Source organism: Nocardiopsis sp. LOL_012, from assembly GCF_048060475.1.
GTDB lineage: Bacteria > Actinomycetota > Actinomycetes > Streptosporangiales > Streptosporangiaceae > Nocardiopsis.
On record NZ_JBHMIV010000001.1, the window covers coordinates 229,121 to 284,345 of the forward strand.

The window sequence follows — 55,225 nt, forward strand, 5'->3', positions numbered from 1 at the left end:
GCTATCTGGGCTTGGTCTGCTAACCGCCCCGAGGGCGAGGCTCGTGCGGAGAATGCTGGTTCGTCGGATAATGGATTGCAAGCGACCCTTATCGGAGCCAGCAACGAGATCTCTCTGTCAGTAGCTTTTAGGGAGGATCAGGAAGAAATTGCACAGAGTCTAGTTAATGATTTTTCACCAGGTGAACCGATCTTGTCGCCTCAGGCTGTGGAAGCAGGTGGCTATCCAACCGACCTTTTGGCTGGGGTTGACCTGAAAAGAACTGGCGATAGTGAAGTAATTATCCACGATATCCGACCTGTCAAAATCGAATCAGATGCCCCCGTTAGAGGAACATTGTTGAGAACCGGCGGAGGGAATCCACAACAGGTTGAGACCATGCATTTCCTCATGGACGAGCCGGAACCCGTGGCGAGACTAGGGCTATCTGAAGTCTTGTCTGATCCTGGAATTGAAAACCGATACTTCGACTATCAGACTATACGTGTTGGCGATGGGCAGAGAGTTTCGCTCGCTTTCCAAGCCTACTGGTCTTCCTTTGAATTTCAAGTTGAAGTCGAGTACGAAGTTGATGGTCAGTACGAGACAGAGCTTGTGAGGGATCGTGATGGTGACGTGTACGAATTCCGCCTTTCCGCTCATGTTTGCCCGCCAGAGGAAGAGAATCCCTGGGGATTTGAGCCTTTGAATTCTGATGATCCCCCTCACTATGAAAATGTCTGGACCCAGGGGATTCAGTCTCGCACTATAAGGGAAATTGACCCAGCCACTTTCTGCGAAGATGGGATGTAGAAATGATTTCCAAGAAACGCATAGTGAACTTTGGCTCGGTGCTTGGTGTTACAGTCCTACTTCTTCCTTCTCTAACGCAAAGTGGATATACTTCCCCGCTGCCCTATGCGTATGCAACTGAAACAGCACTTGTTGTCATGCGAGGAGGAGATGAGGTGGCACGTGAAGAGGTTCTGTTTAACACCGACTACAGTGAAATTGTCTGGTCGTCTGACAAGATTTATGTATCTGCGGTGGTAGACAGTCCAGAAGATCCAGACGAGATCACTGAGCGCATGGTGATTTCGATTAACTCGGAAACTGGTGAAAGCCATAAAGTTCCGTGTCCAGGATGCCAAAGCATGGCTCCAGTTTCAGGAAGTGAAGTAGTCATCGCCCGGGTGGATCCGACGCAATGGACCCCTGCCCCTATTGCGGGGATACTAGAATTTGATCTTTCTGAAGCCGATCCACCTTCCTTGATGCCTATGTCTTCAGCGCCGAATTTGGGAATGAGGGAGCATTTTGAATCAAAGGGTTTGAAATTTTCCTACGCTGACCTTTCATGGTTCTACGGCGCATTGCGTTTTTCTGGAGGTATTAATGGGGTTGCGCTGCTAACCGAGGAGGATCGAGATGAGTTTTTTCTGATTAATCCAATTGGAGAAATTCCCCTTCAGGAGGTAGGGCATCCTTATTTCGTCGGCAGTACTGGCCCCCCTGCACTCCACGAAATGGTAACTCCACAAAGATCTCCTAGGTTAATGGAGGGGCTTCCTGCTGAAACTATTGATGAGGAGATGGTCATAGCTGCAGTAACTCGTTTTGATTCAGTCTATGAAGGATGTGCTGTGAGTGATGATATATTTTTGGTCGATGTAGAAAGCGGCAGTGTTTCAAGAACAAATATCTCTCCAGCTTACCCCGAATACCTGATTCCTGGGTTTGGTTCTGCTGTTTCTGTAAAGGACCTGTGGTGGGATTCTGGGGGGCGCCTTCGAGCTGTTATTAAGACCTCTCTTTGTGTAGACACTCCTGTCACGCTTTCTGGACCCAGTGAATGGATGCTAGCTAACGGCCAGTGGGTTCAAGTTTCCGATGATCCCGTCTTGTCGGTGCGTGGCCTGGGAGGAAATTCACGAGTCTTTATTGAGCCAAGCGAAGATTCCTCTATGGATGGGGAGCTTTACTTTGAGGCAGGCTCAAATACTTCTCATGTGGGATCTGGGGTTGTCGCTATAGAGGTTGCTGCTGATAATAAATGTTTCGGCGTGCAAGAGGCGGTGTCTGATGATTGGTGTGGTGGGGCGATTGATCAAGGTATTGGAGCAATAGATGGCGTGATCGAGCTACCTATGGAAGCTGATGATTTTTCAATCCCTGAAGTTTCCGATCGTGATGAGTGTGAAGACCCTTTCTTTGTCCAGTACCTTGATGAAAATTACCCTCAACGAATTTCGGAGCAGTCTCTATGCCGTGACGGACTTGCGTATGTTCACGTTGAAGGAAGAGGCCCATGGGTATACGAAGGTAGTCAGGATTTGCTCTTTCATCAAGCTCGCGATGGCTGGTATCTTCTTGGCGGGGGGACGAATAGTCACGGAAGGTTTAATGCGGCAGACGTTCAGGTTTTGGGTGTCTATCCAGATAGAATTAATGAGCTTTTCCCAGAAATGGATCTGATTATCTGACTCCTTGTTTAAAAAATCAGGCGAGAACCCACCCAAACCAACCGCAGTCAGTTCAGGCAGGCTCCCGCCTTCACGCACAACCTCGAAGCACATCGCTCCTCAGCCAGCGTTCACACGCGCAAGTTACTTCTTGCTGCGCGTCGATCGGGAAGTACCCTCCGGCGTGCTGGTGTCGTCACCAAGCATCGCGGCCAGTGCCTCCTTCCGCTCCCGCAGCGCTCGCTCCTCGGCCTCCAGGTTGGCCATCGCCTTCTCACGGACGGAGGCATCGGACAGGATTTTCGCTACCCAGTCCTCCAGAGCCTCGACGCCCGCGTTGTTCAGCGTCATGCCCGTCAAGGCGACCACAGAGTCAAGCTGCTGCTTGAACGAGGGCGAGACACGGATCGCGACCGTGGCCTTCTTCTCCTCGCCCGATCCAGTGGGCTGTTCGCTCATCGAGCCAACCTCCTCAGTAAAATGCGGCCGACGAACCCGGTCAGGTTCATCTCTTGAAGCCGCAGCAAACCGATGAGGTGCCGAGGTGCGGCGGCCAGCAAGATTTCTGCTTTTCTACGGCCTGCTCACCCTCGGCACCCCCTGTTATGACGCATTCGCGCAGGTGGGGCAATCGTGGGGTCGTGCGAAAGCTCGACCGAACCGAGCACGCGAATACATGCCCTCTCGCCCCTGATGCGTCGTCTCGCCACCGCTCCTGCCGTGTGCTGGAATTCCTCGTTGTGGAATGTGCAGCACCCACCCGGGCAACGAAACGCTCCTCACAGCCGCGCCAACCCCACCAGAACCCGCTCCATGTCCTCCGCATCCAGCGGCGGGGCGCTGTGAGGGGTGCTGGAAGGCGCCGAGCGGTAGCTGTGCGGCATCGTCCGGCGAGGTAGCGGCAAGAGTGGAGCCGGTGGGGGAGAAGCCTCGGCTGTCAGCGGCTCGGCCGGCCCCGCGACGGCCAGGGCGAGCACACACCACACTGTCTTTCCACTGTGAGGCGACGGCACCACGCCCCATCGTTGGCTGAGCGTCTCCACCAGGAACAGCCCGCGGCCGTGCTCGGCGTCAGGGTTCACAGGCTGCCTCGTAGGCGTGCCGTTTCCTGCATCCCACACCTCGAGCAGCAGTTGGCCGCCCTGGACGCTGATCACCACATGGATGAAGTGCCGCCGCGAGACCGCCGATACCGGCGTCGTCATAGAGAGACCTCCGGCTTCGACGGCATTTGTCACCAGCTCCGACACGATGAGCTCGGCGCTATCCACAACGTCGGCGGATGCCCCGTGGTGGAGGCTGCTACGGGTGAACTCCCGGGCGAAGGCCACCGCGTTCGGCAACCCCACCAACGTCAACGAGGCGAGCATTCTTCGCCCACCTCCCACACCGTCACGCCCAGCTCGTGCAACTGGTCGATGACGCCGACCTGCAAGCTGGTGAACTTGGTGAAGTGCTCCAGCGTCGGCACCACCAGCTCTGTGGCCTCGCCCTCCTGGAACAGCTCCACCAGGTGGACGAACGCCGAACGCTGCGCCAGGGGCGTATCCACCAGCACGCGCACCAGGCGGTAGCCGCGCTCGCGGGCGTAGGCCGCCACTTGCTGGTGCAATTGCGCAAGGTGCGCGTGGTCGGTCGGATCAGGCACCCGCATGTAGCCGAAGGCGACCGGCCTGGCATCGGGCTCGTTCATCGCTGTCACCCCTTCACCAGACGCAGGCAGGGGCAAGCGGTCGCGTGTTCGTGGGGCTGGTCGCGGTAGGCGCGCACCAGATCGGCCACCTCGAACATCTGCTCGTAGCTGCATTGGATCGTGCGCAGGCAGTTGCCCTCGTCGTCGAAGTGCTCCAGCGTGTAGTGCTCACCCGTGGCTGAGATGCTCACACACTCGATGTGCAGGAACGCCAGTTCACTGCCATCGAGGTCAGGCAGAGGATGGATGTTGTCCTCATAGAGGAGCGCGTACAGGCGCTCGAGGGCGGTGGGGGTGGGGGGCTTGGTCATCGCTGCTGCCCTTGCACTACCCAAATGCGGGCTCCAGTCTCGTGCTCGATGTGTTCGCGCATGGCGTCTTGCAGCCCCGGCAGCCGGGCGAAGTGCCACAGCGAGGGCACCAGCACGTCCTTGATGTGGTGGCGCTTGATCGCCTCGAGCATGGTGGAGAACGCTGACTCCGAGCAGGCAGTGCCCTCGGCGAACACCTCGCCCAGCTTGAAGCCTTCACGGGCGGCGTATTTGGTCAGCTCATCCTTGATGCGTGAGATTTCCTCTTTCGTCGCGTTTCCGCTCACCACGCGCATATAGCCGTAAATCGTGGGGCGCATTGGGTCACCTCCAGGTTGTGGGAGGGCCGGTTCAGCGGCGGCCCCCGGCCGTGCGCCGCTGAACCGGCCTGGTAGCCAGACAAGCGGCCTGACCTGGAAAAACCCACAGCACAAGTGAGGCAAGGCTGACGCATAAATGGCGCACAGGTGGCCTTGGACTGGGCAAATGCCCCGGGGTCTGGCTAGGGTGGAGTCGCCCCTTATACCCCCGGAGGAATAGCTATGGCGGCCAAACGGGTACGGCTGGCCCAGCAGCGAAAAGTGGCGGGGTTGAGCCAGGAGAAGTTGGCGGGGCTCCTCGGTGTCGAACGGTCCACGGTGGTGCGCTGGGAGACCGCCGAGACCGAGCCGCAGCCGTGGGTACGCCCCAAGCTGGCCCGCGTGCTGAAGGTGACTTCCGAGGAACTCCACGCCCTTCTCGATGACGTCACCATCATCCAGCCCCAGACGAGCGAACGGATGGACTACATCCTCGAACACCCCTCACAGGTGGACTTGGTGGCCGTCGCCTCTCTGCACGAGCGCATCCGCCAGTTGGACGAGCAGTACGACAAGGCACCCTCGACGGCGCTGCTTGGCTCCGCCGGCCAGATGCACGGCCAGGTGAGCTTCCTCCGACAGAACGCCACCAACCCGCGGGCACGCAAGGCCCTGCTCGAGGTCGAAGCCGAGTCGGCCACCTTCATGAGCCAACTGGTCTGGGACGTCAGTCAACGGCGTGATCATGTCGCCCCGCGGACCTACCTGGACGAAGCCATCGAGGCCGCCCGCCAGGCCCGCGAGCCCGGCGCCGAAGCCTACGCCACCCTCCGCAAGAGCTTCCTCGCCCTCTATGGCACGAAGGATCCGCAAGAAGGAGCCGCGCTCGCTGCCGCAGCTGCCGAGATCGCGAAGGCGGTCAGCCCGGCGCTGACCGGCCTCTCGCTGCTCCACGTCGCCGAAGGGCACGCCATGATGGGTGATCTCAAAGGCTGCGAGGAGGCCCTCGCCAAGGCCGAAGCCCAGTTCGACCGCATGACCCCCGACGACGTCGCCGCCGAGTACTACACCGTCAACGAATACAACCGCCTGGCGGGATCCTGCTACCTCTTCCTCGGCCTACCGGAACGGGCTGAACCCATCCTGCGCATGACCGCCCGCTCCCTGGCCGAGAAGAAGAAAAGCCAGGCCATCGCCTACGCCAACCTCGCCCTGGCCCTCATCCGGCAACAGAAGCTCGATGAAGCCGGGGCGATCATGCACCGCACAATTGACGCAGTTGAGCTGACACGCGGCGGTGGCGGGCTTAACCTGGCATTCACCGCAGGGCAGGAGCTCCGGCAGTGGCGACACGAGCCGTGGGCACAGGACATCCAGGACCGGCTCCTCGCCCTGATGGCAGCCATCTAGCGGGGAACGGTAGGGCGCGCGTGAGTGACATCGACCAGGCCAAGGAAGTTGTCCGAGACCGGGTGTGGCGGCTGCTCGAACGTGAGGGCGCTGTCCCAGAAGGTTCTTACGGCAAGATCCCCGGCTTCTACGGCAACGAGGCGACGGCTGAGCGCCTGGCTGAGCTGGAGGTGTGGAAGAACGCAGGGACGATCAAGGCGAATCCCGACTGGGCACAGCTCCCCATCCGTATCCGCGCCCTCCAGGACGAGAAGCTCCTCTACATGGCCGTCCCGCGCATGGCCAGCCTCAAGCCCTTCTACCTGCTCGACCCTGAGTCGCTGAGCCTGCTGCCCGAGGAAGCCGCGGAGAAGCAGGGCGCCGAGCAGACTGCCCGTCGCATCGGCGTAGACGAAATGCGCCCGATAGATGTCGTCATCTGCGGCAGCGTGGCCGTCAACCGCTCCGGAGCACGCATCGGCAAGGGGGCCGGCTACTCCGACCTAGAAGTCGCGTTGCTCATCGAGGCTGGGCTCGTCACCGAGGAGACGACCATCGTGGCGCCGGTGCACCAGCTCCAGGTCGTAGACGAAGAGATTCCTGAGACTGCACACGACTTCAGCGTCGACCTCATCGTCACGCCAGGCGAGGTCATCCGGTGTGAGGAGCGTCGTCGGCCGAGCGGGATCGTGTGGGAGGACTTGACGGCGGAGAAGGTGGGGGCGATTCCGGTGTTGGAAGCTCTGCGTCTGCAAAAGTACCCAAGGAGAGAATAATTTCCTCTTGCTAGGAAGTGAAAAATAATGGATAATATGTTCAAGAAAAATAATCTAACGGAGATGCTTAATGGTGTACCGAAACAAGACTTATGTTGCTTTTGCTGGTGAAGACCTTCACTGCTACCGGATGATGGAAGCGTGGCGAGACAACAAGCATATTGATTTCAATTTTTTTGATGCACACGACATCTGTACTGCGCGAGACACTAGCCAGGCCGAGGTAATCCGCCGTCGACTCCGTCAGCGAATCGTCAACGCCAAGCAAGTTGTCATGCTCATTAGTGACACAACCAAGCCCAAGGCGGGGCGGTCGAGCTCTTTCCTTTACTATGAGGTGGAGCAAATCATCAAACTAGATCTACCAGTAGTCTTTGCGAATCTGGATGGGAGTCGAAAATCTCAGACGGAGAAGCTCCCCACCGCGCTTAAGGAGCGCTACACCATGAGCGTCTCTTTCCAGCCAGCAATCATTAAGTACGCACTTGATGATTATGTGGAAAAATTCAAGGGAAACGCTCGAGCGGGCGGGAAGACTGGCCCTTACTTCTACAAAGAGTCGGTCTACAAGGGGCTAGGTATATAGTGATACACAGCCTTTCGACGCTGTTCAGAACGAAGCGCGGGCTCGTTTCACTCACGATCAACTCCTTGGCTGCATTTGCTGTTCTCGGTGGTGCGGTTCAGCTCTATACAGCCGTACTTTCTCCTCCACCAGTATCGGGGGTTTTGGTTGTCGTCTCAGTTGTCGCGATCTCTGTGGGCTGGGGCGTTTATCGCGCCTATCCTCGCTCTTCACTAACGCGCGAGTTTCAGGTGCCAGACATCACCATTCGTGTCGTGATTGGTGACCTCTTTGGCCAGGAAACACATCTTGTCGTGGGGTTTACGGACACTTTTGACACTGACACCTCTGATGGCATTATCTATCCGCGAAGCGTGCAGGGCCAGTTATTGAAGCGTGTTTTTGATGACGACCTGGCAGCTCTGGATGGGCTGCTTAATTATGCGCTCAAGGGTGCAAAGCATATCAAGAAGGAGTCCCGCCGCAATAAACCTAAAGGGAAGAGGGTCCGTTATCCCGTTGGAACCGTAGCTTCTATCCGGCGCGATGACTGCCTTTACTTCTGCGTCGCCTACACGAAGATGGGGAATGATCTAGTTGCTCAGTCTAGTATTGACGAGCTATGGCGCAGCTTGAGTGAATTGTGGAGGGAAGTTCACAGGCGTGCACATCGAGAGCCGGTCAGCATTGGCTTGGTGGGTTCTGAGTTGGCACGGATAAACTGCGTAAATAGAGAGAGTCTGCTGAAGATGATTCTGCTGTCTTTTGTGGCGCAGTCCCGCGAGGAGATAGTCAGTAGGGAGCTAACCGTGGTGATACATCCAAGCGACGCGCACCACTTGAACATGCTTGAGATTGATGCGTTCATCAAATCCCTTTAACTGCATGCTCGTCTCTGTCTAGACTGCGTAGGCTTGGCCGCAGACTAGGCAATGATAAGGAGCTTTGCTCCCCTCGGGAACTTTTACGGGTTCCCAAGGGTGACATGGTGACTGGAGTATGTTCATATCGTCTGGCTCTACGAGCGGGTCAGGTGGCTCTGGTCTATCTGAAGAAAGCTCAAATTTGATGTTCTTGTTGGCGCGGAACTCATCCTTGAGCTCTTGCGAAATTAGATCGAGTGCTGGACCCACGGCAGCACTTTGGGAATATTCGATCTGTTCTTGCGTCCACCATGATTCATGATCAGCAGATTTTCCGCATAGGGGGCACCAATAAACTGGCGGGTCAACATAATCAATTGGAGCTTCGTCGCTTCTTCCGTTAAACCATTTGAATTCTTGTTCGCAAGTTGGGCACTCGCGTCGAAGGAACCCGTCCGAGTCAAGTGGAAGTTCAATTGGTACATCCATCTCACCCTCCAAGTGTGTCGAAAAATACTTCTTGGCGGAAATCTGATCCGTCTTCAAGTTTGGCTATGACTGGTAGCTCAAACTGGTTAGGTGCTCCTCCTTGCAGGGTCCGATTGGTTGTCCATGCATAAACGGTGAAGGTCTCTCCAGGGGGCAGTTTGGAAATAAGGTGCTCTTGGTGAACCTCGATGTGATTGGTTAGATCTTCAGGGACTTCGATCTCTATGTCGAATAGAGGCGCTCCGCCGTTGTTGGTGATCTGGATTCTGTCAAGTTTATTGCCCGTACCAGGTCGCCAACGACCTTTAAGATTTGGACTGTGGCGTTCAGTGCTTGGTACCTTCCTGCCGAGCGGCAGTCCGCCGCCGGGTCTAGGGGGTGGAGTGAAATCGCCTGCACTGAGCCAGTCCGACCCAGTCATGTCCACAGGGCACCCTGCGCTTTGGAGCCTTTGAGCAAGCGACTTCCGCTTGCCAGCGCTGTCATCCATGCGGATTGTGTGGCGCCCGTGGACGTCGCTGAAGGGGCGCAGATCTCCTAGCTGGACAAGGATGGTGCGCTTTTCGTTGCGTCCCATCGCCATTCCTGCTTCAAACAACACATTGGGGCGTGCCTGCCCAAGAGGTTGTTGCTCGGGGTCATCGTCGCCGTCAGCGTATGCGCTTTGCAAGTAGGCAATATCATCAGGAGTCATGAGAACGACCACAGCTTGCCCTTCGTCAAAGGCAACATCGAGAATTTGACCCATATAGGGAGACCCTTCACCGGTCATCTCGACGGCCTGATCCCATTCGATTGGCCTCAGTCCAAGTGACCTCAAGAAGGTGAACATCGAGTCTCGAGCCTTCTGGTTCCGTCCATGGACGACGAAAACTCGATCTGGATTTCCGGTGCTGCTGGCCATGTAGTACAACCTCGACAGAGACCGCGTAGGGAAGGGGCTTTGACGTTGAAAATGTAGCCAACGTAACGTTGACCTCATGCTACTACCTCTGGTATCGGTCGCGCATCTGGACGCCTCGCTCGATGAGGCGGAGTCGGACTGTGTCCGGGCTCACAGCCAAGCGCTCACCGATGCGCGCCAGGGATAGTCCACCTTCGTAGAGATAGGCCGCTGTTGCGATCTGCTCGGGAGTGAGACCAGTGCGGCGCATCTTTGCGCTGTGGCGCTTGAGGATCTTGCTCACGGTCTGGCGGGCGATGCCGAAGCGTCGGGAGAGCTGGTACACCGTTGCTCCGGCCTCGTAGGCGGCGACCACCTCTTGAGCCTCCTGCTCCTTGAGCTGCTTCGCTCGTCCAGTCGTGGCCTTGCTCCGCTGTCGGATTGGCGCGGAGCTGTCGGGAAGCTTGCCAAGCAGCGCTTCCATCGCCCTGAGCTGGTGCTCCAACTTGTACTCAGTTGTTCCCTGGGGAGCCGCAGAGCAGGGCCTCATCCTTCGGAGGGGCCCTTTCGCCGTTGGCGGCGCGGGCCGCTCGGGGCGTGCTCCACACGCCCCTTCTCCCGCTGCCGGGCTCCGGGCTCCAACGCGGGGGACGAGGGTGCGGCGTTTCAGATTCGGGCGAGGCCGCCGAGGATCAGTCGGCGGTTGCGTCGGGGCATCTGGTAGCAGCCCGGCACCGGGGGCGCCACGGGGAGCGTGCGCCAGCGCTGGACTTCGAGGACCCCGGGGCTGAGGATCTCCCAGCCGTCGAAGCAGGCCTCGATCTCCCGGCGTGAGCGCCACCAGCCGGAGCCGAGGTGCTCGACGAGGATGTCCTGGAGGCGTGTGGCGCGCAGGGCGTCCCTGGGGAACTGCTCGGGGTCGGGGCGGCAGTAGTGGCTGAGTGCCAGGTGGCTTCCCGGGGCGAGGCCTTCGCGCAGCGCGGATATGTGCCCTGCGGGGTCCTCGTCGTCGGACACGTGCTCCACGGCCCCGCTGAGCAGGAGTCCTACCGGTCGGTCCAGGTCCAGGAACCGTCGTGTCTCCGGATCGCGCAGGACGCGTCCGGGCTCGGTGAGTCCGCCCTCGACGGCGAGGGTGTTGCCGCCGCCGCGGAGCAGCGCGCGGTGGTGGGCGAGGACCATGGGGTCGTCCGTGGCGTAGACGACCCTGCCCTCGGGGACGAGTTCGTGCGGATCGCCCGGTGCGGGCAGGCCGGCACCGAACTGGAGGAACTGGCGGATGCCCACTTCTTCGGTCAGGTAGCGTACGGCGCGCTGGAGGAAGGCGTGCTCGCCCAGCACGATCTCCTGGAAACCGGGGGCGGCCTGGTCGGCCCGGGTGGCGAGTTCGCGGTCTCCCTCGAAGTGGTCCTTGCCCTTGAGGTGGAACGAGCGCAGCCGCGCGATGCTGGGCTGGGCCAGGTCAACGACGGGCGGCGGTTCGGCCCGGACGTGTTTTCCCCCCGCCTGCCTCAGGAAATCGGGGGAGGTGAATCGAGACATCGCCGTCCTCTTGCCGGAAGTGGGGGTCGACTCCTGGGATTGTATTCCTCATCGGCGGTGTTTGTTAACCGAGTCGGACAGACAGGTCACCAAAATGAGAGGAGAGGATGCTTGTCGTGGCAGGGCTGATCGTGGGGTCAGTGTTCAGTAACTGAGATTTATACACCCGATGTCCTTTATGTGAGGAATCTGGGTCGTTTCACAAGGCCACAATCGGTGTGGGCGTCATGCGCACACGTGGTCCCGCAAGGGATGGACGGGCGCCTCCGTACCGGAGATCGGAACGGGCGGCCGATGCGAGTCCTCGAACACGATTCGGAAACATTCACGGATCAAAAGTCCTGCTCACCACCACCGTTCACCTGTGGAACGCAGCCAAATGCGTTCGTCCGGAAAGCGGTGGTCGAATTTCCTTCGCGCACTCACGGCCTGCGGAAATATCCGCCCCGCCAACCGAAGCGGTGACATCGACCCCCGGAGCCCGCTCCCGGGCGCCCGCCCGGAGCCTCCCACGGCTAGCCTGGAACCATGCACCGTCCCCACACCATCCTGAGCTGCGCCGTTTCGATCGACGGGCGTATCGACGACACGGGTCCCGAACGGCTCCGGCTGTCCAACGACGCCGACTTCGTGGAGATCGACGAACTGCGGGCCACCTGCGACGCGATCCTGGTGGGTGCGGGCACTCTTCGGGCCGACGACCCCAGGCTCCTCGTGCGCTCCCCGGCCCTGCGCGAGCGCCGCCGAGCCCAGGGGCGCACGGAACACCTGCTCAAGGCGGTGGTCACACGTACGGGCGACATCGACCCCGCCTCCCGCCTCTTCTCCACCGGGGACGCCGGAGCCGTCGTCTACTCCAGCCGCGCCGGGGCCGAGACCGCCCGTCGACGCCTCGCCGGCCTGCCCTCGTCCCATCCCCCAGCCGAGGCCGTCGACGCGGGCGACCCGCCCACGGCCCGGGCGATCCTCGCCGACCTCGCCGAACGGGGGGCGCGGCGGCTCCTGGTGGAGGGCGGCGGCCACATCCACACCCTCTTCCTCACCTCGGGGCTGGTCGACGAACTGAGAGTGGCCGTCGCGCCGTTCTTCGTGGGACAGCAGGACGCCCCGCGGTTCGTCCTCCCCGGCGCCTACCCGCACGGCCCCTCGGCTCCCATGCGCCTGATGGAGGCCAGAGCCCTCGGAGACGTGGCCGTCCTGCGCTACCGCCTGGGCGGGGAGGACCCGGAGTGAGCGCGGGACCGCCCCCGGCACAGGGTGGGGCCGACGCCCACTGGCTGCGCCGCGCCACCGAGCTCTCCCGCCGCTGCCCGCCCTCGGCCACCGCCTTCTCCGTCGGCGCGCTCGTCGTGGCCCGCGACGGCACCGTGCTCGCCGAGGGCTACTCCCGCCGCGACCACCCCCGCGACCACGCCGAGGAGGCGGCACTGCGGCAGGTCGACCCGGACGACCCCAGGCTCGGCGGAGCCACGGTGTACTCCTCACTGGAGCCATGCGGCGCCCGCGCTTCCCGCCCCGTTCCCTGTGCGGAGCTCATCCTGTCCACACCCGTCCCGCGCGTGGTGTTCGCCTGGCGCGAGCCCGCCCTGTTCGTGGACTGCGACGGCGCCGAGCGGCTGCGCCGTGCCGGACGGGAGGTGCTGGAGCGTCCCGACCTCGCGGAGGGTGTCCGCGAGGCCAACGCCCACCTGCTCGGGCCCGCCTAGAGCCGGTCCACGCCGGTGACGGCGAGGACCGCGCGCCCCTCTTCGTCGGAGGCCGCCAGGTCGACCTCCGCGCTGATCCCCCAGTCATGGTCGCCCGCCGGATCGGCGATGATCTGGCGGACCCGCCACAGCCCGGTCTCCTGCTCGATGAGCAGCATCCGAGGGCCGCGCGCGTCCGGGCCGATACCGATCTCCTCGTGTTCGTCGAAGTAGGCCTCCAGGGCCTCCTCCCACTCCTCGGCGTCCCACGCGCCGTCGGAGTCGGCCAGCCTGCCCAGCTCGGCGTAGCGCCTGCGGGCGGCCAGCTCCACCCGGCGGAACATCTCGTTGCGTACCAGGACCCGGAAGGCCCGCGTGTTGGCGGTGACCGGGCGGACCCGCTCCTCCGCCTCGGCCTCCCCGTCGGGGGTCTCCTGCTCCGGGTTGGTGAGCCGCTCCCACTCGTCCAGGAGGCTGGAGTCGACCTGGCGGACCAGCTCGCCGAGCCATTCCACGAGGTCGTGCAGCTCCTCGGTCTTGGCGTCGTCGGGAACGGTCTGGTTGAGCGCCTTGTACGCGCTGGCCAGGTAGCGCAGCACCAGGCCCTCCGACCGCGCCAGTTCGTAGAAGCCCACGTACTCGGTGAAGGTCATCGCCCGCTCGAACATGTCCCGCGCCACCGACTTGGGCCGCAGCGGGTGGTCGCCCACCCACGGGTGCCCGCGCCGGTACACCTCGTAGGCGTGGTCGAGCAGTTCCTCCAGCGGCTTGGGATAGTCGACCTCCTCCAGCCGCTCCATGCGCTCCTCGTACTCGATCCCGTCCATCTTCATCTGCTGGACGGCCTCCCCGCGAGCCTTGTTCAGTTGGGCGCCCAGGATCTGCCGGGGGTCGTCCAGGATGGACTCCACCACGGTCAGCACGTCCAGGGCATAGCTCGGGGACTCGGCATCGAGCAGTTCCAGGGCGGCCAGGGCGAACGTGGACAGCGGTTGGTTGAGCGCGAAGTCGGCCTGGAGGTCCACCGTGAGCCGCGCGGTGCGGCCCTGCTCGTCGGGCTCGGGGAGGGCCTCCACGATGCCGCCGTCCAGCAGCGACCGGTAGATGGCGATGGCCTCGCTGATATGGCGGCGCTGCGACCTGCGGTCGTCGTGGTTCTCCGTGAGCAGGTGCTTCATCGCGGCGAAGCAGTTGCCGGGACGCCCGATCACGCTGAGCAGCATGGCGTTGCTCACCCGAAACCTGGACGTCAGCGGCTCGGGGTCGGCCGCGATGAGCTTCTCGAAGGCCGCCCGGTCCCAGGAGACGAACCCCTCGGGGGCCTTCTTGCGTACCACCTTGCGCCGTTTCTTGGCGTCACCGCCCGCCTTGGCCAGCGCCTTCTCGTTCTCGATGACGTGCTCGGGCGCCTGCGCGACCACGTTGCCGACGGTGTCGAACCCGGCGCGCCCGGCCCGACCGGAGATCTGGTGGAACTCGCGGGCGCGCAGCCGACGCACACGGACGCCGTCGTACTTGCTCAGCGCGGTGAACAGCACGGTGCGGATGGGCACGTTCACCCCCACGCCCAGGGTGTCGGTACCGCAGATGACCTTGAGCAGCCCGCGCTGGGCCAACCGCTCGACCAGGCGGCGGTACTTGGGAAGCATGCCGGCGTGGTGGACGCCGATGCCGTGCCGCACGTACCGGGACAGGTTGCGGCCGAACTTCGTGGTGAAGCGGAAGGCGCCGATCTCGTCGGCGATCGACGCCTTCTCGGCCTTGGAGCACATGTTGATACTGGTCAGCGACTGTGCCCGCTCCACCGCCTGGGCCTGGGTGAAGTGCACGATGTACACCGGCGCCTGGCCCTCGGAGAGCAGCTCTTCCAAGGTCTCGTGCAGCGGCGTCACCCGGTAGTCGTAGTAGAGCGGGACGGGGCGCTCGGCGGAGGCGACCACCGCTGTGGCGCGGCCGGTGCGCCGGTGCAGGTCCTCCTCGAAACGGGAGACGTCGCCCAGCGTGGCCGACATCAGCAGGAACTGGCACTGGGGGAGTTCGAGCAGGGGCACCTGCCACGCCCACCCCCGGTCGGCCTCGCCGTAGAAGTGGAACTCGTCCATCACCACGGTGCCGATGTCGGCGCGCGCGCCCTCCGCGAGCGCGATCTGCGCCAGAACCTCGGCCGTGCAGCAGACGATGGGAGCGTCGGCGTTCACGCTCGCGTCACCGGTCATCATGCCGACGTTGTCGGTGCCGAAGATCGCGCACAGGTCGAAGAACTTCTCCGACACCAGCGCCTTGATCGGTGCCGTGTAGAACGCGCACTCGTTGCGGGCCAGCGCGGCGAACAGCGCACCGGTGGCGACCATGCTCTTTCCGGAGCCGGTCGGGGTGTTGAGGATGACGTTCGACCCGGAGACGACCTCGATGAGGGATTCCTCCTGGTGCGGATACAGCGTGAGGCCACGCTCCTCGGCCCAGGAGGCGAACGCCTCGAAGAGGGAGTCGGGATCGGGTTCGGCCGGAAGCGCATCAATGAGACTCACGCTTCCTATACTGCCTGCTTTCCCCGACCTTTCGGGACGGCCTGTGGACGGAAGAGAACGAGCCGGGCTCTCCTGGGTGAACGGGAGAGCCCGGCTGCGTCCATGGCCCCTCGCAGGCCCGCCCGTCGCCCGCCACCACCCTCAACGGACGGCCTGCGGCCGCAGCTTTTCTCCTGGTGCTCGGGCGCCCCGAGGTCGGTGTTACTTGACCAGGCCGAGCTGGCGGACGGTGTCGCGCTCCTCGGTCAGCTCCTGGACGGACGCGTCGATGCGGCCGCGGGAGAACTCGTCGATCTCCAGGCCCTGGACGATCTCCCACTTGCCGTTCCTGGACACGACCGGGAAGGAGGAGATGAGGCCCTCGGGCACACCGTAGGAACCGTCGGAGGGGATGGCGGCGGAGGTCCAGTCGCCCTCGGGGGTGCCGTTGACCCAGTCGTAGACGTGGTCGATGGCGGCGTTGGCGGCCGAGGCGGCCGAGGAGGCGCCCCGGGCCTCGATGATCGCGGCGCCGCGCTTGGCGACGGTCGGGATGAAGTCGTTCTCCAGCCAGGCCTGGTCGTTCACCGCGGTGGCGGCGTTGGACCCGTTCACCTCGGCGTGGAACACGTCCGGGTACTGGGTGGCGGAGTGGTTGCCCCAGATCGTGAGCTTCTTGATGTCGTTGATCGACACGCCGAGCTTCTTGGCGAGCTGGGTGAGCGCACGGTTGTGGTCGAGGCGGGTCATCGCGGTGAACCGCTCGGCCGGGACGTCCGGGGCGTGGTTCTGCGCGATGAGGGCGTTGGTGTTGGCCGGGTTGCCGACCACCAGGACGCGGACGTCGTCGGCGGCGCCGGCGTTGATCGCCTCGCCCTGGGGCTTGAAGATGCCGCCGTTGGCCTCAAGCAGGTCGCCGCGCTCCATCCCCTTGCCGCGCGGGCGGGCGCCGACCAGCAGGGCGACGTTGGTGCCCTCGAAGCCCTGGCGGGCGTCGTCGAAGATGTCGATGCCCTCAAGGAGCGGGAAAGCGCAGTCGTCCAGCTCCATGGCCGTGCCCTCGGCGGCCTTGACCGCCTGCGGGATCTCCAGCAGTCGCAGCTTCACCGGGGTGTCGGCGCCCAGCAACTGGCCGGAGGCGATCCGGAACAGCAGCGCGTAGCCGATCTGGCCGGCGGCGCCGGTGACGGTGACGTTGACGGGTGCTTTGGACATGGCGTTGAACTCTCCTGACGACGGTGTGCGACCCGCTTGCCGACGGGTAGGCGGCGGTGCCCGTGCCGGTCCGGCAGGGATCCGGCCAGGACGCGCGCCGCGGTTCCCCACCCTAGACCGACCGCCTCCTGCAGGCGTGACCCAGGTGCGGGGATGGCGGGCGCGTCCTGGAGGGAGAACACGCCGATCCCGGTGGGATAACGGATTTACGGCGAGGAAACGACGGGCGCATCCCTGTTAGGATGACCCTTGCCGAAGACGGCGGGCCGGTAGCTCAGTTGGTGAGAGCAGGGGACTCATAATCCCTGGGTCGCGGGTTCGAGTCCTGCCCGGCCTACCCCTCTCCACCACGAAAAAAGCGCCGCCGACCTGCGAAGACAGGTCAGCGGCGCTCTTGTGTCACCTACGGTTGTGTGCGGCCTTCTACGGCTGCGTCCGGGTGCTCACGGGGAATACACGTTGAAGTTTTCAGAAGCCCTCGAAACCGCCCGCCGCACGTCGGCGGGCTTCGTCCTCTCGGCCGGTGAGGCACCGGGCATAGACGCGAAGTAGGACATCAACGCTGTGCCCTGCCCATTTCGCCACCTGAGCGGGGTCGATGCCCTCGTTCAGCCAGATGGAGACGCAGGCACTGCGCAGATCGTAGGGACGCCGGGCCAGAGGGCTGTCGGATTGTTCTTCGGTGAGCGCCGCCCGCCGTGCTTTGTGCCAGGCCTTCGCGTAAGTGCATGTGGCCAGTTGTCGGCCGCGTTCACCGAAGAACACCAGGTTGTCCGGCCCCCTCCTCTCCTGGTTCCGGTGTTCCCAGAGGATCCGGCTCAACTGGGGGAGACAGGGAACCGGTCGCGTCTCACCCTCGGCACGGCCCTTGGGGGGCCTCTTGTCCCGCTGCTTCCCGCTGTCCGTCCAGCGACGTCCCACGTCAGGGGCGACTTCGCGCACGTTGATCTCGCCCCAGGCGTCGCTCGGAGCGATCCACTCCTGCTTCCCCTCATCCCAGACGAAGGTGGGCAGGGTTACATCCGACCAGAGCAGGTTCACGGCTTCCTCGGGTCGCAGTGCGGCGAAGTACATCACTGCGAAGAACGGTCGCAGAAGCGGACCGCTCTGGTTCTCGGAGGCCACCGCGTCAAGCAGTTTCCGTGCCAGCGCCGGATCGGGCACCGACCGTTCGTCCACCACGTTGTTCACCTTCGGCGGTGCCCATTTGATGGCACCTGTCGGGTTTCGGTGGAAACTGACCGGATTTCCGGTCAAGTGTCGACGCTCCACGGCGAAATCCAGACAATGTGACAAGATTCGCTTCCCCTTGACAGCGGACTTGGCCCCCAGGCTCCCGCCCCCGTTCGCTGGAAGCTTGCTCGTGACCAGCGTCAGTGTCCGACGGGCCACAGCGGGGTCCCTCAGGTGCTCTACAGGCAGAGTGTGGCTCTCAAGCCATGTCAGGGTCTGCTCGATCTCCGGCGGGCGCTCTCCGTCCCGGTGCTTCTTGTTGAGGGCCCAGTTCCGCATGGCCGTCCGCACCCGGTCGTCGGTGGGGCGGTCGGGAGCGCTCTCGTCCAGCAGGGCGACTGTGGCCTTCGCCAGATACTTGGCGCGGTCCAGACGGTGGCCGGCGGAGGCGTTGTTCCAGTGCGTGTCGATGTAGTCGCACACGAACTCGAACCACGAGGTTCTCGGCTCCTGCCCTTCCTTCGGCTTGTTCCAGGAGACAGGCTGCCCCGTGGTGAGGCTGAACGCCTCACCACGGTTGGTGGCGGCCACCAGATCGGAGCGGAAGGAGTCGGCCATAGCGGCGGTGCTGTGCGGTTCCCGGAACTCCTGGGCGCCGACACGCCAGCGCACGGTGTGTGTGGTCTTGCGCCTGCCCTTGTAGACCTGGATCTTCTTCCAGATCCGAACGTCGTAGGTCGTGTCGTCCATCAGGAGGCTTCCTCCAGGGTGGTCATGTACTGCTCGAACACCGCGCGGCGGATCCTGAGCTGGCCATTGGGGAGTTTCGCGCACTTGGGGGCACGGCCTTTCGCCCTCCAGTCGTTGAAGGTCGAACGCGCGATACCGAGCTCCTCGCAGAACTCGTCGACGGTCAACCAGCCCCGGCCGCGCTGTGCCGGGATCCTGGCGGTCTGGATGCTCATTCGGGTGCGACCTCCAGGTAGACGCGGACGTGGCCGGAGTTGTGGCGGCTCGGGTAGGGCCGGGACGGGTCGGCCGAGGGGAGCGCTGTGGTGATGGCGTCCACGACCTGGTCGACGATCTCGGGCGGGCCGATCACCCGGACCTTGGCCAGATCCAGGCGGCGCTTGCTGCGATCGGTCATGCTGGGAGTACCTCTTCCTTCGGGTTGGGTGTGTGGCCCCGGCCGGGGCTTTGGTCGGCATCAGGCCGGGGCCGCTTCATGGGCGGGTTCATACGTGCGCCTCGCGTGCTGGGCACACGTGGTGCACACCTTCGGGTGGTCGGTGGCCTCGAACCGGCGGAACGAGGCGTGGCAGCGCACGCACGGCCCGGTCTCCACCGGGTCGGGGTCGGCCGTATTAGAGAGTGGGGGGAACGCAGCCTCCGCAGCGCCGCCAGCCTCCGCACCCGGGTCTGAACTGGGGTTTCGTGTGGAGTCTGGGGCGGAGGCTGCGGAGGCTGGCACCCGGTGGTCAGCCTCCGCCCACTGGTCGGGATGGTCCGCAGCGGAACCGGAATGGTCCGCCGACTGGTCCGGCCGTGGTCCGTGCAGGGTGAGCGTGTAGAGCTGGCGGCGGTGCCGGTCGGCGGAGCGGCCAGCCTTCTCGAAGCCGATGCCCACCGACCGCAGCACCGGGGCGTCCCGCTTGAGCTGGCCGCTGGCACGGGTGGCGTCCACGGGCCAGGACTTGGGCCGCGGCTCGGGAACACGCACCTGTTCCAGGAGCTGGCTCATGGACCCGGTCCAGGAGCCGCGTTGTTCGATGAGGTCGGCCACGGCCGAGGCGAACGGTTTGGCGTCCATCAGGTCGGCGGTGCTGACCTCGGAGGCGGCCCGGTAGGTGTCCAGGGTGTCCCAGCCCTGGACGGTGTCCAGGGCGGCCAGCACCCGGGCGAAGTCGGCCATCCGGGGCAGTTCGGCCAGGTGGGTGCGGGGCAGTTCGGCCAGCACCGCGCACAGCAGGTCCAGCAGCGCGGCCCGGATCCGGGGCGCTGCTTGGCTGTAGGCGGATCGCACCTCGGCTTCGGGGCGGCGCTGGTCGGGCTTGATGGGCTGGAACTCGGCGGTGAGCATCCGCTCGGAGAGGTCGCTCGCCAGAGCGCCGGTGTCGATGGAGGTCAGCGCGATGAGGCGGCGGAAGGAGACGACGTTGACGTCGTCGTCGGAGTACAGGGCCCGGTCGACCAGGGAGTCGCCGGTGACGGCCTTGCACAGGGTGTCCGACAGCCACGCCGGGATCGTGGACACGTTGTCCAGGCACACCGTCCAGCTCGCGCCCGCCACGGTCGCCCACGTCTTGATGTCCTTGGGCAGGGAGCGCAGCGGCGCCTGGGAGCGGTCGATGAGGTTGACCAGCATCGCCAGCGCGGTGGACTTGCCGGTGCCCTGCTCTCCCTTGCCGGCCAGGATCGGGTGGGGGATGTCGGGGATGAGTCCGGCGACCAGCCATCCGACGATGAGGCGGAAGGTGGGCTCGTCGACGTTGAGCAGGTCCCGCAGCGCGGCCAGGCCCTGGTCGGTGTGCCCGGCCGGAGCGCAGGCGTCCATGGGCTGGGTGAGGCGGGTGCGGCGGAACAGCACCGGGCTGCGCTCGGTGGTGTGCCAGCCCTGCCCGGTGGCGATCACGCACGCCCCGTCGGTGGTGCCCAGGTCCAGCACGACCGCGGGTGCTCCGTCGTCGGTGCGGTGCGGGGCCAGGCGCAGGTGGATGGTCTGCGGGTCCTGTTCCTTGGCGCGTCCTTCCAGGACGGAGATGGCGTCGGTGAGCGCCGACTGGGAGGGTACCGACCGGTGTTCGGCGTAGTACTGGCGGGAGAGCTGGACGCGCAGGCCGTCCTTGCGCAGGAGCGGAAACGCGACGCGGGCGCCGTTCCTGCGCACGGCGTAGGTCTTGCCGTCGTCGCCGTTGACGACGTCGACCTGGCGGTCGGCCAACTCGACCAGGAGCGTGGCCTGGGAGGGCTTCTTCTCCTTCTCACTGTCGCTGTTCCCGCTCATCTAGGCGGCCGTCCTTCCTGGTCGTGGCTGGGTGCGGCGGGGCTCGCGCAGGCCTTTGGCCAGGCCGGAGGCGATCGTGGCGTCGATCTCGCGCGTGCTGTTGGGCTCTCCGGCGGCGTTGGCCTCACATGCGGCGTTGTGCAGCGCGTCGCGGATCCACCCCTGGTCGAGCAGGCCTTCGCGGGCGAGTTGGCCCAGCGAGGCGGCGGCGATGTAGAGGTTGGTATTGCGCGTTCCGGGCGGGGCGCTGCGCACCTTGGCTAGCTCCCCGCGCACGGCGGCCCGCACGTAGGCGGCCCGGCGCCGGTCGTTGCGGGCGATCGCGCCGAGCCCGTCGGTGAGGGGCCCCGGGGCCCGGTTCTTCGGGGCGGTGGGCCCACTCACGGAATCGGGCCTGCGCAGCAGGCGCGTTATCCATTCGGGCAGCGGCGCGGGGGCGTCGCGGTTCAGCGGCTCGTAGTGGCCGGTGCCGTCGGGTTCGTCGACGAAGGAGCCGGGGCCGACGACGTAGCCGCCCCGGCCGCGGGTGTCGACCTTCCAGCCCAGACCGGCGCCCTGGTCGCCGTTGGTGTTGCCCAGGTGCGGGCCGTCGGGGTGGGTGAAGTACAGGTGCAGGCCGCCCCTGCGGGTGGTCACGGTGAAGGTGTCCAGGGGCAGCGGCGCCCCGGCGCGTTCGGCCAGCACGGCCAGGACGTCGCGGCCGTCTTCGACGCCGGGCAGGTCCCATTCCGGGGGCGGGTTCTGGCCGGGCTGGGGCATGTCGAGGTCGACCACGAGCAGATGGGCGGGGCCGGTGGCGATGCCGTAGTTGGCTTCGGGCCAGCGCCGCCACCAGGCGCCGATGCGGTCGGGGTCGGTGGTGGCCTGGCTCTTCCACCGCACCTGCGGTGTCTTGTGGCGGGGTTTGAGGGGGAAGACGGGCCAGCCGCGGCGGGCGGCGGCCCGGGCGTAGTCGACGGGGGCGAAGGCGTTCATGGGGGCCTCCAGGCGCTCACGGGGGACTCCTCAAGGTCGGGTGGTGCTGCGCAGAAGAAGGGGCGCGGGCCGCCGTGGCGGGTGGCCCGCGCGGCGGGGTTGGTCAGAGCCAGTCGGGCCGGTTCCGGGGCGCCAGGGCCACGGTGATGCGGTCGCGGTGACCGGCTGCGGCGACCAGCGCGGCGGCCACGGCAGCCGTGGTGGTCGCATCCATGCCGGTCAGGGACTCGCGCAGGGAGACCGGCCTCCCGTCGGCCAGGGAGGCGGCGACGCGCAGCACGGCCACCTCCGAGCCGGAGGCGGGCAGCGATCGTTCGGCCAGGGCGCGGCAGACCTGCTCCCAGTCGATGTAGGCGATGGGCCGGTCGGGCTCGTACAGGTCCGAGTCGGGGATCTGGACGACGCACCGGGAGCGGAAGTCGGGGCGGCGCAGCCACACGTCGTGGTCGATGAGCAGGTTCACGGCGGCCGCGGGGGCGGTGTAGCCCTCGGCCCAGTTGCACAGGCCGTCGATGAGTTCGGCGGTCACAGCGGCGGTACTCCCTCGGGGGTCGGTGGTCTCGAAAAGGGGGAAGGGGCCGGTCCCGCCGCGCTGTGACGGGGCCGGCCCCTTCCCGGGGCTGTGCTGTGTGGTTCAGGTACGGGCAGCGAGGGGCCAGGAGCCGTCCACGACCGCTTGGGGGTCCTTGCGGCGCAGGTAGTCCTGGAAGGAGGCGGCCTGTTCGGCCTTCCAGGCGGCCTGGGCGGTGTGCAGCTCGTCGATGCCCATCTGGGCCAGGTGCGGGTGGGCGGCGGCCAGCTTCCACGCCAGGCGGGCTGCGGCCAGTGCGTCGGCGGCGGCCCCGTGCGCCTGCTCCTCATCCAGGCGCACGCCGTGGTGGGCGCACACGTCGACGAGTTTGCGGCTGCCCCGCCGGTAGGTGTCGGCCCGCTTGTCCAGCACCAGGGGGTCCACGATCCGCAGCAGCCCGTCGAAGTCGGCTCCGGCGCCGTGGCGTTCCAGTTCGGCCGAGAGCAGGGTCAGGTCGTAGGGGGCGTTGTAGACCACCACCGGCAGACCGTCCACGGCGGCCTGGCGGAGGGCTGCGCCGATCTCGGGGACCGCTTCGGCTGCGGGCCGGCCGTGGGAGCGGGCGTGGTCGGTGGTGATGCCGTGGATGTCGGTAGCGGCCTGGGGGATGTCGACGCCGGGGTCGATCAGCCAGGTGGTGACGTCCTTGGTGCGGGCCGCGGGGTCGATGCGCCACAGGGCGGCGGTGACGATGCGGTCCGTGGCGGTGTCCAGGCCGGTGGACTCGATGTCGAAGGAGGCCATGGGGCGGGTCTGCCAGCTCATGCGGGCCTTTCTAGAGAGCGGTCGCTATAGGGGTGTGCCCGCCCGAGGGGGCGGGCACAGCGGGTATCCGGGGTGGCGGTCGCCTACCGGCCGGGCAGGTCCTCGAAGTACAGCTCCAGGCACCTGGCGAACAGGGAGCGGTCGAAGTTGACCAGGTGGTGGCCGTTCATGCCGTCGACGACGACCTGGTCGTCGTCCAGGCCCTCGATGTACTCGCGCAGGTCCCCCACGGTCAGTGCGGCGGGGGTCTCGTCGTCGGCGTAGCGGTCGTGCATCTCGTGGACGCGCATGGCGGTGGTCCTTCCTGTCGGGGTGTGCGTGTCGTGTTCAGTGGGATCGGTGCGGGAGAGGGGCACCCGCCGTCTCGCGCGGACGGGCGCCCCCCTTCCTGTCGTGCTCGGTTCAAGCGGCGCGCGGGGCGCTGGCGGTGTGGGCGCGGTGGCGGATCCGCCTGCGCTGGCGGGTGGTGGTGCCCGCCCACACACCCGTCACCGGCCGCCGTGCGGCCAGCGCGGTTTCCAGGCACTGGGTGGCGACGGGGCAGGCGGCGCACCACACGCGCGCTTGGTAGACGGTGTTCTCGGTCTCCTGCTCGGGGTGCCACCGGTCGGGGCACGGCGAGTGGGCGCACAGCGCCTGTTCGATCCAGGCCGGTCCGGGTGCGGGAACGCCGGTCTCCCACCGGCGGGGGCTGTTGGGGGTCACCGCCGCTCCTCAGTGGTTGTTGTGGGGGTAGCTGGCGGCCGGGTCGGAGGGGTCGTACCAGGTGCCGCAGCAGTCGCACCGGCGGTCGGCCAGGACCGGGGTGAGGCGGGTCCAGCGGCGGATGAGAGCGCGCATAGGATGTGGTCCTCTCTGTGATCGGAGAGAGGCGGCCCCACCCTCGCTGTCCAGGCACCGGGTGGGGCCGCTCTCGTGTGTGTGGACCGGGTGGTCCCCCGGGCCGCCCCGCCCGGCGCAGGGGCGGAGAGGTCCGGGCCATCACCCGGTACGGGTCGTTCCAAGGCCCGCGCGGAGGGGGTCGCGCAAGGGGTGTCACAGCGGCCCGTAACCGCTGTTCAGGCGCCGTTACGGGCCGCTGTCACGAGGCCGTCTCGAACCCCGTTACACGCACTCGTGACGGGGGCCGTGACAGGCCCCGTAACGGCCTTGAGACGCAGCCTGTTACAGGGCCTGTCACGGGCCTCTACTCGTCGGTGTCGATCCCCGGCGGGACGATGAAGTCTCCGGTCAGGATGCGATCGCGGGCCGCCTCCAAGACCTGGCGGGTGTAGCCGCGTTCGGGCTTGGCCCCCGGGCGCCACCGCACCGGCTTGGGGTCCTCGTCGACCTCCAGGACGCTCATCCGGGCGCGGACCGTGGGGCGCGACCACCGGAGTTCGGCCGCCAGAGCCTCCACCGACACGCCCTTGACGCCTTCCGACAGACGCAGCGCGGCCTGGATCAGGCGCGGGAGCTGGTCCTGTCCTAGCGCCAGGCCGTCCGTGAGGTTGCGGAAGATCTCATCGGCTTCGTTGGGATCACTGGACCCGCGTCCGGCCCGGTGCTCCAGGTCCTGGCGGGTGCGGCGGATGGAGTCGCCCAAGCCCTTGAGCATGTCGCCCAACGGCCCGGCCTGCTCCGGAGCATCGGTGTCCTCCGGGGTCTGCGCTGCCGGTTCGGGTGCGGGCGGCGGGGCGGGGCGGCGCTTGGCACCGTCCAGGCCGGGCAGCCATCCCGCTTTGCGGGCCCGCTCCCACCGGTCCATGTACAGGCCCGGGTTGACCCGCACGGTGACGTCGTCGAGTTCGGGCCGCCACGGGGCGGTGGCCTCGGCCACCTCCGCGCCCTTGGCCGGGTCGGCGTACAGGCCCCGGAACAGCCGCGGGTTCTCGGCCGCGTCACGGCGCACCAGCCCGTACCCCTGGGCGGGCATCTCCGAGGCCGAGGGCAGCGTGCCCTTCCACCCGAACAGGTGGTTGAGCTCGGTCTCGTCGTTGACCCGCAGCCCGATACGCACCTGCATCTGAGCGATCAGCGACTTGGGGACCGCGTCGGAGACCGCGCGCAGCGAGCACACCAGCGGCCGGATGGAAGCCGCCCGGGAGCGGTCCGACAGCTCGGTGAGCTTGTCCTTGATGTCGGAGGGCAGGGAAGCGGTCTCGTCGGTGACGATCTGGATGTGCGGCACCGCGCTGGAGACGGGCACCTTGGTGTCGTTGGCCGCGCGCATCAGGTCGGCATAGCCCACCTTGCGGGCCTCCACCGCCGCCAGGGCGAAGTCGAGCATGCGCCGCATCTCCGCCGGATCGGTGGCCACCCAGTCGATGGCCGGCCGCGAAGCCCTACCTTCGACCCAGGGCCGAAGGTAGGGCTCGAACACGCCGCCGCCGTTGGGGTCGATGCCCCACACGATGACGTCGTCGCAGCGCAGCAGCGAGGCCATGATCGCCGCCAACTGCGAGGACTTGCCCGATCCGGTGGCGCCGATGAGCAGCGCCGAGGCCCACTTCAGATCCAGGGCCACCGGGGAGCCGTCGCGGTAGACGCCGTTGTCGATGCCGTCGTAGATGGAGCGGCGCGTGTAGTCCTCCGGATAGGGGACGGTCTCGGCCAGGGCGTCCACCGTGGAGACGAACAGCTCGAAGGTGCGCCGGGACTCGGGGACGGCGGCGACCTCCACCCCGCACCCGGCGGGCAGGTCGGCGTCGTCGGCCAGGCGGCGGGTGCTGCGCTCCAGCGCGTCCAGCCCCGCCGCCGGGGGCAGCTTGCCCTTGACGGTGTAGCCGGTCTCCCAGGTCCGGGCCGGGTCGCGGGGGTCGGGGTAGTCCCAGGGGCGGATGTCGGTCACCACGGTCCCGGTGATGCGGCACACCCGGTCGATGCGCCGCTCCCACTGCACCGCCAGGTCCAGGCGGGCCTTCTGCTCGGCCTCGGCCGCTTTGCGCTCCTGGGCGGCGATCTCCCAGGAGGTGGCCGCCGGACGCAGCAGAGCCGAGGCGACCGTGCCCACCCCCAGGGCGGCCAGCAGGTCCGCAGACCACGGGGTGCCGGCGGCCAGCGCCAGCGAGGTCCAGCCGGTGAACGCGGCCCAGCGGGCGGGCCGGTACAGGCGCGGCAGCAGCGCCGTCCTGGCTGTGGCGGCGCGGGTGTAGGCCGCGGTGGCGCCGATCGCGCCGACCGCGGCCGGGCCCCACCAGGGCAGGGCCACGTCGGGCAGCGTCCCCACGGTGGCCACCGCCAGCGCGGCCGAGGCGGCGTTGGCCGCTCCCAGGAACGGTCCCTGGGCGTGCGACCAGCGGCGGCGGACCTCTTCGCGGTCGCGTGCGGTCTTCTTCTTGGACTTGCGGGGCGGGGTGGCGGTCGGCATGGGCAGGTGCTCCTTCCAGGCAGAGCGGCCGGGCCGGACCCTGTGGACGGGCCCGGCCCGGCCGCGCGCGGTGGGTGTGGGGTATCAGTCGTCGCGCTGGGAGGCGTCCCAGCGGTGCTCACCGGCGCGCGGCGCCTCTAGGCGCTGCAACTCGGTCTCGTGCGCGGCCCTGAACAGGCCCGGCAGCTCGTCGGCGACGTCGGCGACCTGGTGCACGGCCGCGCTGAGCTGGTGCATGTACTGCACCACCGCCGGGTGCAGCGGCTGTTCGCTCTCGGCCACCGCCGACATCTCGTGCAGCCCCGACCCGATGGTGCGCAGCATGCCGGGAAGGGCCTGCAACCCGCCTTCGTAGGTGAGCATGTGCACGTCGGCGCCGCCGAACGCCGCCAGGGCAGCGCGCATCTCGTCGGCGGCCGACTCGGCCCGGATGATCTCGTTGGGTTTGTTCATCACGTGTCCTTCCACGGGTGCGCCGGATCCTCCGGCGCCGATGGCCGGGCGCTGCCCGGCGGTGAGCTCGCCCGGGACGCGGGCGGAGGTGCCGATGACGCGGCCGGTCAGCGCGCGCCGGGGTCGGCTGGAGCGCTCGGAGGCCCCCAGGACCGCCACCGCCAGCGCGGAGGTGGCGGCCGAGGCGTCCGACATCGGGCCGTAGCGGTCATCGCTGCGCACCCGCGACCACAGGCGGCCCCACCAGCGGGCCAGGGCCCGCCATAGCGCGCCCGCCCGCAGGCGGCGGATGCGTTTGCGCATGTAGTCGCGGGTGCGGACTGAGGCGCGCCGTACGCGCACCCGCCCGGCCTGGGCTCGGGGGTGGCTCCAGCCGCGGCGCAGCCCGCCCCAGGCCCGGCGCAGTGGGCGGTGCCCGCTCGGCCGCGGGGCGGCGGGGTCGGTGATCGAGGTGGTACGGCCCCGGGGGGCGAAGCCGCGGACCCCGCCCCACCGGCTGGCGCCACCGGTCTTGGGGGCGCGCACCCCGGGCCGGAAGGCCCCGGAGCCGCCCCGCACACCGCCGCCGCGTCCCAGAGGGGAGGGCCTGGCGGCGCCCCGCCCGGGGGTGGTCCGGCCCAGGCCGCCGATGCCGGTCCGGGGCAGCACACCCCTACCGCCGCTTCTGGCAGCAGGGCCGCCACGGCGGCCCAGGCCGGTGGAAGCGGCTGCGGACCGGCCGGGACGTGCCCGACCGGGAAGGCCGGCCCCGGACCGGAGACGGCCCGTGCCCCGGCCCGCCCCCAGGCCTCGACCTGTACCGGCGCCCCGGCCCAGCAGGCCGCGGAACCGGCCGCCGCGCCCGCCTGCGGGAACGGCGGAGGCGCCGCGTTGGGCGGCGGAGCGGCGGCGGGCCCCGTGCGCCATGTAGGCGACCCCGGCGACCGCGGCCACCGCCCCCACAGCGGCCAGACCGGCCGGACCGGCCGCCCCGTAGGCCAGGCCGGAGGCAGTGGCCGCGTTCGAGGTGGCCAGCTCCAGCAGCGGGGGCAGCGGCGGCGGCTCCCCGCCCGACTCCTGGCCGGTGTCGCCGGGGAGGACCTCGGTCTCCTCCGGCGCGGGATCGGGCGCGGGGGTGTCGGCGGCCGCGCGTTCGGTCTCATCCAGGTCGGGGAGGGGTTCAGCGTCGGGAACCTCCACACCCTGGTCGGGTTCGGTGTCGTTGTAGGTGTTCATGCCGCCCCCGTTCAGATCAGGGTGGACAACATCGGAGTGAGCGCGCCGATGAAGCGCGCGACGGCGTCAGCGCCGCTGATGATCAGGCCGACGAACCCGCTGATCAGCGCCGCGACCGATTCGGGGGCGCGGAAGAACCACAGGATCAGGGAGCCGACGATGAAGATGACGAAGAGTTGGCCCAGGCAGCCGCGGAACATGACGGGATCTCCTCACAGAGGACAGGGGGTGGAAGGGGGCCCCTTTCGCGGGGCCGCCCCGAAGGTGTCGAAGCCGGGCAGGGGGTCCTGGCAGATACACAGGAGACAGTGGTCGTGGGGTTGGGTGCGGTGCTTTCCGGGCTCTCGGCAGGCCTGGCCCGGCGGCGGCGCCACGGCGGCCTTGTGCGCCTCGGCAGCCTTGCGGGCCTCGGAGGCGCTGTAGTAGCGGGCGGTGTTGGTGGCGGTGCACGCGCATCGCACGCGCCACACCAGGGCCTCACCCTCGGGGGTGTCCTCGATGGCGGGCACGTCGATCTCGGGCCGGTGGACGAGCGGGGCGGGCACGGTCTTCTCCTTCCTGAACACGGGCGGTGGCGGGCTCTCACACGCGGACCGGGCGTCCGCGGTTCCGGCCGCGCCGAACAAGTGCGCACACCCGCCCCGCATGGCGGAGAAGGTGTGCGCACCCGCCGGAGCGGGGCAGTCCGGCCGCCCACCGGTGGGCGGGCGGCCCTGCTGTTCAGTCCTCGGCGAAGACGGCATAGCCGCTCTCGGCCAGGGCCTGGCGGTGGTCGCGCACCGTGCTCCGGGGCAGCGCGGTGTCGCGCACGATCTGGCGGGTGGCCACCGCCCGCCCGTGGGCGGCGATGTAGAGCATCACCGCGCGCCGCGGACCCTCAAGCTCCGGGTAGAGGCCCTGGTCCTGGGCGGTGGGCGGCGCCTCCGCCCGGTGGGCGGGGCCGTGGGCGCCCGCACCGGTGTCCGCCCCGTCGTCGGGGTGCGCCTGGGCGCCGTGGGCGCTGTGCCCGCCCGGGGTGGGCGGAACCCGCACGCTGTGGGCGGCCGGGGCGCCCCCGGTGGGCGGGGTGTGATCCAGCAGCGCCTGAAGGGCGTCGGTGCCCCTCTCGGCCAGGACGGCCACGTGCTCCTCGGCCAGGGCCGCCAGGACCCGCCGCATCCGGTCGACCTCTCCGGCCTCGGCCTCGGTGGAGGACGGGGCGGGTCCGCTCTCGTCGACGGCGGGGATGAACGCCCCGGCGGCGGTCTCTTCCAGGCGGCGGCGCTCGGCCGCCCACTGGTCGGTGCGCCACTGGTCGGTGTTGGCGCGGATCACCGCCCGGATCACCGTGGTGGCCCCCCACGAGGCGGCCGACGCCCCCAGTGCGATGACCGCGCCGGTGATGCCCACCAGGCCCAGCAGGCCGGTGCCCCCGGCGATGATGCCGGTGGTGTTGAGTCCCACCGACACCACCAGCAGAAGCGCGATCGCACCGAGCATCAGCGCCAGCACCCGCCGGGCGTCAGAGCCGAGCGCGGCCAGGTCGGCCTTGTTGTGGGTGCGCACCAGCCCCTGGAAGGTCAGCAGCAGGATCACCGGCACGGTCAGCAGCGCCTCGGCCAGGACCCCGACCAGCACCGCGACCGGTAGCTCCCACGAGGTGTGGGCCCAGGCCCCGATGCCCAGCGCGGAGGCGGCCGACCCGGCCAGGGACACCCCGATCAGCATCCGCCGGATGCGCGGGTCCGCCTGGTGCAGGGCCAGCGCGGAGGCGGCCGGGTTGTCGGCCTCCTCATAGGTGTCGATGGCCTCCAGCGTGGCGGCGGCCCGGTCGGCGCGGGTCTCGGCCACGGTCAGCGCTCTTTCGCCCCGCTGGGCGCGTGAGCGGCGCCGACGGCGGGCCTGGGAGAGCCGGTCCTCGGCCTGCTCGGCCTGTTCGGCCAGCACCGCGCGGGAGACGGTGTCGGCCACCGCGATGCGCTGGGCCAGCGTGCGGGGGTTGGCGGCCGGGTCGGTGGTGAGGGTGGAGTCGTCCACCTCGTGCAGGTCGTCGGTGGCGGTGTTGAGGCGCCGCCAGTCCTCCACCGCCTGGGCGGGGTCGGCCCCGCCGTCCGCGGACGCCGGGCGGGTCTTCTTCTTGCGCAGCATGGTTCAGCCTTCCTCGGGGGCGGGGCGGGTCTGGGTCATCAGGTGGGGGCCGCCGCTCACGTGCAGCAGGACCGCCACGAGGGTGCACAGCAGGGCCAGCGCGGCCAGGCCGAGCGCGAAGCCGGTCATCGTCTCTCCTTGCGCGGGTGGGGTCAGGCGGCCGTGTCGGTCGTCAGGGCGGTGATGCGTTCGCCGTAGGCGTCGACCAGGGCGGCGACGGTGGCCGCGGCCTGTTCCACACCGGCCCTCAGGCCGCCGGGATGATCGGCCAGGGGGCTAGCCAGTGGGGGGTGGTCGGTGGCGCGGTCTTGGAGCAGGTCGTCGAGGATGTCGGCGCGGGCGGCCTCGCGGGCGGCCCGTTCGTCCTCGCTCTCCCTGGGCAGGGACTCGGCCCCCAGGTCGGCCAGCAGCTCCAGCCAGGGGTCGACCAGGTCGGCGGTGGGGAACAGGGTGTGCGGCATGTGGGGCTCCAAAGACGGGGCGGCCCCGGACAACGCGGGGATGTCCGGGGCCGCGAGCGGGATCGGCTGCGGGTCAGCGGGTCAGGTCGGGGCGTACGTTTCAGGCGGCCTTCTCGTCGCGGACGACGGCCTGGGCGTACACCTGGACGCCGGTGCCCTCCCAGTCGCGGCAGATGACCGCGTCGATGTGGAAGTCCTCCCGGTGCTCAACGGGGGTGTCGAGGGCCCGGGACAGGTCGTCGAGGAAGGCGGCTCCCTGGTCGTGGGAAGCGCTGCAGGTAAGCAGGCCGACGCTGGGGCCGAACTTCCCGATGCGGACACTCACGTGCACGTAGGGCATGTGGTCGGAGTCCTGGTCCATGCGGCCGACGATCACCGAGGCGATCGCGAGCAGCTCGGACATGGTCAGGGTCTGTACGGGGCGGCCGGTGTCGAGGGCGGTGGCCATGAACGGGTCTCCTTCGTTCGGGTGGTGCGGACCCGGGTGGTCCCCGCCCGGCCCCTCCTTCGCCGTGTTGTGCCGGCGGGGTGAGGGCTGGACAGGCACCCCAGGGGTGCGGCGCGGCCATTCCTTCAGACCAGCCCGTAGGTAGGTCTGTCGTGGTCACGACTTCCCGTCGCCGCCCCTTGTCTGCTCGGGGTGGGGTCAGGGCTTGCGCGCTATGTGCCTCAAGGGGCTTGTGAAAGCTCGTGCGCTCCGGGATTCCACGCGGTGGCCAGGGCTCTGCCCTGGCCACCGGAGTCCTCTTCCGGGCTGTGCTGGCCTCTAAGAGGCCATGGCAAGAAGCTAACAGTTGATAGGCATTAAGATCAACTGTTAGGAACAAGGATGCTCGAAGTCGCGTTCTGAACAGGGGAGACGCTGATCGGTTGCTGTTAGGAAGTAGGTACGATGTCCGGGTTGAAGCCGGGATGTACGCACGAGAGGACCCGCATGCCTGCTGATTCACGCCGCCCGCGCTCGGAGGCTGTTTACGAGCAGGTCGCACGCAACATCCGCAACGGCATCGAGGCGGGTGTACTCCGGCACGGGCAGGCCTTGCCATCCACTCGGCAACTCGCTGAGGAGTGGAAGGTCAGCGTCCACACCATCAGCGAGGCGATGAGGCTTCTCATCGAAGACGGGCTGGTGATCAGCAAGTCCCGCTCCCAGCGGGTCATTCATGCGCCGAACCAGACGGCTCGGGGTGGGATCCGCCTTCGGACGCCGAATGTGCTGTTGATCGGTGGTTACGCGGGAAGCGGCAAGAGCGAGCTTGGGCGAGTGCTCGCACGGGAAACCGGTTGGCCGATGCTCGACAAGGACACCTTGACCCGTCCTGTAGTCGAGGCTGCGCTAGAGGTGCTGGGGACCTCTCCGCATGATCGGGAGTCGGACACCTACTTGACCCTGATCCGGCCACGCGAATACGAGGCACTGGCCGCAGCCGCCCGGGAGAACGTGGAATGCGGTACCAGCGTGATCACCGCCGCTCCGTATATCCGCGAGTTCACCGACCCGGCATGGATCGACCGGACCAAGGCCACATACGAAGGGCTCGGAGCGAAGCTCACGCTCGTGTGGGTGAACTGCGACGCGGAAAGCATGCACACCTACATCCGCCACCGAGGGGCCGCGCGAGACGCCGCGAAGCTGGCCGACTGGCAGGGGTACCTGAACGGCATCGACGTGGATTTCAGGCCGCCCACCGACCACGTGGTAGTCGAGAACTCGACATCGGCCCCGCCGTTGCAGAACCAAGCGGACGACCTGGTGAAGAAGCTGATGGTGGAGAGTTCGTAATGAAGTCTGGGGTCATCCTCTATGGCCCGCCGGCGGCTGGGAAGAGCACGGTCACACAGGAGCTTCAGAACCTCGATCCGCGATTCGAGCTCTTCCGCCGCATGAAGACCGGCCGCGGGCGATCCTCTGAATACCGCATGGTGAGCCCCGAAGACATCCGGGAGGTTCGTCGGCGGGGTGAGATCGTTTGGCAGAACGAGCGCTACGGCTCCGTCTACGTGATCGACCGTCCGGGGCTGGTGGCGATGATGGAGGATCGGATACCGGTCGTGCATCTCGGCCAGGCCGAGGCTGTCTCGGCCGTCCTAACGGCTGTGCCCGCTCGCTGGCTGGTGGTCTACCTCTGGTGCCCTCGGGAGGTTGCCCTTAGCCGGATCGGAGAGCGGGCTACCGGAGACACCGAAGAGCGGGTGAGGGTGTGGGATGAGACGCCGGAACTACTCACCGCCGACCTGATCGTGGACACGAGCACGACAGCGATATCAGAGGTAGCGAAGCGCGTCGAATCATCCCTTCCGCGCTGAATCTGGCGACCTTTGGAAAGAAATAACGAGAAGCTCGGGCCATACGCTCGGGCTTCTTGCTGTCACAGGACCCGATTCTCTATCCCGTGTGCTTGGAAGGCAGTTCGTTCATGGTATTAGAAACACCAAATCGGGGTTGACATATAGGTTGACCCATGCGTTGACACGCTGGTTGACAAGAACGCAGCCCTAAGAAGGCCTCAGGCCCTGCCGCTGAGGCGATCCCGGGCGTTGGCAAACTCCGACATCTTACCTACCTGTGCATCTGAACCCATAAGAAAAATAAGGAGTCAGTCACGAGCATGAACAAAAAGACATGCTGATACCACTGATGTATCCGACCGCAATAAGGGTTATGATTAGAAGGATGCATAAAACGTCAATCAGATACTATTGGCGCATAACCCTTTCCTGAATGGCAGCATATAATCAGCGGGACAAGGTTCAATTGGGCTTGGTCTTGTGATGCGGTACCTATCCCCGCGTGCGCGGGGAGCAGTCGGTCACCGCCAGGCTTCCTGAAGAGGGGGCGGGTCCATCCCCGCGTGCGCGGGGAGCAGTGCACCCGGTACCCGTTGGTCGCGCTGAGCTCGGGTCCATCCCCGCGTGCGCGGGGAGCAGAGAGGGCCGCTAGGTCCTGACCCCGGGTTTTGGGGTCCATCCCCGCGTGCGCGGGGAGCAGACCAAGCACCGCATCCACAAGATCACCGGAATAGGTCCATCCCCGCGTGCGCGGGGAGCAGAAGGGCGGTGATGACGTCTTCGAGGCGAACGAGGGTCCATCCCCGCGTGCGCGGGGAGCAGGACTTCGACAAGACGTTCAAGCGTATGTTCGGGGGTCCATCCCCGCGTGCGCGGGGAGCAGCAGGTGCGGCGCGACATCGACAAAACCCGCGGGGGTCCATCCCCGCGTGCGCGGGGAGCAGTCCGGCAAGGCCCGGCTCGGCGCCCGGCTCACGGGTCCATCCCCGCGTGCGCGGGGAGCAGCTGATCGTGGACCGCATCGGCATGACGGTCCAGGGTCCATCCCCGCGTGCGCGGGGAGCAGGGGCTCCGTGACCGTCAGCCCGATTTGCTCGTCGGGTCCATCCCCGCGTGCGCGGGGAGCAGCCGTTCGGTGTCTTCGACTGGGGGCGCGACCCGGGTCCATCCCCGCGTGCGCGGGGAGCAGAGGTCACGGAAGTCGTTCGCGGACACCCTGCCGGGTCCATCCCCGCGTGCGCGGGGAGCAGCTTCCGCCACTGGTACTGGCGGACCGTTTTGGGGGTCCATCCCCGCGTGCGCGGGGAGCAGGCCGCCCGCGCCGCGTTCCGCACAACCGAGGCGGGTCCATCCCCGCGTGCGCGGGGAGCAGCCGGCGCGACGGATGCCCTCGTCGCTGACGTAGGGTCCATCCCCGCGTGCGCGGGGAGCAGCCGTTCGGTGTCTTCGACTGGGGGCGCGACCCGGGTCCATCCCCGCGTGCGCGGGGAGCAGTGTGCGGCGTTGGGGCGGTGGATGTCCACGGTGGGTCCATCCCCGCGTGCGCGGGGAGCAGCTTGGACTCCGGGGACCACCGGTTCAGAAGCTGGGTCCATCCCCGCGTGCGCGGGGAGCAGTCTTCCTGACCTGCGATTTTATCCGCGTGAACCCCTCGAATCTGCAAGCTGTTGAGAAACGGACATTTCACGCATCCTCGCCTGTCAGTCTGCTTTGCTCGACTCCGGCCGCCAACGACGGCTACTGCGGAGGCTACACGGAGTCTGCGGAGGCTGTCAGGAGGCTGGAGTCTCCGCTTAGCCTCCGCCCTGTTCCCGCACGTCAGCCCTTGTCCGCTCGCGACTGCGGAGGCTGCGGAGGCTGCGGAGGCTGCGGAGGCTCCTTCTCCTAACTCTCTAAAGAAAGAAGACGTACAGGAGGGACCCCCCGAATGGCTAGCCATGGAGGCACAGGGTTCCCGCCGCCTTGTGTGGGGTCGACGATCGTTTCCCAGCCCGGGGGAGGGCCTCACAGTGAGTTCTGACGAGACCTCCACGGGGAATGCACGTTGAAGTTTTCGCGCCCGCTGGTGTCCGTGGGGGAGAAACGCAGGTCAGGCCGCATGCGCTGGCATGAGGGTGCGTGGACTCATAATCCCTGGGTCGCGGGTTCGAGTCCTGCCCGGCCTACCCTCCCTCAAGCCTTTCACCTGCGGAGGCTCTGCTCCGCAGGGTTCAGGTGCCCCGGTTTTGACAGCCAATCTGACAGCCTGGGCGCTGCAGGTCCGCGCGAACACGTCGGAACTCATTCCATCCTGTTCACCTGTTCTGTGCATTTCTGCACGATTGTTCGGTCCGTGCCGGAAAAGGTGGCGTTGTGTCCGGCCCTGCGCGAACCGTCGGAGTGGTGGCTGTCACGCTGTCGGGGCGTGCGCCCCTCCTCAGCGCGGACAGCCCAGGTGGTGGTGGACCACCAGGTCGACGAAGACGGTGCCGAGGTCGTCCAGCCCCAGGTCGCTGTCGGCGTGGTACCAGTGCAGCAGGGAGTCGAGGGTGCCCAGCACCTCGTCGGCGGCCGAGGCGGGGGCGTCGACGAGGAAGGATCCCTCCGCCCGGCCGCGCGTGATGATCTCCTCGACGAGCGCGCGGTAGGCGTGCTTGAGTCCGGTGAGCTCCCGGTGCCGGGTGGGGTGTACCGCGCGCAGCACCGGGAGCAGCTCCTGTTCGAGCGCGGCCGTCGCCCGGTGCTCCCAACCGCTGGACACATGCCGCCTGACGAGCGACGACATCCGTTCGACCGGGTGCGCTCCTGGGGTGTCCGCGGCCAACTGCTCGTCGAGGCGCGTGCGGGTGGCCCGTAGGACGACCGCGTAGGCGAGGTCGGTGCGTGCGGGAAAGGCGCGTCTGAGGTCGGCGGGGTCAGTTCCGGTCTCGGAGGCGATCCAGCGGGTCAGGGCGGGCATCGTCGCACCGTGTGCGCCGTGTTCGGCGAACAGGCGTGCCGCGCAGTCCAGGACGGGGCCCGCCGTCCGGAGCCCGTGAGGGGAGGTCTCGGCCGTCATGAGTTTTTTCGTCGTTCGGAGGGACCGCTGGGGGCTGGGCGGCGTGCGGCTGGTTCTGAGTAAGTCCTTTCCGAGGGTATCCCGGAGGGGAGGGAAAAGGTGCCGAACGGAGAATTAACGGTGACGTTTCGACGGTTCGCGCCGATGGCGGGGGAGGGGCCGACACCCGGGGAGCGGTGGTGCGCCTGCTGTGGTGGAGCCGGGATCAGTGCTGATGGGAGTTCATGCCGACTCCGCCGCCTGGGGGACGTCGCCGTGGTCGTGGGAGGACAGTGACACCAGGTCCTCGACCCGCTCCGTGGCGAGTGCGTCGATCCCCATTCCGACCTGTCGGGCCATTTCCGGAAACTCGTTGACCCCCCACGCCGCGACGAGATATCCGAAACGATGAATCTCCCCGATTCGTTCCCTGTTCAGCAGTGTGTGCTGAATACGGAGGTACGTTGGCCGCAGTGTGCGCGTGATGTCCTCCGGAGGCAGGCCCGGCTGGTCCCAGGACAGCATCGTCCCGGCCTCCTCACTCCGGGTGCGCAGCGCCCCGAGGACCTCCGCGGAACCGGTGAAGGGCACGCGTCCGGCCAGCCCGCGCTCGTGCAGCAGGGACTCCGCGGCCAGAGCGGCCTCAGCGGAGGGGGCGTGGATCAGCAGGGGCGGCACGGTGCCGGGACGGAACTCGGCCAGCACCTCCATGAGTGTGGGCACGCGCTGTTCCACGCTGTCGCGCGCGGCGGCCAGTTCGGCCAGGGACAGTTCGCGGACGGGCCGGGGCGGTGCACCCGGGGAGGGGCTGACCTGTTCGGGCGCCAGGACCGGGTAGCCGTCCGCACTCAGATGGACGTCGACCTTGACCAGGTCCGCTCCGGCGCGCAAGGCTGATCGCAGGGCCGGGAGGGTGTTTCCCGGCGCCTGGGCGGTGTCTGCGCTCATAGCAATGGACAACGTCATGGTGCAAGGGTCGCAAAGACGGGCGCTGTACGTGGGGCAAACAGGAAAAACATCGGCTTCGTCCTCCGGGTGAAGGACGCCTGCGCCGGCGGCCGGGCGTCGTCCGCCCCTTGATGGGAGCCGTCTCACGCCGCGGGGGCGCTGTTGCGCCCCCTCCGCGATGGGAAACTTTGTGACATGGCATCGTGGAAGCACGGTGCCCCCGTGGCCGGCCCCTGAGCGTGAGGCGAATGATGATTCCGGATCAGCGACGAGAGCACATCCTGAAGCTCCTCCAGGAGCGTCACGTGTTGAGCATCAACGAGCTCACGTCCATGCTGTCCGTCTCGCACATGACGATCCGGCGCGACATCCAGGCCCTGGAGAACGACGGAAAGGTCCTGTCGGTCACCGGCGGAGTGCGCCTGGCCGCCCGGCTCAAGAGCGAACCCTCCTACCTGGCCAAGGCGCAGCTGGAGGTGCCCGCCAAGCGCGCCATCGCCCGGGCCGCGGCCGAACTGGTCCGGGAGAACTTCACCATCTACCTGGACGCGGGGACGACCACCCTCCAGATGGTCCCGATGCTCACCGACAAGGTCGGCCTCACCGTGATCACCAGCGACTTCAACGTCGTGGGCCACCTGATGGAGTACCCCGGGATCGAACTGATCCACACCGGCGGCGTGGTGTCCCACTCCGACCACTCCTCGGTCGGCCAGTACACGGCCGACTTCCTGCGCAAGGTCAACGTCGACCTCGCCTTCATCGCGAGCAGCTCCTGGGACGCCGACCGCGGTTCGACGACCCCCTCCGAGGCGAAGGTGATCCACAAACAGGAACTGCTGCAGATCGCCTCGAAGAGCGTCCTGACCGTCGACAGCACCAAGTACGGCAAGTTCGGCACGTTCAGGGTGGCGCGGCTGGAGGAGTTCGACCTCATCATCACCGACGACCGGCTCCCGCGTTCGGCGGTTGAGGAGCTCGCCGAGCGCGACGTGCGGCTGCGGACGGTGGAGAGCGAGTGAGGAACGGGCCCCGCGACGCCGCCCGGGCCCTCAGGACTCGGTGTCGTCCAGTTCGGCCGGGACGAACAGCGCCAGTTCGGTGCCGTCGGGGTCGAAGAACACCAGCGTGGAGCCGTCGACGTCGTGGCTGGTGGGTACGTGCTCCACGTCCAGGTCGGTGAACCGGTCCTCCCAGGCCTCCAGTTCGCCCAGGTTGCCCACTTGGAGGACGAGCTGGTCCAGGCCGCAGCGGCGGTGGTCGAACCGGCCCTTGAAGTTGTCCCGGTGCTGCACCAGGTCCAGCAGGAAGCCGCAGGAGTGGCGGCACTCGGTGCGCATGGTCCCGTGGTCGTCCTCGGTTCGCCGCAGCTTCTTGAAGCCCAGGACCGAACGGTAGAACCGTACGCTCTCGTCGAGGTCGCGGACGGAGAGCGTGACACGCGCGAGACCGCTGATGGACGGCACGTTGACCTCCCTTTTGCGTCGTGGGGACCCGGGCTTCATGGTGGCCAGTAGTTCGAGCACGGTTCCCGAGCCTAGGGCCGATTGACCAGTAGCAGGACCTGCCTTAACGCGTGCTTAACACCCGATGTTCCCAGGTCGCCCGATGGTCTTCCCCAGGTCTCGATGGGGTCTCGTCCACCTCACGGTCCATGGGTGTGTCACGGGGTCACCGGCCGCCACGGGACGGGGCTGGAGAGCACCATAGTGCTGGAGGGGCGGCCGTGCTCGGCCAACCGGTCGATGACCTCCTCGAAGTGCTCCATGGAGCGCACCGCGATGAACAGGACGCAGCAGGCGTCGCCGGTCACACGGTGCACCTGGAGGATCTCCGGTGCCTCCAGCGACAGGGGCTCGCGGAGCAGGCAGTGTGGCCCGAAGCACTCCATCCGCACCAGGGCCGTCACGGGAAGGCCGGCCGCGGCCGGGTCCACGTGGGCGTGGTAGCCGGAGATCACGCCGCGGTCCGTGAGGCGCCGGACCCGGTCGGCCACCGCCGGGGCCGACAGGTTCACCTTGCGGGACAGCGCGTTGAAGGACAGCCGTCCGTCCGCTTGGAGCTCGGACAGGATACGCAGGTCGACGCCGTCCAGTGGGATGCCCGCCTGTGGAGCCATGCTTTGCGTTCCCAAAGTCGATGATCGGATTCCTCTTCTCTATGTTAACTCGATGACCGATATGCGTGCTCATTGAATCTTCCGAAGCGGCCCCCTTCCGTTCGATCATGGTCTGCGCCCGCCGGGTCCCGTCCGCGACGGCGCTCCCGCGGCCGACAGCACAGCACCGACAAGGGGTTCCCATGTATTCCGCGACCGTCCCGCAGTGTCCGTTCTCCCCGGAGGACACCGCGGCGGAGGACGCCCGTACGCCGACCGCCGTACCGGAGGGGTCGGCCGGGGGAGCGCCGACGCTCTCCTTCGACCGCGTCACCCCCTACGTCGGCTACGCCGGGATCAACACCCTCCTGAGCCTCAAGCGGACGCGCACCGACGAACCCGCCGAGTCCGCGTTCATCCTCGCAACCCAGGTGATGGAGTTGCTGTTCTCCCTGGTCGCGGAACGCTGGGAGGGGGCCCGTGACGCCCTGGAGGCCGACGACGTCCCCGGCGCCCTCGCCTGGCTGCGCCGCGCCCGCGACGCCCAGGACGTGCTCAACGACTCCTGGAAGCTGCTCGCCGACATGACACCGAACGAGTTCGCGCGCTTTCGCGGAGCCTTCGGCGAGGCGTCCGGCTTCCAGTCCTACGGCTACCGCAAGCTGGAGTTCCTCCTGGGCCACAAGTCCGCGGCGATGATCCGCCCGCACAGGGCCATGGGCGGGGTCGCCGACGAACTCACCGCCCTCCTGGAACGGCCGAGCCTGTACGACGCCGCGCTGCGCCTCCTCCACCGCAGGGGTCTGCCGGTGCCCGGGGACAGGGTCGAGCGCGACTGGAGGGGCGACTACGAGCCCAGCGCCGGGGTCGAACGTGCCTGGGAGGGGGTCTACGCCGACGACAGCCCCGGCCACGACCTGTTCCTCCTGGCCGAGGCCCTGCTCGACGTCGCCGAGCGGACGGCCGAGTGGCGCCGCCGCCACCTCGTCGCCGTCAAGCGCGTCCTGGGGGCCAAGCGCGGCAGCGGCGGCTCCAGCGGCCTGGCTTGGCTCGCCCGCAACGCCGAACGGGACGCCTTTCCCGAACTGTGGAGCCTGCGCTCCGCACTCTGACCACGACAGCACCATCAGAAAGCAGGAACCGCATGCCGCCCGCTACCCGCGAGGAGTGCGCCGCCCTCGACGCCGCCGACCCCCTCGCCCCCTTCCGTGAGGAGTTCGTCCTCCCCGAGGGGGTGGTCTACCTGGACGGCAACTCGCTGGGGGCGCTGCCGAGGTCCACCCCGGGCAGGGTCGCCCGCATGGTCGAACACGAGTGGGGCCAGGGCCTGGTCACGAGCTGGAACGGTGCGGGATGGTGGGACAAGCCGCGAACCCTGGGCGCCAGGGTCGCGCCCCTGGTGGGCGCCGGGGCGGACGAGGTGGTCGTCGGTGACGGCACCTCGGCCAACCTGTTCAAGGTCCTGGTCGCGGCGCTGGGCATGTCCGGCCGCTCGGTCGTCCTGGGAGAGGCGGGCAACTTCCCCACTGACCTGTACGTCGCCGAGGGCGCGGCCGCGCTCACCGGGGCCGTGCAGCGCCGGGTGGACCCCGACGGCTCGGACCTGGCCGAGGCGCTGGCGCGCGGGGACGCGGCCGTCCTCCTGCTGAGCCACGTCGACTACCGGAGCGGCACGCTGCGCGACATGGCGGGGATCACCCGTCTGGCCCACGAGCACGGGACCCTGGTGGTCTGGGACCTGTGCCACAGCGTCGGCGCCGTGCCGGTCGCCCTCTCCGCGAGCGGGGCCGACTTCGCCGTGGGCTGCACCTACAAGTACCTGAACGCCGGTCCCGGTGCCCCGTCCTTCCTCTACGCCGCGAAGCGGCACCACGCCGCCGCGCACCAGCCGCTGAGCGGCTGGCACGGGCACGCCCGCCCCTTCGACTTCACCCCTGAGTACGAGCCTTCGCCGGGGGTGTCGCGTTTCCTGAGCGGGTCGCAGCCCCTCGTGGCCGCCGCCGCTCTGGAGGCGAGCCTGGACGTGTGGGCCCGGGCCGACATGGGTCTGGTGCGGGCCAAGAGCCTGGCGATGACCGACCTGTTCCTGCACAGGGCCGCCGAGGCGGGTCTGGTCTCGATCACGCCTGCCGAGCACGAGAGGCGGGGCAGCCAGGTCGCCCTGCTGGAGCCGGAGCGGGGCGCGGGCTACCCGATCGTCCGGGCGCTGATCGAGCGCGGTGTGATCGGCGACTTCCGGGCCCCCGACGTCATGCGGTTCGGCTTCACCCCGCTGTACCTGCGCTACGTGGACGTGTACGACGCCGCGTCCGCGCTGGTGGAGGTGGTGCGGACCGGTGAGTGGCGCCGGGGGCGCTTCGCGGCGCGCGACCGGGTGACCTGACCGACACGCCTTGACCTTCCGGTGCCCCGGCGGAGTGTTTCCGCCGGGGTGCCCTTGTGCCGCGGCCCCTCGTCCGGCCGTCCTGCCCCCGCGGGCGGGGCGGGTGCCAGAGGTGTGGCGCGTGGCATGGGGTGGTCTCCCCTGCCCTGTCCGACGCCCCGGATCTCCTCTCCAGGCGGCGTTGGCGCGTGCCCGAGCGCACGGGGCGACATGCCAAAGGGTCATTGGTCGACTACGAAATGTCATTTTACGGTTGATGATTCGCCAATGTGGTTAAACGTGGGCTAGTGTCATTCGTGATCGGTTCGTTATGAAACATTGACGAACCGGTGCCGAGCCCTTGGATGGCCGAGTGCCGCAAGGGAGTCGAGACCTTCTCTCGGGGACGCTCGGCGCGCGACCGCGCGCCCGTCCCGGCGGAGTGCCGGTGCCACCGGCGCCTTCCTGCCCCATCCGATGCCGCCGCCTGCGGTGTGGGTGCTCCATGTCATGACTTGTGGTCACACTGCGCACGTCCACCGTGCCCGTGGGGGCTTGTGCGTCATGCCAGTGGTCTTCTCGGCCCTGTCACCTACCTGGCTATTTCTTACATGAGCAACGAGACTCCGATTCAGTACGGCAAGGTCACCGCCACCTACTTCTGGGACGACGGTTCCGGCATCAACGGGGACACCGGCGCCCCCGCGAGCGGAGAGCCCATGCAGAAGGGCCTGTTCTCCAGCCCGAGCTGGCCGCTGGGTACCGAGGGCTACATCGTCTACGAGGGCGAGGAGTACGAGTTCTTCATCGGCGACCGCGGCCCGGGCGTCCCCTCCTACGACTGCGACGTACTGCTCGACATCGACGGCAAGACCTTCGCCGACATGATGGGTGAGAGCTTCAACGAGACCACGCTCACCGTGAGCGGCGGCAACGGCCACGCCGACGTCGAGTACTACATCACCGAGTGGGGCGACGGCCACGGCACCCCGGGCGCCCCGCACCCCTTCCAGCAGCCCGGCACCTCCTGCGACAGCGCGGTCTCGCCGATCCCCGAGCAGGCCACGGCCGAGCCCGAGCCCGCCGCGGCGGAGCCCGTCGAGGAGGCCTCCCCCTCCGAGGAGCCCTCCGAGGACACCGAGCAGAGCGAGCAGGAGGACTCCGCCGAGACGGCCGCCGCGGCCGACGGCGGCGACGGCTCCGACGAGTCCGGGACGAGCGCCGAGACCGCGGCGACCGACCTCTCCGGCGCCGAGCTCACCGGCTCCGACCACGCCCTGGGCGCGACGGCCCTGCTGACCCTGGCCCTGATCCCGGCTGTCCTGATCGCCCTGTTCTTCGTCTGGTCCCGCCGCAGCCCCGCCGGTGCGCACGCCGGCGCGGCGGAGAACGGCAAGGGCCTGTTGGGCAGGAGCACCGGTGGCCACGGCCTCGCCTCCCTGTACGAGCGCAGCGGCCTCGACGCGATGGTGGACAAGCTGCGCCGCAAGTAGGCCGGAGCGGCCCCCGGGCCCGCTCACCGGGGGAGGCGTTCCATGCGCAGGGCCGTGGCCGGTCACCGGCCACGGCCCCGACGCATGTCCCGCCCCGGACGTGCCGCCCCCGGAGTCCGCCGCGTTCGGTGCCACTTCACGGGGTTGGTCCTTTCACAGGTCGCAGCGGCCTCCCACAATGGTCCGCATGACCGAGTACCGCGTCGTCGACGCCTTCACCGACCGCCCGCTGGCGGGCAACCCCGCCGCCGTCCTCGTCCTGGACGGCCCCCGCCCCGACGCGTGGGCGCAAGGCGTGGCCGCCGAGTTCAACCTCTCGGAGACGGCCTTCGTGCACCCGGTCGAGGACCCAGGCGCCGACTTCGCGCTGCGCTGGTTCACCCCGGCGGTCGAGGTCGACCTGTGCGGGCACGCCACCCTCGCCGCCTCCCACGCCCTCACCGAACTGGGTGTCCCCGGCCCCCACCGCTTCACCACCCGCAGCGGGGTGCTCACCGTCACCACCGACGGCGAGCGCCTCTGGCTGGACTTTCCCGCCAACCCGCCCGAAACCTGTGAGAGCCCCGACGGCCTGGCCGAGGCGCTCGGCACCGAGCCGCTGTACGTGGGGCGGGCCGCCACCGGCGACCTCCTGGTCGAGGTCGCCGACGAGGCCGCCGTCCGGGGTCTCTCCCCGGACCCGGCCGCCCTGAAGGCCCTGCCCGCCCGCGGGATCATCGCCACCGCACGCGGAGAGGGGCACGACCTCGTCTCCCGATTCTTCGCCCCCGCCGTCGGGGTCCCCGAGGACCCCGTCACCGGCAGCGCCCACACCGTGCTCGCCCCGTTCTGGGCCGAGCGCCTGGGCCGCACCGGGCTCACCGCTCGCCAGGTGTCCGGGCGCGGCGGTGACCTGCTGCTGCGGCTTCCGGAGGGGTCACCCGGTCGGGTCCTCATCGGCGGTGCGGCGGTCACCGTGGCCCACGGGACCCTGCGGCTCTAGGGTGTCACTTCCGGACCGTCGCCGACACAGGGAGCCAGAGCATGGACGAGCAGTGGGAGACCAGGGAACGCGTCATCCGCGCCCGGCAGGAACTGGAGGCCTCCCACGCCGGGTGGCGGCGGCCTGCGGCCTACGCGGTCGGTGTCGAAAGGGACGGCGTGACCGGGTTCGGGCTGACCAACGTGGGAGGCAACCACCTGCCCGCCGTCGTTCTGGCGCGGGTCCTGGGACACACCCGCGGCACCGCGACCTACCCCATGACACCGGACCAGTTGGACGAGGCGATCGCCGGGCTGGCCCCGGCCGAGGCCTGCCCGGACTTCGACCACCCGAACCTGCACCACTGGCGGGAGCTGCGTGCCGAGGTGGCGGAGCGGGGCGGCCGACCGGTCGCGGTGTTCGTCGGCGACCTCGGCGACGACCCCGCCGGTCCGCACGACGCCGCCCTCCGCGCCGCGCTGAAGGGCTGAGGCGGACGACCAGCGCAAGCCGGATCACTCGGGATCGAGATTTCCCCCGCAAAGGGAGCCGACTTCCGGTAGAAAAGAACACGAGGCGCCTTCCCCACCCCTCCCGGGGAGGCGGGAACCCGCGGTGCGACCCGGAATGCCCCCTTGATCCCGGAGCGCATCACGGACACCTCACAGGGGCCGCCCCGGTACCGCCACCGGGGCGGCCCCCTCTGTGCCCGGGGACCGGCCCGCCGCCCTCCCCGGACCGTCGTCGGGGGTGGACCGGACGCCCTACCCTGGCGGGGACACCGACCACGAGAGGTAAGGGGAAGCACACGATGGCGGGACGCTACGGGGGCGGCCAGGGGCGTCGACACGGCGGTGGCGGCGGTCGCGGGGGCCGCAGGCCCGAACCCGAACCGATCCGCGGCGTGCGCGACGACGCCCGGCTGTCGTCGGAACTGCTGGCGATGGACGGCGGCTCCTACGGCCGCTACAAGTCGCTCAAGGGCGACTGGGACTTCGGTGACTTCACCCTCACCGTCCAGCACGCGCAGTCCGACCCCTTCGCACCGCCCTCGCGCGTGCGCGTACTCGTCCACGACGCGGGCATCCCCGAGAGCGCCTGGGCCGACCCCGTGCGCCGCCGTGCCACCGCCGACTACCTCGGCCGCAGGGCCCGACGCCTCCTCAAGGGGTCCCTGCTCAAGATCGACACCGGCGGGCAGGAGGTCATCGAACGCTCCTCCTGCCAGGTCACCGAGGGCGGAATCGACCTGCGTATCGGCGTCGACCTGCCCGGACGCGGCCGCCGCATCGACGGCCGCGCCGCCGAGCGCGAACTCTGCGGCACCGTCCCCGACCTCGTCGACGGCCTGGACTGGGAGGAGATCGACGCCGCCGAGGCCGTCGCCTTCGCCGACAGCGTCGCCGACACCGTCGCCCTGCGCTCCGAGCTGGAGGGGCGCGGCCTGGTGGCGTTCGTCGCCGACGGGGCGGTCCTGCCCCGTCGCAGCGGCGTCAGCGACCAGCCCATGGCCGGCGGGGCCGTCCCCTTCGACTCTCCCGAGTCGCTGCGCGTGAGCGTGGACCTGCCCCACCGCGGCACCGTCACCGGCATGGGCGTGCCCGAGGGCATCACCCTCATCGTCGGCGGCGGCTTCCACGGCAAGTCCACCCTCCTGCACGCACTTGAACGGGGCGTCTACGACCACATCCCCGGCGACGGCCGCGAACTCGTCGTCACCCGTGCCGACGCCGTCAAGATCCGCGCCGAGGAGGGGCGCCGGGTCGAGCGCACCGACGTCAGCCCCTTCGTCCGGGGACTGCCCACCGGTGCCGACACCGGCGACTTCCGCACCGAGAACGCCTCCGGGTCCACCTCCCAGGCCGCCAACATCTGCGAGGCCGTCGAGATCGGCTCGCGCACGCTGCTGGTCGACGAGGACTCCACCGCCACCAACCTGATGATCAGGGACGAGCGGATGCAGGCCCTCGTCCACGGCGACCGCGAGCCCCTCGTCCCCTTCATCGACCTGGTACGGCCGCTGCGGCGCGACCACGGCGTCTCCACCGTCCTGGTCATGGGCGGCAGCGGCGACTACTTCGACGTCGCCGACCACGTGGTCATGCTCGACGCCTACCATCCGCACGACGTCACCGACCGTGCCCGGGAACTGGCGCGCGAGCGCTCCGACGCCGACTTCGCACGGCCTCGCGCCCGGGTCGTGGACCCCTCGTCGGTGGACGACACCACCGCGCGCGGCCGGGGCAGGGTCAAGCGCCGCGACATGGACGTGCTGGTGTTCGGCGAGCACGACATCGACGTGCGCTCGGTCGAGCAGTTCGTCGACCCCGGCCAGATCACCGGGGCCGGGCTCGCCCTGCGCGCACTCGTGCGGGGAGGCCACCTGGACGGCGCCCGCACCCTGTCCGAGGCCCTGGACTCCCTCGAACGGAGGCTGGCCGAGGACGGCGTCACCGTCCTCGGCGCGGAGTTCGGCGGGGACTACGCCCTGCCGCGCAGGTACGAGATCGCCGCCGTCCTCAACCGCCTGCGCGCCCTCAGGGTCGCCGAACTGCGCTGACGCCCGCCGTGTCCCGGGGCGACCGGCCACGTCCGATCGGCCACCCCGGGGTCGGTATTGTGGAAAACAGGGCACACCGCCCATACGGCGCGCCGACCGGGCTCCCCCCGCAGGCCGCGCCACGCGGACGGCAGACCCGTGCGATCCCGACCCTTTGGAGACGAGACCCGGTGCGTGAACCCTCGGATCTGTACGAACTCCACCCCGGTTTCGACGACGTCACCGGTCTGGCGATGCTCGTCTGTCTGAACGGCTTCGTCGACGCCGGCCACGCCGGACGGCAGGTGGCCTCGGAGATGTTCGACCGGCTCACCGCGGAGGAGGTCGCCACCTTCGACGCCGACCGCCTCGTGGACTACCGGTCCCGCCGCCCCCCGATGACGTTCGTCGAGAACACCTGGACCGGCTACGAGCCGCCCAAGATCGCCCTGTACCGCATGTACGACGAGGAGGACACCCCCTTCCTCGTCCTGCACGGCCCCGAGCCGGACCGCGAGTGGGAGCTCTTCACCGCCGCCGTCATCGGGCTGGCCGAGCGCTTTGGCGTCACCCTGTCCGTCGCCGTGCACGGTATCCCCATGGCCGTTCCGCACACCCGCCCGGTCACCGTCACCCCCCACGCCACCCGCCCCGAGCTGGTGGCGGGCCACACCCCGTGGATCGGCAGGATCGAGGTCCCCGGCACTGCGGTCTCGCTGCTGGAGTACCGGTTGGGCGAGCGCGGTCACGACTTCATCGGCTACGCAGTCCACGTCCCCAGCTACCTGGCCCAGTCCGAGTACCCCCGGTCGGCCATCGCCGCCGCCGAGTACGTCGGCGGCGCCACCGGTCTGGCCCTGCCCACGAGCGCGCTGGAGGACACGGCCAGGGCCACCGACGTCGACATCGCCGAACAGGTGGCGGCCTCCGAGGAGGTCCAGCGTGTCGTGGCCAACCTGGAACGCCAGTACGACGACATCCTGTCCTCCAGGAACGACGGCGGGGAGCGCCCCAAGCTCCCGCTCGCCGAGGAGGAGGGCGGACTGCCCACCGCCGACGAACTCGGCGCGGAACTCGAACGCTTCCTCGCCGAACGCGAGGGTGACGGGAACGGATGAGCGTGTTCTACCAAGTGCTCTTCAGCTCGGTCCTGCGCCACATGGACGCCGAGCGGGCCCACAGAGTGAGCTTCGCCGCACTGCGCGCCGCCGCCGCGGTGCCCGGTGCCGCCGCGACGATGGGCCGCCTGCTGGGACCGCGCGAGCCCGAGCTGACCGTGCACGCCCTGGGCCGGGAGTTCCCCGGGCCGCTGGGCCTGGCGGCCGGGTTCGACAAGAACGCGGAGAGCCCGCGCGGGCTGGCCGCGCTCGGGTTCGGGTTCGTGGAGGTGGGCACCGTCACGGCCCAGCCCCAGCCCGGGAACCCGGCCCCGCGCCTGTTCCGCCTGGTCGGCGACCGTGCGATCGTCAACCGCATGGGGTTCAACAACGAGGGGTCGGCCCTGGTCGCCGAGCGCCTGTACCACCAGCGCGGCACCCGCCTGCCGGTCCTAGGCGTCAACATCGGCAAGACCAAGGCGACCCCCGAGGAGGAGGCGCCCACCGACTACGCCACCAGTGCCCTCCGCCTGGCCCCCTACGCCGACTACATGGTGGTCAACGTCAGCTCGCCCAACACCCCCGGGCTGCGCGACCTCCAGAGCGTGGAGCGGCTGCGCCCGATCCTGTCCGCCGTACGCGCCGCTCTGTCCGAGTCCGGGCGCCCGGGCCTGCCGCTCCTGGTGAAGATCGCCCCGGACCTGGCGGACGAGGACATCGACGCCGTCGCCGACCTCGCGCTGGCCGAGGGCCTGGACGGCCTCATCGCCACCAACACCACCGTCTCGCGTGAGGGGCTGTCCGCCTCCGACGAGGAGGTGGCCGCGGCCGGTGCGGGGGGCCTCTCGGGCGCCCCCCTCAAGGATCGTTCGCTGGAGGTGCTGCGCCGCCTGCGCTCCCGTGTGGGGGACCGGGTGACCCTGGTCGCGGTCGGCGGCATCGAGACCCCCGAGGATGCCTGGGCGCGCATCCGCGCCGGTGCCACACTCGTGCAGGGCTACACGGGCTTCGTCTACGGGGGGCCGACGTGGCCCCGCCGCGTCCACCGCGGCCTGGCCCGGCTGGTCCGCGAGGCCGGGTACACCTCCGTCGGTGCGGCGGTCGGCTCCGACGCCCCGCCCCCGGACCTGACGGTGGTGGAGGGTGGAGCCGAACACGCGTCCTGACGCGCGCGGGTCAGGCCTCCGGCTCCCCGCTCGCGGCCTCCGGCACGTTCCGCCCCGTGGGGTAGGCCTCACCGGCCACCGGGTCGCCGATCGCCTGGGTTGTGGTCGCGAACGTGTAGCCGTCCTCGCGCAGCAGTCCGATGAGCTCGGGGACGGCAGCCAGGGTGGCGGGCAGCGGATCGTGCAGCAGGACGATCGCGTCCCGGTCGGCGCGGCCGGCCCGGGCGGTCTGCTCCGTGACGCGCTCCACGATCTCGTTCGGGCCGATCTCCGTCCAGTCCTCGCTGTCGACGTTCCACACCACCTGGGCCATCTCCTGCGCGCCGACCTCCGCGAGCACCTCGGGTGAGCTCTGGCCGAACGGCGGCCGGAACAGCGTCACCCGGTACCCGGTCTCCCGGCTGACGATCGCGTTCACTGTCGCCACCTGGCGGGGCAGCGCGCTGACGGGCAGGTCGCGCATGTGCTCGTGCTGGTCGTTGTGGTTGGCGATCTCGTGGCCCTCGGCGTAGGCGCGCCGGATCACCGACGGCCGGGTCAGCGCGGGGTCGCCGTTGAGGAAGAACGTCGCGACCACCCCCTCCTCGGCCAGCAGGTCGAGCAGGTGCGGGGTGGTCTCGGCGGGGCCGTCGTCGAAGGTCAGCGCCACACACCGGACGCCCTCCGCCGCGCAGTCCACGTCCTTGCCCGCGGTGACCTCCCCCGGGACGGCGGGGCGGTCGGCGGTCGGCGCGTCAGGTGCCGGTACGGCGAAGTCGGGCTCCTCCAGCGCGGAGGCCGCACGCGCCCGCTCACCCAGGTCGGACAGGAGAGGGGCCGCCTCCTCGGCGTCGACGACCACCCCGATCCGCCCCGGGGAGGCGTCCGGCGGGTGCCCCTCGCGCACCGGTGAGAGGTGCCCGTCGTCGAACTCCACCACGAGGTCGCCGTCGGCGTTGAAGCCCATCGAGTCGTAGGTGGACAGGATCGGCCACAGCGTGTCCGCTCCCGCGTGGGGGTGGCCGGCCAGCGCGTCGGTGACGATCCCGTTCAGCCGCTCCAACCCCTCCTGCCCGGCGATCAGTTCGGAGGAGTAGCGGGTCAGCCCCGTCTCGGCGTCGTACCAGTAGGTCGCGTACCCCTGCCGGAGCCCGTGCAGGTCCTCCACGGTGTGGACCAGGCGCACCCCCAGGACGCCGCCGCCGGCCGCCGTCACCTCCCAGTCGACGTCCAGGCTCACCGGCTCCCGGCTCCCGCCGTAGAAGTCGCCCACCCGCCGGTCCACGTGCCCGGCCAGCCCCTGGGAGAACCCCTCTGCCCCCTCGAACTCGGGGTAGGCGGCGGTCACCGCCACCCCGTCGGGGACGTAGGGGTGGCCGTCGAAGTCGGCCGCGGTGCCGGTCCACTCCGAGACGGGGCCCCCGGGGGCGTCGGCCACCACCGACATCAGGTCCGCGGCGTCAGCGGCGCCGGGCTCGGCGGCGCAGGAGGCTGCGGGCAGCAGGAGCGCGGCGGCCGCGGCCCCCGCCCACCGGTGCCCCTTCCTGCGGCTGCCCGGCGAGGGCAGGTCCCTCGGCTCGTGTACACGGGCGGTCGTCTGCCCCACCGGCGATACCTCATCCCTTGGTCTGAACGCGTAGCGGCTGCTGGGAGCAACATAGAGGACTGTGTGACCCTGCCTGGCCGGGTGGCCGGATCCGGCCACCCGGCCAGGCGGGGGAAAGGGACGGCGGGGGCGAGACCGGCTCAGCCCGCCGCCTCCTCGTCCACCTGTTCGCCGGTCCCGGGCGTCTCCGACGGCTGCTCCGCCTCCGGGATGCCGTCGGTGTAGAGGCCGCCGGGGGTGGTGGGGCCGAGCAGTTGGGTGACGGTGACCATCGTGAACCCGCGCGCGTCCAGTTCGGAGATGATCTGCCGCGACGCCGCGATGGTCGTGGGGTGGATGTCGTGCATGAGGATGATCGCCCCGTCCGAGGCCCCCGACAGCGCACGCTGGGTGACCAGCGAGGCGTCGCGGTCCCTCCAGTCGTAGGTGTCCACGTTCCAGATGATCTGGGACAGGCCCATGTCGGCGGTCACGGCGGTGACGCCCTCGTCGGTGGCTCCGTAGGGGGGCCGCATCATGTCCATGGTGTAGCCCGTCTCGCGGTACACCAGGGCCTGCACCGCGTCTAGTTCGGAACGCGCCCCCTGCTGGCTCAGGCCGGACAGGTCGGGGTGGTTCAGCGTGTGGTTGGCCATCTCGTGGCCCTCGGCGTAGGCGCGCCGCACCGTCGTCGCATGCGACATGACCGGCACCCCGGTGACGAAGAAGGTGGCGCGGGCGTCGTACTCGGCGAGCGTGTCCAGCAGGGCGGGGGTCCCGGCGCCGGGACCGTCGTCGTAGGTCAGCGCCACGCACTTGGTGGCGGGGTCGGAGCAGTCCACAGTGTCGTCGACCGGGGACAGCACGCCCGGAGGGGGCGTGTCCGTACCGCCTCCGGCCGTCGCGGGCGGGCTCGGCACGGAGAAGGCATCAGCGGCGACGGTCGCCGCGTCGCGGGCGCGCAGGCCCAGTTCCGACAGCAGCGGTTCGGCCAGGTCCCGTTCCACGACGGCGTGCACCCGGCCCGCGCCCACGGGCGCCACCTGGCCGTCGTCGAACTCCACGACCAGGTCGCCGGCGGGGTTGAACCCGACCGAGTCGTACAGCGAGGAGATGGGGTGGATGACCGAGCCGTCCGCCTGGTCGGGCACCCGCTCCAGGACCAGGTCGTTGAGGGCGGCCAGTTCGTCCTGCCCGGCGATCAGGGCGGTCGAGCCGTGCGCCAGGCCGGTGTCGGTCTCGTACCAGTAGGTGGAGCGGCGCTCCCGGGTCTCCTCGGAGTCGGTCTCGGTACCGGTCACGCGCACCCCCAGGACGTCGCCCGCGGCGGCGGTCAGCCCCCAGGAGCCCGTGTAGGACCTGGCACCGGGGTTGGCGGCCTCGAAGGCGCGCACCTCGCTGGCGAGCGTGTCCGCCAGGAACTCGGTGAGGGGGTCGGCACCCTGGACGGCGGGGTAGGCCACCGCCACCTCGGCGCCTCCGTCGTAGGCCAGGGAGACCTCCTCCACACCGACGACGTCGGCGGGGTCGACGACCGTGAGCTGGTCGGGGTCCCCGGTGGCCGCGGGGGGCCCGCTCTCCTCCGAGGACTGCGTGGCGGCGGTCCCGCCGGGGGAGGAGGGCGGCCAGGGCAGGACCGAGAAGCGGGTGGCGGCCAGGGCCAGGACGACCAGGACCGCGACGGCGCCGGCGGCCGTGGCCAGGGCGGCGACGGGGACCTTGGCGGACGGGGATGGATTGTTCACGTCGGGGGTTCTCCACGTTCATCCGGGGGCGACGAACATCGGCGGAGGGGAGGCGGGGGCGGCCTCTCTCCGCGGCTTGTATCGGTTGTGACGCACGACGGGGGCGTGCGGTTGCGGTGCGACGACGTGTGCCGGGGATGGTCGGAGCGGGGGCGGGGCCGTGACGGGCTGGCTGTCGGTCCTCCCTATACTCCCAGGTGTGGAAGGTACGCGTTCCACACCCGGGCCAGCCCGGGCGGTGCGCGTCGAAAGAGGGAATCCGGTGTGAATCCGGAGCTGCCCCGCAGCGGTATGTGGGAACGACAGTCGCCATGAGCACTGGTGGGCCGGCCGAGAGGACCGGTGACCGGGAAGCGGCGGCCGGTAGGTGACCGGACACGGGTCCGGTGGTGCCCGCGAGTCCGAAGACCTGCCTCCACCCGGCGGCCCGCCCGGGCCGCCGGTGGTCCCGCGCCCCGAGGGAGGGCCGGAGGCGGTGTCGGGCGCGCTCGCGGCGCGCCGCCGACGCGTGCCCTCCCATGCCCTCGTCCCGGTGCCGGAACCCGGCTTTCGACGAGGGAGAGAAGCTGTATGGACACGTCACAGGCCACCGGTGGGGGGAACGTGCGCTCCACGGTGCACGGCTACCCGAGGATCGGTCCGCGCCGTGAACTCAAGCGGGCGGTCGAGGCCTACTGGAAGGGTCGCCGCACCGCCGCCGAACTGGACACCGTCGCCGCTGGACTGCGCACGGACGCCTACGCCCTGCTGAAGGGGGCGGGGGTCGACGACCTGCCCTCCAACACGTTCTCCTACTACGACCACGTGCTGGACACCGCGGTCATGTTCGACCTGGTGCCGCCGAGGTTCGCCTCACCGGCCTCCGCCGCCGACCGCGACGAGGAGCTGCGCCGCTACTTCGCGCTCGCGCGGGGCGACCGGGGCGCCCCGCCGCTGGAGATGACCAAGTGGTTCGACACCAACTACCACTACCTGGTCCCCGAACTGGAGCCGGGCACCCGCCCGCGCCTGGTCGGCGACAAGCCCGTCGCCGAGTTCCGTGAGGCGGCCGGGGCCGGGTACCGCACCCGTCCGGTCATGGTCGGACCGCTCACGTTCCTGCTGCTGGCCAAGCCCGCAGACGGCGCCCCCGAGGGCTGGGAGCCGGTCGAGCTGCTCGATCCGCTCCTGGACGCCTACGCCGAACTCCTGGCCGACCTGAGGGCGGCCGGGGCCGAGGAGGTGCAGTTGGACGAGCCGGTCCTGGCCACCGACGAGGGCCGGGCCGCCACCAAGCACCTGGAGCGGGCCTACCGGCGCCTGGGGGCGCTGGCCGACCGTCCCTCCCTGCTGGTGTCCACCTATTTCGGATCCATCGGCGCCGACGCCCTGCGCGTTCTCAAGGACACCCCCGTCGAGGCGGTCGGCCTGGACCTGGTGACCGACTCCGAGGGCGTCGACGACCTCGTGAAGGTGTCCGGTCTGGGCAGTACCCGCCTGGTCGCCGGCGTCGTCGACGGCCGCAACGTGTGGCGCACCGACGTCCCCGCGGCGGCCGCAACCCTGGGCACGCTGCTCGGCCTGGCCGACGAGCTGACCGTGGGCACCTCCTGCTCGCTGCTGCACGTGCCCGTGGATCTGGACGCCGAGACGTCCCTGGACCCGGAGCTGCGCCGGGCGCTGGCCTTCGCCAAGCAGAAGGCCGAGGAGGTCGCCCTGCTCGGGCGGGTGCTCTCCCAGGGGGCCGGGGCCGGGCCGGAGGACTCCGCCTCCCCGCCGTCCTTCACCGACGCCCGGGTCCGGGCGCGGCTCGACGCGCTCGGGCCGGAGGCCGCCGTGCGCCCGGGGGAGCGGGGCGTTCCGGCCGACACCCCCCTCACCACCACGACGATCGGCTCGTTTCCCCAGACCGCCGAGCTGCGCGGGGCGCGCGCCGCCCACAGCAGGGGCGAGATGGGGCGGGAGGAGTATGAGCGGATCATGCGTGAGGAGATCGACCGCGTGATCGCCCTCCAGGAGGATATCGGCCTGGACGTGCTCGTGCACGGAGAGCCCGAGCGCAACGACATGGTCCAGTACTTCGCCGAGCGGCTCGACGGTTACGCGACCACCGAGTACGGGTGGGTGCAGTCCTACGGTTCGCGTTGCGTGCGGCCCCCGGTCCTGTACGGGGACGTCTTCCGTCCCGAACCGATGACGGTCGAGTGGATCACCTACGCACAGTCTCGGACGCGCAAGCCCGTCAAGGGCATGCTGACCGGCCCGGTCACCATGCTCGCCTGGTCCTTCGTCCGTACCGACCAGCCGCTGGGCGACACCGCCCGCCAGGTCGCCCTGGCGCTGAGGGACGAGATCGCCGACCTGGAGCGGGCCGGGATCCGCCACATCCAGGTGGACGAGGCGGCCCTGCGTGAGCTGCTGCCGCTGCGCGAGGAGCGGCGTTCGGCCTACATGGACTGGGCGGTGGGCTCGTTCCGCCTGGCCACCTCCGGGGTCGCGCCGACCACGGTGATCCACACGCACATGTGCTACTCGGAGTTCGGGCAGATCGTCGGCGGGATCGAGGCGCTGGACGCCGACGTCACCAGTGTCGAGGCGGCCCGTTCGCGGATGGAGCTCGTGGCGGACCTGGGCCGGCGCGGCTACGCGCGCTCGATCGGTCCCGGCGTCTACGACATCCACTCGCCGAGGGTGCCCTCGGCGGGGGAGATCGAGGAGTCCCTGCGCCTGGCGCTGGAGCACGTGGACGCCGACCGCCTGTGGGCCAACCCGGACTGCGGTCTCAAGACGCGCGGCTACGCCGAGACCGAGCAGGCCCTGCGCAACATGGTCGAGGCGGTCCGCCGGGTCCGCGCCGTCCTGTGACCGCAGCTCGCGCCGGCCCGCCGGGCCCGCGCGAGCGGACGGGCGCATACGAGGGGGCCGTGGCGCGTGCGCCGCGGCCCCCTCGGGCGTTCCGGTCCCGGGTCAGGCGCTGCCGACCAGGGCCAGGGCCTCGTTGCCGACGTTGAGCATGATGTCCTCGGTGTCGTCCGGCAGGCTCAGCTCGTCGACGGTGGCGTCGCCGAGGAAACCGAGGAGGACCTGGTACTCGATCTGGATGTTGACGTTGGCCGTGCGGATCAGCAGGACGGCCGTGGGCACTTCGTCACCCAGGTAGTCGTAGGTGGTCAGGACGTAGTGCGCCTGGTCGCCGAGGTCGACCTCGCGGCTCTCC

55 protein-coding genes, 1 tRNA gene, 1 CRISPR repeat array and 1 riboswitch (2 of these 58 cut by a window edge) are annotated in these 55,225 nt (G+C 68.7%); of the genes, 21 read left to right on the forward strand and 35 right to left on the reverse strand.

The features are described from left to right. Positions 1–792: the 3' portion of a hypothetical protein gene (locus ACFHWE_RS00995; RefSeq protein WP_416598610.1), read on the forward strand. It extends 663 nt beyond the left edge of the window; only the last 792 of its 1,455 coding nucleotides appear in the window; its start codon lies beyond the left edge, outside the window; its stop codon occupies positions 790–792. Positions 793–947: 155 nt separating this feature from the next. Then, positions 948–2,462 (forward strand): hypothetical protein, encoded by a 1,515-nt coding sequence (locus tag ACFHWE_RS01000; protein ID WP_416598611.1) that lies wholly within the window; start codon positions 948–950, stop codon positions 2,460–2,462. A 123-nt stretch (positions 2,463–2,585) separates the two neighbouring features. On the opposite strand, the gene ACFHWE_RS01005 is transcribed toward ACFHWE_RS01000, so the two are convergent. The 5 genes from ACFHWE_RS01005 to ACFHWE_RS01025 all read right to left on the reverse strand — a co-directional run bounded on the left by ACFHWE_RS01005 (position 2,586) and on the right by ACFHWE_RS01025 (position 4,765). Further along, the gene (locus tag ACFHWE_RS01005) at positions 2,586–2,900 is read right to left on the reverse strand and encodes a hypothetical protein (protein WP_416598612.1); all 315 of its coding nucleotides are present in this window, start codon (positions 2,898–2,900) and stop codon (positions 2,586–2,588) included. Between the two features lie 320 nt (positions 2,901–3,220). Beyond that, complete coding sequence (locus ACFHWE_RS01010; protein WP_416598613.1) at positions 3,221–3,811, reverse strand: ATP-binding protein; 591 nt, start codon at positions 3,809–3,811, stop codon at positions 3,221–3,223. Further along, positions 3,796–4,134 (reverse strand): recombinase family protein, encoded by a 339-nt coding sequence (locus ACFHWE_RS01015; RefSeq protein ID WP_416598614.1) that lies wholly within the window; start codon positions 4,132–4,134, stop codon positions 3,796–3,798. The genes ACFHWE_RS01010 and ACFHWE_RS01015 overlap by 16 nt, the downstream gene beginning before the upstream one ends. A 5-nt stretch (positions 4,135–4,139) precedes the next feature. Then, positions 4,140–4,445, reverse strand: a complete 306-nt coding sequence (locus ACFHWE_RS01020; protein ID WP_416598615.1) for a hypothetical protein — start codon at positions 4,443–4,445, stop codon at positions 4,140–4,142. Beyond that, positions 4,442–4,765, reverse strand: a complete 324-nt coding sequence (locus tag ACFHWE_RS01025) for a recombinase family protein (RefSeq protein ID WP_416598616.1) — start codon at positions 4,763–4,765, stop codon at positions 4,442–4,444. The genes ACFHWE_RS01020 and ACFHWE_RS01025 overlap by 4 nt, the downstream gene beginning before the upstream one ends. A 222-nt stretch (positions 4,766–4,987) precedes the next feature. Between ACFHWE_RS01025 and ACFHWE_RS01030 the strand changes: the two genes are divergently transcribed. The 4 genes from ACFHWE_RS01030 to ACFHWE_RS01045 all read left to right on the forward strand — a co-directional run bounded on the left by ACFHWE_RS01030 (position 4,988) and on the right by ACFHWE_RS01045 (position 8,355). Beyond that, positions 4,988–6,154: a helix-turn-helix transcriptional regulator gene (locus tag ACFHWE_RS01030; protein WP_416598617.1), complete on the forward strand. Its 1,167-nt coding sequence runs from the start codon at positions 4,988–4,990 to the stop codon at positions 6,152–6,154. Positions 6,155–6,174: 20 nt separating this feature from the next. Next, positions 6,175–6,909 (forward strand): 5-formyltetrahydrofolate cyclo-ligase, encoded by a 735-nt coding sequence (locus ACFHWE_RS01035; RefSeq protein ID WP_416598618.1) that lies wholly within the window; start codon positions 6,175–6,177, stop codon positions 6,907–6,909. A gap of 70 nt (positions 6,910–6,979) precedes the next feature. Continuing rightward, positions 6,980–7,495: a TIR domain-containing protein gene (locus tag ACFHWE_RS01040; RefSeq protein WP_416598619.1), complete on the forward strand. Its 516-nt coding sequence runs from the start codon at positions 6,980–6,982 to the stop codon at positions 7,493–7,495. 65 nt (positions 7,496–7,560) lie between these two features. Next, on the forward strand, positions 7,561–8,355 hold the full coding sequence (locus tag ACFHWE_RS01045) for a macro domain-containing protein (protein WP_416598620.1): 795 nt from the start codon (positions 7,561–7,563) through the stop codon (positions 8,353–8,355). Between the two features lie 472 nt (positions 8,356–8,827). On the opposite strand, the gene ACFHWE_RS01050 is transcribed toward ACFHWE_RS01045, so the two are convergent. The 3 genes from ACFHWE_RS01050 to ACFHWE_RS01060 form a co-directional block, all read right to left on the reverse strand. Further along, complete coding sequence (locus ACFHWE_RS01050; protein WP_416598621.1) at positions 8,828–9,730, reverse strand: TIR domain-containing protein; 903 nt, start codon at positions 9,728–9,730, stop codon at positions 8,828–8,830. Between the two features lie 82 nt (positions 9,731–9,812). Next, entirely contained in the window at positions 9,813–10,214 is a 402-nt protein-coding gene (locus ACFHWE_RS01055; protein WP_416598622.1) for a helix-turn-helix domain-containing protein, read from the reverse strand. A gap of 161 nt (positions 10,215–10,375) precedes the next feature. Continuing rightward, positions 10,376–11,251: an SAM-dependent methyltransferase gene (locus ACFHWE_RS01060; protein ID WP_416598623.1), complete on the reverse strand. Its 876-nt coding sequence runs from the start codon at positions 11,249–11,251 to the stop codon at positions 10,376–10,378. A gap of 528 nt (positions 11,252–11,779) precedes the next feature. Here ACFHWE_RS01060 and ACFHWE_RS01065 point away from each other — a divergent pair. After that, entirely contained in the window at positions 11,780–12,484 is a 705-nt protein-coding gene (locus ACFHWE_RS01065) for a RibD family protein (protein ID WP_416598624.1), read from the forward strand. After that, complete coding sequence (locus ACFHWE_RS01070; RefSeq protein ID WP_416598625.1) at positions 12,481–12,957, forward strand: deaminase; 477 nt, start codon at positions 12,481–12,483, stop codon at positions 12,955–12,957. Before ACFHWE_RS01065 ends, ACFHWE_RS01070 begins: the two co-directional genes overlap by 4 nt. On the opposite strand, the gene ACFHWE_RS01075 is transcribed toward ACFHWE_RS01070, so the two are convergent. Together ACFHWE_RS01075 and ACFHWE_RS01080 are read right to left on the reverse strand one after the other, a co-directional pair. Continuing rightward, positions 12,954–15,464 carry a DEAD/DEAH box helicase gene (locus ACFHWE_RS01075; RefSeq protein WP_416598626.1) on the reverse strand — a complete coding sequence of 837 codons (2,511 nt, stop codon included), beginning with the start codon at positions 15,462–15,464 and terminating at the stop codon, positions 12,954–12,956. The two genes, ACFHWE_RS01070 and ACFHWE_RS01075, sit on opposite strands and share 4 nt — an antisense overlap. Positions 15,465–15,665: 201 nt before the next feature. Beyond that, positions 15,666–16,658, reverse strand: coding sequence for a malate dehydrogenase (locus tag ACFHWE_RS01080; RefSeq protein WP_416598627.1), 993 nt, complete (start codon positions 16,656–16,658; stop codon positions 15,666–15,668). A 263-nt stretch (positions 16,659–16,921) separates the two neighbouring features. On the opposite strand from ACFHWE_RS01080, the gene ACFHWE_RS01085 reads away from it, so the two are divergent. Then, positions 16,922–16,995: transfer RNA gene (locus ACFHWE_RS01085), tRNA-Ile, on the forward strand. 131 nt (positions 16,996–17,126) lie between these two features. Here ACFHWE_RS01085 and ACFHWE_RS01090 read toward each other — a convergent pair. The 18 genes from ACFHWE_RS01090 to ACFHWE_RS01175 form a co-directional block, all read right to left on the reverse strand. Then, positions 17,127–18,581, reverse strand: a complete 1,455-nt coding sequence (locus ACFHWE_RS01090) for a tyrosine-type recombinase/integrase (protein ID WP_416598628.1) — start codon at positions 18,579–18,581, stop codon at positions 17,127–17,129. Beyond that, entirely contained in the window at positions 18,581–18,796 is a 216-nt protein-coding gene (locus tag ACFHWE_RS01095; protein WP_416598629.1) for a helix-turn-helix transcriptional regulator, read from the reverse strand. The genes ACFHWE_RS01090 and ACFHWE_RS01095 overlap by 1 nt, the downstream gene beginning before the upstream one ends. Next, positions 18,793–18,978 (reverse strand): hypothetical protein, encoded by a 186-nt coding sequence (locus tag ACFHWE_RS01100; RefSeq protein ID WP_416598630.1) that lies wholly within the window; start codon positions 18,976–18,978, stop codon positions 18,793–18,795. The genes ACFHWE_RS01095 and ACFHWE_RS01100 overlap by 4 nt, the downstream gene beginning before the upstream one ends. 60 nt (positions 18,979–19,038) lie before the next feature. Further along, the gene (locus ACFHWE_RS01105) at positions 19,039–20,835 is read right to left on the reverse strand and encodes an ATP-binding protein (RefSeq protein ID WP_416598631.1); all 1,797 of its coding nucleotides are present in this window, start codon (positions 20,833–20,835) and stop codon (positions 19,039–19,041) included. Beyond that, positions 20,836–21,810 (reverse strand): bifunctional DNA primase/polymerase, encoded by a 975-nt coding sequence (locus ACFHWE_RS01110; RefSeq protein WP_416598632.1) that lies wholly within the window; start codon positions 21,808–21,810, stop codon positions 20,836–20,838. Between the two features lie 103 nt (positions 21,811–21,913). Beyond that, positions 21,914–22,339, reverse strand: a complete 426-nt coding sequence (locus ACFHWE_RS01115) for a hypothetical protein (protein WP_416598633.1) — start codon at positions 22,337–22,339, stop codon at positions 21,914–21,916. Between the two features lie 105 nt (positions 22,340–22,444). Beyond that, positions 22,445–23,146, reverse strand: a complete 702-nt coding sequence (locus ACFHWE_RS01120; protein ID WP_416598634.1) for an exonuclease domain-containing protein — start codon at positions 23,144–23,146, stop codon at positions 22,445–22,447. Positions 23,147–23,229: 83 nt separating this feature from the next. Further along, positions 23,230–23,436, reverse strand: coding sequence for a hypothetical protein (locus ACFHWE_RS01125; protein WP_416598635.1), 207 nt, complete (start codon positions 23,434–23,436; stop codon positions 23,230–23,232). 112 nt (positions 23,437–23,548) lie between these two features. Continuing rightward, positions 23,549–23,851 carry a WhiB family transcriptional regulator gene (locus tag ACFHWE_RS01130; protein WP_416598636.1) on the reverse strand — a complete coding sequence of 101 codons (303 nt, stop codon included), beginning with the start codon at positions 23,849–23,851 and terminating at the stop codon, positions 23,549–23,551. Positions 23,852–23,860: 9 nt separating this feature from the next. Next, entirely contained in the window at positions 23,861–23,986 is a 126-nt protein-coding gene (locus ACFHWE_RS01135; RefSeq protein WP_416598637.1) for a hypothetical protein, read from the reverse strand. Positions 23,987–24,332: 346 nt separating this feature from the next. Then, a complete protein-coding gene (locus tag ACFHWE_RS01140; RefSeq protein WP_416598638.1) occupies positions 24,333–26,495 on the reverse strand; it encodes an FtsK/SpoIIIE domain-containing protein in 2,163 nt (720 codons plus the stop codon). 84 nt (positions 26,496–26,579) lie between these two features. After that, a complete protein-coding gene (locus ACFHWE_RS01145) occupies positions 26,580–28,163 on the reverse strand; it encodes a hypothetical protein (RefSeq protein ID WP_416598639.1) in 1,584 nt (527 codons plus the stop codon). An 11-nt stretch (positions 28,164–28,174) separates the two neighbouring features. After that, on the reverse strand, positions 28,175–28,363 hold the full coding sequence (locus ACFHWE_RS01150; RefSeq protein ID WP_416598640.1) for a hypothetical protein: 189 nt from the start codon (positions 28,361–28,363) through the stop codon (positions 28,175–28,177). A 12-nt stretch (positions 28,364–28,375) separates the two neighbouring features. After that, positions 28,376–28,708 (reverse strand): hypothetical protein, encoded by a 333-nt coding sequence (locus ACFHWE_RS01155; RefSeq protein WP_416598641.1) that lies wholly within the window; start codon positions 28,706–28,708, stop codon positions 28,376–28,378. A gap of 175 nt (positions 28,709–28,883) precedes the next feature. Continuing rightward, complete coding sequence (locus ACFHWE_RS01160; protein ID WP_416598642.1) at positions 28,884–30,290, reverse strand: helix-turn-helix domain-containing protein; 1,407 nt, start codon at positions 30,288–30,290, stop codon at positions 28,884–28,886. A 3-nt stretch (positions 30,291–30,293) separates the two neighbouring features. Beyond that, on the reverse strand, positions 30,294–30,419 hold the full coding sequence (locus ACFHWE_RS01165; protein WP_416598643.1) for a hypothetical protein: 126 nt from the start codon (positions 30,417–30,419) through the stop codon (positions 30,294–30,296). A 23-nt stretch (positions 30,420–30,442) separates the two neighbouring features. Continuing rightward, a complete protein-coding gene (locus ACFHWE_RS01170; protein ID WP_416598644.1) occupies positions 30,443–30,751 on the reverse strand; it encodes a hypothetical protein in 309 nt (102 codons plus the stop codon). 100 nt (positions 30,752–30,851) lie between these two features. Next, positions 30,852–31,199, reverse strand: a complete 348-nt coding sequence (locus tag ACFHWE_RS01175) for a hypothetical protein (protein ID WP_416598645.1) — start codon at positions 31,197–31,199, stop codon at positions 30,852–30,854. A 486-nt stretch (positions 31,200–31,685) separates the two neighbouring features. Between ACFHWE_RS01175 and ACFHWE_RS01180 the strand changes: the two genes are divergently transcribed. Then, complete coding sequence (locus ACFHWE_RS01180; protein WP_416598646.1) at positions 31,686–32,534, forward strand: GntR family transcriptional regulator; 849 nt, start codon at positions 31,686–31,688, stop codon at positions 32,532–32,534. Then, the gene (locus ACFHWE_RS01185) at positions 32,534–33,058 is read left to right on the forward strand and encodes a guanylate kinase (protein ID WP_416598647.1); all 525 of its coding nucleotides are present in this window, start codon (positions 32,534–32,536) and stop codon (positions 33,056–33,058) included. The genes ACFHWE_RS01180 and ACFHWE_RS01185 overlap by 1 nt, the downstream gene beginning before the upstream one ends. Positions 33,059–33,528: 470 nt before the next feature. Continuing rightward, positions 33,529–34,656: direct repeats of the CRISPR family, unit length 29 nt; unit sequence GGGTCCATCCCCGCGTGCGCGGGGAGCAG. Between the two features lie 800 nt (positions 34,657–35,456). Here the strand turns inward: ACFHWE_RS01185 and ACFHWE_RS01190 are convergent. Then, positions 35,457–36,077, reverse strand: coding sequence for a TetR/AcrR family transcriptional regulator (locus tag ACFHWE_RS01190; RefSeq protein ID WP_416598648.1), 621 nt, complete (start codon positions 36,075–36,077; stop codon positions 35,457–35,459). A gap of 222 nt (positions 36,078–36,299) precedes the next feature. Beyond that, the gene (locus ACFHWE_RS01195) at positions 36,300–37,004 is read right to left on the reverse strand and encodes a glycerophosphodiester phosphodiesterase (RefSeq protein ID WP_416598649.1); all 705 of its coding nucleotides are present in this window, start codon (positions 37,002–37,004) and stop codon (positions 36,300–36,302) included. A 251-nt stretch (positions 37,005–37,255) separates the two neighbouring features. On the opposite strand from ACFHWE_RS01195, the gene ACFHWE_RS01200 reads away from it, so the two are divergent. Continuing rightward, positions 37,256–38,026: a DeoR/GlpR family DNA-binding transcription regulator gene (locus ACFHWE_RS01200; protein ID WP_416598692.1), complete on the forward strand. Its 771-nt coding sequence runs from the start codon at positions 37,256–37,258 to the stop codon at positions 38,024–38,026. 30 nt (positions 38,027–38,056) lie between these two features. On the opposite strand, the gene ACFHWE_RS01205 is transcribed toward ACFHWE_RS01200, so the two are convergent. Further along, positions 38,057–38,470 (reverse strand): VOC family protein, encoded by a 414-nt coding sequence (locus ACFHWE_RS01205; RefSeq protein ID WP_028649005.1) that lies wholly within the window; start codon positions 38,468–38,470, stop codon positions 38,057–38,059. A 197-nt stretch (positions 38,471–38,667) separates the two neighbouring features. Then, positions 38,668–39,123, reverse strand: coding sequence for an Lrp/AsnC family transcriptional regulator (locus tag ACFHWE_RS01210; RefSeq protein WP_416598650.1), 456 nt, complete (start codon positions 39,121–39,123; stop codon positions 38,668–38,670). 182 nt (positions 39,124–39,305) lie between these two features. Here ACFHWE_RS01210 and ACFHWE_RS01215 point away from each other — a divergent pair, with 182 nt between their 5' ends. The 8 genes from ACFHWE_RS01215 to ACFHWE_RS01250 all read left to right on the forward strand — a co-directional run bounded on the left by ACFHWE_RS01215 (position 39,306) and on the right by ACFHWE_RS01250 (position 48,720). Beyond that, positions 39,306–40,214, forward strand: coding sequence for a tryptophan 2,3-dioxygenase (locus ACFHWE_RS01215; protein ID WP_416598651.1), 909 nt, complete (start codon positions 39,306–39,308; stop codon positions 40,212–40,214). Positions 40,215–40,246: 32 nt separating this feature from the next. Further along, complete coding sequence (gene kynU / locus ACFHWE_RS01220) at positions 40,247–41,485, forward strand: kynureninase (protein WP_416598652.1); 1,239 nt, start codon at positions 40,247–40,249, stop codon at positions 41,483–41,485. 590 nt (positions 41,486–42,075) lie between these two features. Next, the gene (locus tag ACFHWE_RS01225; protein WP_416598653.1) at positions 42,076–42,957 is read left to right on the forward strand and encodes a hypothetical protein; all 882 of its coding nucleotides are present in this window, start codon (positions 42,076–42,078) and stop codon (positions 42,955–42,957) included. Between the two features lie 187 nt (positions 42,958–43,144). Then, positions 43,145–43,939, forward strand: coding sequence for a PhzF family phenazine biosynthesis protein (locus ACFHWE_RS01230; RefSeq protein WP_416598654.1), 795 nt, complete (start codon positions 43,145–43,147; stop codon positions 43,937–43,939). A gap of 41 nt (positions 43,940–43,980) precedes the next feature. Next, a complete protein-coding gene (locus ACFHWE_RS01235) occupies positions 43,981–44,409 on the forward strand; it encodes a hypothetical protein (protein WP_416598655.1) in 429 nt (142 codons plus the stop codon). 320 nt (positions 44,410–44,729) lie between these two features. Next, a complete protein-coding gene (locus tag ACFHWE_RS01240) occupies positions 44,730–46,478 on the forward strand; it encodes an ABC-ATPase domain-containing protein (RefSeq protein WP_416598656.1) in 1,749 nt (582 codons plus the stop codon). A 170-nt stretch (positions 46,479–46,648) separates the two neighbouring features. Next, positions 46,649–47,575 carry a proteasome assembly chaperone family protein gene (locus tag ACFHWE_RS01245; protein WP_416598657.1) on the forward strand — a complete coding sequence of 309 codons (927 nt, stop codon included), beginning with the start codon at positions 46,649–46,651 and terminating at the stop codon, positions 47,573–47,575. Next, positions 47,572–48,720 (forward strand): quinone-dependent dihydroorotate dehydrogenase, encoded by a 1,149-nt coding sequence (locus ACFHWE_RS01250; protein WP_416598658.1) that lies wholly within the window; start codon positions 47,572–47,574, stop codon positions 48,718–48,720. Before ACFHWE_RS01245 ends, ACFHWE_RS01250 begins: the two co-directional genes overlap by 4 nt. 10 nt (positions 48,721–48,730) lie before the next feature. Here ACFHWE_RS01250 and ACFHWE_RS01255 read toward each other — a convergent pair whose 3' ends face one another. Beyond that, on the reverse strand, positions 48,731–50,305 hold the full coding sequence (locus ACFHWE_RS01255; RefSeq protein WP_416598659.1) for a polysaccharide deacetylase family protein: 1,575 nt from the start codon (positions 50,303–50,305) through the stop codon (positions 48,731–48,733). 140 nt (positions 50,306–50,445) lie between these two features. Beyond that, positions 50,446–52,029, reverse strand: coding sequence for a polysaccharide deacetylase family protein (locus ACFHWE_RS01260; RefSeq protein WP_416598660.1), 1,584 nt, complete (start codon positions 52,027–52,029; stop codon positions 50,446–50,448). A gap of 187 nt (positions 52,030–52,216) precedes the next feature. Beyond that, positions 52,217–52,461: riboswitch (cobalamin riboswitch) on the forward strand. Between the two features lie 138 nt (positions 52,462–52,599). On the opposite strand from ACFHWE_RS01260, the gene metE reads away from it, so the two are divergent. After that, positions 52,600–54,873 (forward strand): 5-methyltetrahydropteroyltriglutamate--homocysteine S-methyltransferase, encoded by a 2,274-nt coding sequence (gene metE, locus ACFHWE_RS01265; RefSeq protein WP_416598661.1) that lies wholly within the window; start codon positions 52,600–52,602, stop codon positions 54,871–54,873. Positions 54,874–54,975: 102 nt separating this feature from the next. On the opposite strand, the gene ACFHWE_RS01270 is transcribed toward metE, so the two are convergent. Beyond that, positions 54,976–55,225 carry the final stretch of a DUF3558 domain-containing protein gene (locus ACFHWE_RS01270; RefSeq protein WP_416598662.1) on the reverse strand. The gene runs 788 nt beyond the window's last position, so the window shows 250 of its 1,038 coding nt (coding positions 789–1,038); the start codon falls outside the window, past its right edge; the stop codon is at positions 54,976–54,978.

Coding starts and splice junctions, on each gene's coding strand:
- ACFHWE_RS01005 (WP_416598612.1), bottom strand. CDS start 2,900: ATGAGCGAACAGCCCACTGGATCGGGCGAGGAGAAGAAGGCCACGGTC.
- ACFHWE_RS01010 (WP_416598613.1), bottom strand. CDS start 3,811: ATGCTCGCCTCGTTGACGTTGGTGGGGTTGCCGAACGCGGTGGCCTTC.
- ACFHWE_RS01015 (WP_416598614.1), bottom strand. CDS start 4,134: ATGAACGAGCCCGATGCCAGGCCGGTCGCCTTCGGCTACATGCGGGTG.
- ACFHWE_RS01020 (WP_416598615.1), bottom strand. CDS start 4,445: ATGACCAAGCCCCCCACCCCCACCGCCCTCGAGCGCCTGTACGCGCTC.
- ACFHWE_RS01025 (WP_416598616.1), bottom strand. CDS start 4,765: ATGCGCCCCACGATTTACGGCTATATGCGCGTGGTGAGCGGAAACGCG.
- ACFHWE_RS01030 (WP_416598617.1), top strand. CDS start 4,988: ATGGCGGCCAAACGGGTACGGCTGGCCCAGCAGCGAAAAGTGGCGGGG.
- ACFHWE_RS01040 (WP_416598619.1), top strand. CDS start 6,980: ATGGTGTACCGAAACAAGACTTATGTTGCTTTTGCTGGTGAAGACCTT.
- ACFHWE_RS01050 (WP_416598621.1), bottom strand. CDS start 9,730: ATGGCCAGCAGCACCGGAAATCCAGATCGAGTTTTCGTCGTCCATGGA.
- ACFHWE_RS01060 (WP_416598623.1), bottom strand. CDS start 11,251: ATGTCTCGATTCACCTCCCCCGATTTCCTGAGGCAGGCGGGGGGAAAA.
- ACFHWE_RS01065 (WP_416598624.1), top strand. CDS start 11,780: ATGCACCGTCCCCACACCATCCTGAGCTGCGCCGTTTCGATCGACGGG.
- ACFHWE_RS01080 (WP_416598627.1), bottom strand. CDS start 16,658: ATGTCCAAAGCACCCGTCAACGTCACCGTCACCGGCGCCGCCGGCCAG.
- ACFHWE_RS01090 (WP_416598628.1), bottom strand. CDS start 18,581: ATGGACGACACGACCTACGACGTTCGGATCTGGAAGAAGATCCAGGTC.
- ACFHWE_RS01095 (WP_416598629.1), bottom strand. CDS start 18,796: ATGAGCATCCAGACCGCCAGGATCCCGGCACAGCGCGGCCGGGGCTGG.
- ACFHWE_RS01100 (WP_416598630.1), bottom strand. CDS start 18,978: ATGACCGATCGCAGCAAGCGCCGCCTGGATCTGGCCAAGGTCCGGGTG.
- ACFHWE_RS01105 (WP_416598631.1), bottom strand. CDS start 20,835: ATGAGCGGGAACAGCGACAGTGAGAAGGAGAAGAAGCCCTCCCAGGCC.
- ACFHWE_RS01110 (WP_416598632.1), bottom strand. CDS start 21,810: ATGAACGCCTTCGCCCCCGTCGACTACGCCCGGGCCGCCGCCCGCCGC.
- ACFHWE_RS01120 (WP_416598634.1), bottom strand. CDS start 23,146: ATGAGCTGGCAGACCCGCCCCATGGCCTCCTTCGACATCGAGTCCACC.
- ACFHWE_RS01125 (WP_416598635.1), bottom strand. CDS start 23,436: ATGCGCGTCCACGAGATGCACGACCGCTACGCCGACGACGAGACCCCC.
- ACFHWE_RS01135 (WP_416598637.1), bottom strand. CDS start 23,986: ATGCGCGCTCTCATCCGCCGCTGGACCCGCCTCACCCCGGTCCTGGCC.
- ACFHWE_RS01140 (WP_416598638.1), bottom strand. CDS start 26,495: ATGCCGACCGCCACCCCGCCCCGCAAGTCCAAGAAGAAGACCGCACGC.
- ACFHWE_RS01145 (WP_416598639.1), bottom strand. CDS start 28,163: ATGAACACCTACAACGACACCGAACCCGACCAGGGTGTGGAGGTTCCC.
- ACFHWE_RS01150 (WP_416598640.1), bottom strand. CDS start 28,363: ATGTTCCGCGGCTGCCTGGGCCAACTCTTCGTCATCTTCATCGTCGGC.
- ACFHWE_RS01160 (WP_416598642.1), bottom strand. CDS start 30,290: ATGCTGCGCAAGAAGAAGACCCGCCCGGCGTCCGCGGACGGCGGGGCC.
- ACFHWE_RS01165 (WP_416598643.1), bottom strand. CDS start 30,419: ATGACCGGCTTCGCGCTCGGCCTGGCCGCGCTGGCCCTGCTGTGCACC.
- ACFHWE_RS01170 (WP_416598644.1), bottom strand. CDS start 30,751: ATGCCGCACACCCTGTTCCCCACCGCCGACCTGGTCGACCCCTGGCTG.
- ACFHWE_RS01175 (WP_416598645.1), bottom strand. CDS start 31,199: ATGGCCACCGCCCTCGACACCGGCCGCCCCGTACAGACCCTGACCATG.
- ACFHWE_RS01180 (WP_416598646.1), top strand. CDS start 31,686: ATGCCTGCTGATTCACGCCGCCCGCGCTCGGAGGCTGTTTACGAGCAG.
- ACFHWE_RS01185 (WP_416598647.1), top strand. CDS start 32,534: ATGAAGTCTGGGGTCATCCTCTATGGCCCGCCGGCGGCTGGGAAGAGC.
- ACFHWE_RS01190 (WP_416598648.1), bottom strand. CDS start 36,077: ATGACGGCCGAGACCTCCCCTCACGGGCTCCGGACGGCGGGCCCCGTC.
- ACFHWE_RS01195 (WP_416598649.1), bottom strand. CDS start 37,004: ATGAGCGCAGACACCGCCCAGGCGCCGGGAAACACCCTCCCGGCCCTG.
- ACFHWE_RS01200 (WP_416598692.1), top strand. CDS start 37,256: ATGATTCCGGATCAGCGACGAGAGCACATCCTGAAGCTCCTCCAGGAG.
- ACFHWE_RS01210 (WP_416598650.1), bottom strand. CDS start 39,123: ATGGCTCCACAGGCGGGCATCCCACTGGACGGCGTCGACCTGCGTATC.
- ACFHWE_RS01215 (WP_416598651.1), top strand. CDS start 39,306: ATGTATTCCGCGACCGTCCCGCAGTGTCCGTTCTCCCCGGAGGACACC.
- kynU (WP_416598652.1), top strand. CDS start 40,247: ATGCCGCCCGCTACCCGCGAGGAGTGCGCCGCCCTCGACGCCGCCGAC.
- ACFHWE_RS01225 (WP_416598653.1), top strand. CDS start 42,076: ATGAGCAACGAGACTCCGATTCAGTACGGCAAGGTCACCGCCACCTAC.
- ACFHWE_RS01230 (WP_416598654.1), top strand. CDS start 43,145: ATGACCGAGTACCGCGTCGTCGACGCCTTCACCGACCGCCCGCTGGCG.
- ACFHWE_RS01235 (WP_416598655.1), top strand. CDS start 43,981: ATGGACGAGCAGTGGGAGACCAGGGAACGCGTCATCCGCGCCCGGCAG.
- ACFHWE_RS01240 (WP_416598656.1), top strand. CDS start 44,730: ATGGCGGGACGCTACGGGGGCGGCCAGGGGCGTCGACACGGCGGTGGC.
- ACFHWE_RS01250 (WP_416598658.1), top strand. CDS start 47,572: ATGAGCGTGTTCTACCAAGTGCTCTTCAGCTCGGTCCTGCGCCACATG.
- metE (WP_416598661.1), top strand. CDS start 52,600: ATGGACACGTCACAGGCCACCGGTGGGGGGAACGTGCGCTCCACGGTG.